This is a genomic window from Streptomyces sp. NPDC048142, assembly GCF_043202835.1.
Taxonomy (GTDB): Bacteria; Actinomycetota; Actinomycetes; order Streptomycetales; family Streptomycetaceae; genus Streptomyces.
This window is the reverse complement of the sequence record NZ_JBIDBC010000042.1, coordinates 1-53,018: the sequence shown is the minus strand read 5'-3', so window position 1 is coordinate 53,018 and position 53,018 is coordinate 1. Positions and strand designations below refer to the sequence as shown.

General features: G+C 72.1%; 49 protein-coding genes, 1 tRNA gene and 3 pseudogenes. 23 read left to right on the top strand and 30 right to left on the bottom strand.

What is annotated here, in order from left to right:
* Positions 1-97 precede the first annotated feature (97 nt).
* The 3 genes from ACGF2Y_RS33290 to ACGF2Y_RS33280 all read right to left on the bottom strand — a co-directional run bounded on the left by ACGF2Y_RS33290 (position 98) and on the right by ACGF2Y_RS33280 (position 2,778).
* Positions 98-919 (bottom strand): chaplin, encoded by an 822-nt coding sequence (locus ACGF2Y_RS33290; protein WP_392955149.1) that lies wholly within the window; start codon positions 917-919, stop codon positions 98-100.
* Between the two features lie 139 nt (positions 920-1,058).
* Positions 1,059-1,292, bottom strand: a complete 234-nt coding sequence (gene chpH, locus ACGF2Y_RS33285) for a chaplin ChpH (RefSeq protein ID WP_003970136.1) — start codon at positions 1,290-1,292, stop codon at positions 1,059-1,061.
* Positions 1,293-1,443: 151 nt separating this feature from the next.
* Positions 1,444-2,778, bottom strand: coding sequence for a M20/M25/M40 family metallo-hydrolase (locus tag ACGF2Y_RS33280; protein ID WP_392955146.1), 1,335 nt, complete (start codon positions 2,776-2,778; stop codon positions 1,444-1,446).
* A gap of 184 nt (positions 2,779-2,962) precedes the next feature.
* Here ACGF2Y_RS33280 and ACGF2Y_RS33275 point away from each other — a divergent pair.
* Both ACGF2Y_RS33275 and ACGF2Y_RS33270 read left to right on the top strand, forming a co-directional pair.
* A tRNA-Leu gene (locus tag ACGF2Y_RS33275) sits at positions 2,963-3,050 on the top strand.
* A 62-nt stretch (positions 3,051-3,112) separates the two neighbouring features.
* Positions 3,113-4,051 carry an RluA family pseudouridine synthase gene (locus ACGF2Y_RS33270; RefSeq protein ID WP_392955144.1) on the top strand — a complete coding sequence of 313 codons (939 nt, stop codon included), beginning with the start codon at positions 3,113-3,115 and terminating at the stop codon, positions 4,049-4,051.
* Positions 4,052-4,063: 12 nt separating this feature from the next.
* Here ACGF2Y_RS33270 and ACGF2Y_RS33265 read toward each other — a convergent pair whose 3' ends face one another.
* The 3 genes from ACGF2Y_RS33265 to ACGF2Y_RS33255 all read right to left on the bottom strand — a co-directional run bounded on the left by ACGF2Y_RS33265 (position 4,064) and on the right by ACGF2Y_RS33255 (position 6,787).
* Positions 4,064-4,693, bottom strand: a complete 630-nt coding sequence (locus ACGF2Y_RS33265) for an MBL fold metallo-hydrolase (protein WP_392955142.1) — start codon at positions 4,691-4,693, stop codon at positions 4,064-4,066.
* A complete protein-coding gene (locus ACGF2Y_RS33260; RefSeq protein WP_392955140.1) occupies positions 4,693-5,778 on the bottom strand; it encodes an S-(hydroxymethyl)mycothiol dehydrogenase in 1,086 nt (361 codons plus the stop codon). The genes ACGF2Y_RS33265 and ACGF2Y_RS33260 overlap by 1 nt, the downstream gene beginning before the upstream one ends.
* A gap of 307 nt (positions 5,779-6,085) precedes the next feature.
* Positions 6,086-6,787, bottom strand: coding sequence for a FadR/GntR family transcriptional regulator (locus ACGF2Y_RS33255; protein ID WP_392955138.1), 702 nt, complete (start codon positions 6,785-6,787; stop codon positions 6,086-6,088).
* Between the two features lie 150 nt (positions 6,788-6,937).
* On the opposite strand from ACGF2Y_RS33255, the gene ACGF2Y_RS33250 reads away from it, so the two are divergent.
* Complete coding sequence (locus tag ACGF2Y_RS33250; protein WP_392955136.1) at positions 6,938-7,447, top strand: gluconokinase; 510 nt, start codon at positions 6,938-6,940, stop codon at positions 7,445-7,447.
* Between the two features lie 11 nt (positions 7,448-7,458).
* Positions 7,459-8,856 carry a GntP family permease gene (locus ACGF2Y_RS33245; RefSeq protein ID WP_392955134.1) on the top strand — a complete coding sequence of 466 codons (1,398 nt, stop codon included), beginning with the start codon at positions 7,459-7,461 and terminating at the stop codon, positions 8,854-8,856.
* A gap of 123 nt (positions 8,857-8,979) precedes the next feature.
* Here ACGF2Y_RS33245 and ACGF2Y_RS33240 read toward each other — a convergent pair.
* From ACGF2Y_RS33240 to ACGF2Y_RS33225, 4 genes and pseudogenes are all read right to left on the bottom strand, one after another.
* Positions 8,980-9,600: pseudogene (locus ACGF2Y_RS33240) on the bottom strand (cytochrome b/b6 domain-containing protein); the annotation flags it as partial.
* Positions 9,581-10,306 (bottom strand): molybdopterin-dependent oxidoreductase, encoded by a 726-nt coding sequence (locus ACGF2Y_RS33235; RefSeq protein WP_392955132.1) that lies wholly within the window; start codon positions 10,304-10,306, stop codon positions 9,581-9,583. The gene ACGF2Y_RS33235 and the pseudogene ACGF2Y_RS33240, both read right to left, overlap by 20 nt.
* Positions 10,307-10,397: 91 nt before the next feature.
* A complete protein-coding gene (locus tag ACGF2Y_RS33230; protein WP_392955130.1) occupies positions 10,398-11,969 on the bottom strand; it encodes an APC family permease in 1,572 nt (523 codons plus the stop codon).
* Between the two features lie 46 nt (positions 11,970-12,015).
* Positions 12,016-12,987 (bottom strand): hypothetical protein, encoded by a 972-nt coding sequence (locus ACGF2Y_RS33225; RefSeq protein WP_392955128.1) that lies wholly within the window; start codon positions 12,985-12,987, stop codon positions 12,016-12,018.
* A gap of 202 nt (positions 12,988-13,189) precedes the next feature.
* Between ACGF2Y_RS33225 and ACGF2Y_RS33220 the strand changes: the two genes are divergently transcribed.
* Positions 13,190-13,615, top strand: coding sequence for an ASCH domain-containing protein (locus ACGF2Y_RS33220; protein WP_392955126.1), 426 nt, complete (start codon positions 13,190-13,192; stop codon positions 13,613-13,615).
* Between the two features lie 62 nt (positions 13,616-13,677).
* Here ACGF2Y_RS33220 and ACGF2Y_RS33215 read toward each other — a convergent pair whose 3' ends face one another.
* Positions 13,678-15,336 carry an FAD-binding dehydrogenase gene (locus ACGF2Y_RS33215; protein ID WP_392955124.1) on the bottom strand — a complete coding sequence of 553 codons (1,659 nt, stop codon included), beginning with the start codon at positions 15,334-15,336 and terminating at the stop codon, positions 13,678-13,680.
* A gap of 118 nt (positions 15,337-15,454) precedes the next feature.
* Here ACGF2Y_RS33215 and ACGF2Y_RS33210 point away from each other — a divergent pair, with 118 nt between their 5' ends.
* The 3 genes from ACGF2Y_RS33210 to ACGF2Y_RS33200 are packed head-to-tail and all read left to right on the top strand — an operon-like array spanning position 15,455 to position 16,699.
* A complete protein-coding gene (locus tag ACGF2Y_RS33210) occupies positions 15,455-15,964 on the top strand; it encodes an NUDIX domain-containing protein (protein ID WP_392955122.1) in 510 nt (169 codons plus the stop codon).
* A 28-nt stretch (positions 15,965-15,992) separates the two neighbouring features.
* Positions 15,993-16,388: a YidH family protein gene (locus tag ACGF2Y_RS33205; RefSeq protein ID WP_392955120.1), complete on the top strand. Its 396-nt coding sequence runs from the start codon at positions 15,993-15,995 to the stop codon at positions 16,386-16,388.
* The gene (locus ACGF2Y_RS33200; protein WP_392955119.1) at positions 16,385-16,699 is read left to right on the top strand and encodes a DUF202 domain-containing protein; all 315 of its coding nucleotides are present in this window, start codon (positions 16,385-16,387) and stop codon (positions 16,697-16,699) included. The genes ACGF2Y_RS33205 and ACGF2Y_RS33200 overlap by 4 nt, the downstream gene beginning before the upstream one ends.
* 168 nt (positions 16,700-16,867) lie before the next feature.
* Here ACGF2Y_RS33200 and ACGF2Y_RS33195 read toward each other — a convergent pair whose 3' ends face one another.
* The gene (locus ACGF2Y_RS33195; protein WP_392955117.1) at positions 16,868-17,803 is read right to left on the bottom strand and encodes an NADP-dependent oxidoreductase; all 936 of its coding nucleotides are present in this window, start codon (positions 17,801-17,803) and stop codon (positions 16,868-16,870) included.
* A 293-nt stretch (positions 17,804-18,096) separates the two neighbouring features.
* Here ACGF2Y_RS33195 and ACGF2Y_RS33190 point away from each other — a divergent pair, with 293 nt between their 5' ends.
* Together ACGF2Y_RS33190 and ACGF2Y_RS33185 are read left to right on the top strand one after the other, a co-directional pair.
* The gene (locus ACGF2Y_RS33190) at positions 18,097-19,119 is read left to right on the top strand and encodes a phosphotransferase family protein (protein ID WP_392955115.1); all 1,023 of its coding nucleotides are present in this window, start codon (positions 18,097-18,099) and stop codon (positions 19,117-19,119) included.
* A 5-nt stretch (positions 19,120-19,124) separates the two neighbouring features.
* The gene (locus ACGF2Y_RS33185) at positions 19,125-20,339 is read left to right on the top strand and encodes an acyl-CoA dehydrogenase family protein (protein WP_392955113.1); all 1,215 of its coding nucleotides are present in this window, start codon (positions 19,125-19,127) and stop codon (positions 20,337-20,339) included.
* Between the two features lie 135 nt (positions 20,340-20,474).
* Here ACGF2Y_RS33185 and ACGF2Y_RS33180 read toward each other — a convergent pair whose 3' ends face one another.
* The 4 genes and pseudogenes from ACGF2Y_RS33180 to ACGF2Y_RS33165 form a co-directional block, all read right to left on the bottom strand.
* Positions 20,475-21,812, bottom strand: a complete 1,338-nt coding sequence (locus ACGF2Y_RS33180; protein ID WP_392955111.1) for a M28 family metallopeptidase — start codon at positions 21,810-21,812, stop codon at positions 20,475-20,477.
* A gap of 321 nt (positions 21,813-22,133) precedes the next feature.
* The gene (locus tag ACGF2Y_RS33175) at positions 22,134-22,727 is read right to left on the bottom strand and encodes a TetR/AcrR family transcriptional regulator (RefSeq protein WP_392955109.1); all 594 of its coding nucleotides are present in this window, start codon (positions 22,725-22,727) and stop codon (positions 22,134-22,136) included.
* A 52-nt stretch (positions 22,728-22,779) separates the two neighbouring features.
* Positions 22,780-22,985 (bottom strand): annotated as a pseudogene (locus ACGF2Y_RS33170) (long-chain fatty acid--CoA ligase); the annotation flags it as partial.
* 41 nt (positions 22,986-23,026) lie between these two features.
* Positions 23,027-23,797 (bottom strand): SDR family oxidoreductase, encoded by a 771-nt coding sequence (locus ACGF2Y_RS33165; protein ID WP_392955107.1) that lies wholly within the window; start codon positions 23,795-23,797, stop codon positions 23,027-23,029.
* 252 nt (positions 23,798-24,049) lie between these two features.
* On the opposite strand from ACGF2Y_RS33165, the gene ACGF2Y_RS33160 reads away from it, so the two are divergent.
* Entirely contained in the window at positions 24,050-25,330 is a 1,281-nt protein-coding gene (locus ACGF2Y_RS33160) for an exo-beta-N-acetylmuramidase NamZ domain-containing protein (protein ID WP_392955105.1), read from the top strand.
* A gap of 146 nt (positions 25,331-25,476) precedes the next feature.
* On the opposite strand, the gene ACGF2Y_RS33155 is transcribed toward ACGF2Y_RS33160, so the two are convergent.
* Complete coding sequence (locus ACGF2Y_RS33155) at positions 25,477-25,959, bottom strand: GNAT family N-acetyltransferase (RefSeq protein ID WP_392955103.1); 483 nt, start codon at positions 25,957-25,959, stop codon at positions 25,477-25,479.
* 234 nt (positions 25,960-26,193) lie between these two features.
* Between ACGF2Y_RS33155 and ACGF2Y_RS33150 the strand changes: the two genes are divergently transcribed.
* Complete coding sequence (locus ACGF2Y_RS33150) at positions 26,194-26,808, top strand: hypothetical protein (protein WP_392955101.1); 615 nt, start codon at positions 26,194-26,196, stop codon at positions 26,806-26,808.
* Positions 26,809-27,464: 656 nt separating this feature from the next.
* Here ACGF2Y_RS33150 and soxR read toward each other — a convergent pair.
* Complete coding sequence (gene soxR / locus ACGF2Y_RS33145) at positions 27,465-27,932, bottom strand: redox-sensitive transcriptional activator SoxR (RefSeq protein WP_392955099.1); 468 nt, start codon at positions 27,930-27,932, stop codon at positions 27,465-27,467.
* A 113-nt stretch (positions 27,933-28,045) separates the two neighbouring features.
* On the opposite strand from soxR, the gene ACGF2Y_RS33140 reads away from it, so the two are divergent.
* Entirely contained in the window at positions 28,046-28,507 is a 462-nt protein-coding gene (locus tag ACGF2Y_RS33140) for a MaoC family dehydratase (protein ID WP_392955097.1), read from the top strand.
* Positions 28,508-28,664: 157 nt separating this feature from the next.
* Here the strand turns inward: ACGF2Y_RS33140 and ACGF2Y_RS33135 are convergent, their stop codons facing one another.
* From ACGF2Y_RS33135 to ACGF2Y_RS33125, 3 genes are all read right to left on the bottom strand, one after another.
* Complete coding sequence (locus ACGF2Y_RS33135; protein ID WP_392955095.1) at positions 28,665-29,297, bottom strand: TetR/AcrR family transcriptional regulator; 633 nt, start codon at positions 29,295-29,297, stop codon at positions 28,665-28,667.
* Between the two features lie 153 nt (positions 29,298-29,450).
* A complete protein-coding gene (locus tag ACGF2Y_RS33130; protein WP_364790835.1) occupies positions 29,451-29,741 on the bottom strand; it encodes a YiaA/YiaB family inner membrane protein in 291 nt (96 codons plus the stop codon).
* 89 nt (positions 29,742-29,830) lie between these two features.
* Positions 29,831-30,982 carry an acyl-CoA dehydrogenase family protein gene (locus ACGF2Y_RS33125; RefSeq protein ID WP_392955154.1) on the bottom strand — a complete coding sequence of 384 codons (1,152 nt, stop codon included), beginning with the start codon at positions 30,980-30,982 and terminating at the stop codon, positions 29,831-29,833.
* Between the two features lie 92 nt (positions 30,983-31,074).
* Between ACGF2Y_RS33125 and ACGF2Y_RS33120 the strand changes: the two genes are divergently transcribed.
* Complete coding sequence (locus tag ACGF2Y_RS33120) at positions 31,075-31,764, top strand: TetR/AcrR family transcriptional regulator (RefSeq protein WP_392955093.1); 690 nt, start codon at positions 31,075-31,077, stop codon at positions 31,762-31,764.
* A gap of 285 nt (positions 31,765-32,049) precedes the next feature.
* Positions 32,050-33,027, top strand: coding sequence for a DMT family transporter (locus ACGF2Y_RS33115; protein ID WP_392955091.1), 978 nt, complete (start codon positions 32,050-32,052; stop codon positions 33,025-33,027).
* Positions 33,028-33,133: 106 nt separating this feature from the next.
* On the opposite strand, the gene ACGF2Y_RS33110 is transcribed toward ACGF2Y_RS33115, so the two are convergent.
* From ACGF2Y_RS33110 to ACGF2Y_RS33090, 5 genes are all read right to left on the bottom strand, one after another.
* The gene (locus ACGF2Y_RS33110; RefSeq protein WP_392955089.1) at positions 33,134-34,213 is read right to left on the bottom strand and encodes a Zn-dependent alcohol dehydrogenase; all 1,080 of its coding nucleotides are present in this window, start codon (positions 34,211-34,213) and stop codon (positions 33,134-33,136) included.
* A 104-nt stretch (positions 34,214-34,317) separates the two neighbouring features.
* A complete protein-coding gene (locus tag ACGF2Y_RS33105) occupies positions 34,318-35,712 on the bottom strand; it encodes an aldehyde dehydrogenase family protein (RefSeq protein ID WP_392955087.1) in 1,395 nt (464 codons plus the stop codon).
* Between the two features lie 254 nt (positions 35,713-35,966).
* The gene (locus tag ACGF2Y_RS33100) at positions 35,967-37,469 is read right to left on the bottom strand and encodes a CitMHS family transporter (protein ID WP_392955085.1); all 1,503 of its coding nucleotides are present in this window, start codon (positions 37,467-37,469) and stop codon (positions 35,967-35,969) included.
* 135 nt (positions 37,470-37,604) lie between these two features.
* Positions 37,605-39,788, bottom strand: coding sequence for a molybdopterin-dependent oxidoreductase (locus ACGF2Y_RS33095; protein ID WP_392955083.1), 2,184 nt, complete (start codon positions 39,786-39,788; stop codon positions 37,605-37,607).
* 180 nt (positions 39,789-39,968) lie between these two features.
* A complete protein-coding gene (locus ACGF2Y_RS33090; protein WP_392955081.1) occupies positions 39,969-40,589 on the bottom strand; it encodes a TetR/AcrR family transcriptional regulator in 621 nt (206 codons plus the stop codon).
* 245 nt (positions 40,590-40,834) lie between these two features.
* Between ACGF2Y_RS33090 and hmgA the strand changes: the two genes are divergently transcribed.
* The 4 genes from hmgA (at position 40,835) to ACGF2Y_RS33070 (ending at position 45,906) form a co-directional block, all read left to right on the top strand.
* Positions 40,835-42,154, top strand: a complete 1,320-nt coding sequence (gene hmgA, locus ACGF2Y_RS33085; protein ID WP_392955079.1) for a homogentisate 1,2-dioxygenase — start codon at positions 40,835-40,837, stop codon at positions 42,152-42,154.
* Between the two features lie 166 nt (positions 42,155-42,320).
* Positions 42,321-43,079: a GntR family transcriptional regulator gene (locus ACGF2Y_RS33080; RefSeq protein WP_392955152.1), complete on the top strand. Its 759-nt coding sequence runs from the start codon at positions 42,321-42,323 to the stop codon at positions 43,077-43,079.
* 343 nt (positions 43,080-43,422) lie between these two features.
* The gene (locus ACGF2Y_RS33075) at positions 43,423-44,628 is read left to right on the top strand and encodes a type ISP restriction/modification enzyme (protein WP_392955151.1); all 1,206 of its coding nucleotides are present in this window, start codon (positions 43,423-43,425) and stop codon (positions 44,626-44,628) included.
* 81 nt (positions 44,629-44,709) lie between these two features.
* Positions 44,710-45,906, top strand: a complete 1,197-nt coding sequence (locus tag ACGF2Y_RS33070) for a CaiB/BaiF CoA transferase family protein (protein WP_392955077.1) — start codon at positions 44,710-44,712, stop codon at positions 45,904-45,906.
* Positions 45,907-45,951: 45 nt separating this feature from the next.
* Here ACGF2Y_RS33070 and ACGF2Y_RS33065 read toward each other — a convergent pair whose 3' ends face one another.
* Both ACGF2Y_RS33065 and ACGF2Y_RS33060 read right to left on the bottom strand, forming a co-directional pair.
* The gene (locus ACGF2Y_RS33065) at positions 45,952-46,215 is read right to left on the bottom strand and encodes a hypothetical protein (RefSeq protein WP_392955076.1); all 264 of its coding nucleotides are present in this window, start codon (positions 46,213-46,215) and stop codon (positions 45,952-45,954) included.
* A 327-nt stretch (positions 46,216-46,542) separates the two neighbouring features.
* Positions 46,543-47,346, bottom strand: a complete 804-nt coding sequence (locus ACGF2Y_RS33060; RefSeq protein WP_392955074.1) for an SGNH/GDSL hydrolase family protein — start codon at positions 47,344-47,346, stop codon at positions 46,543-46,545.
* Between the two features lie 271 nt (positions 47,347-47,617).
* Between ACGF2Y_RS33060 and ACGF2Y_RS33055 the strand changes: the two genes are divergently transcribed.
* On the top strand, positions 47,618-48,712 hold the full coding sequence (locus ACGF2Y_RS33055) for a DUF5925 domain-containing protein (protein ID WP_392955072.1): 1,095 nt from the start codon (positions 47,618-47,620) through the stop codon (positions 48,710-48,712).
* Between the two features lie 22 nt (positions 48,713-48,734).
* Here ACGF2Y_RS33055 and ACGF2Y_RS33050 read toward each other — a convergent pair whose 3' ends face one another.
* On the bottom strand, positions 48,735-49,109 hold the full coding sequence (locus ACGF2Y_RS33050) for a GntR family transcriptional regulator (protein WP_392955070.1): 375 nt from the start codon (positions 49,107-49,109) through the stop codon (positions 48,735-48,737).
* A 70-nt stretch (positions 49,110-49,179) separates the two neighbouring features.
* On the opposite strand from ACGF2Y_RS33050, the gene ACGF2Y_RS33045 reads away from it, so the two are divergent.
* Both ACGF2Y_RS33045 and ACGF2Y_RS33040 read left to right on the top strand, forming a co-directional pair.
* Positions 49,180-50,100: a GNAT family N-acetyltransferase gene (locus tag ACGF2Y_RS33045; RefSeq protein WP_392955068.1), complete on the top strand. Its 921-nt coding sequence runs from the start codon at positions 49,180-49,182 to the stop codon at positions 50,098-50,100.
* Positions 50,081-50,620, top strand: coding sequence for a DUF402 domain-containing protein (locus ACGF2Y_RS33040; protein ID WP_392955066.1), 540 nt, complete (start codon positions 50,081-50,083; stop codon positions 50,618-50,620). The genes ACGF2Y_RS33045 and ACGF2Y_RS33040 overlap by 20 nt, the downstream gene beginning before the upstream one ends.
* A gap of 98 nt (positions 50,621-50,718) precedes the next feature.
* On the opposite strand, the pseudogene ACGF2Y_RS33035 reads toward ACGF2Y_RS33040, so the two are convergent.
* Positions 50,719-51,516, bottom strand: a pseudogene (locus ACGF2Y_RS33035) (VOC family protein); the annotation flags it as partial.
* A gap of 54 nt (positions 51,517-51,570) precedes the next feature.
* Here ACGF2Y_RS33035 and ACGF2Y_RS33030 point away from each other — a divergent pair.
* The gene (locus ACGF2Y_RS33030) at positions 51,571-52,962 is read left to right on the top strand and encodes a site-specific integrase (RefSeq protein ID WP_392955064.1); all 1,392 of its coding nucleotides are present in this window, start codon (positions 51,571-51,573) and stop codon (positions 52,960-52,962) included.
* The last annotated feature ends 56 nt before the right edge of the window (positions 52,963-53,018 follow it).

Genomic DNA, 53,018 nt, shown 5'->3' with positions numbered 1-53,018 from the left:
CGTCCCCGGACAGAGCCGACACATCCCGTTGAGGACCCTGAGTCAGTCAGGCGGTGGGTCAGACCCCGCCGGGGAACGCTCACGTACATCCTCACTGTCAGGCGGCGCTGCGCGAGCGGCGGTAGAGAACCGATCCCACACCGGCGAGCAGCAGACCGGCGCCGGCCGGAATGAGCAGTTCGAGACCGCCCCCACCGGTCTGGGCGAGCTGCTCCTGGGGGAAATGCTGGGTCTCGGGAGCGTTCGCCTCGGGCGGCTGCTCGACCGGCGGGGTGACCGGCGTCTCCGGCGCGACCGGAGGGACCTCGGGCGGCGGGGGCGGAACCTCCGCGTCGTTGGAGCAGCTGTTGCCGAAGGCGGGGTTCAGCAGTCCGCCGATGGTGACGCTGTTCCCGCAGAGGTTCACGGGGATGTCGATCGGCGCCTGGATCGCGTTGCCGGAGAGGATGCCGGGCGAGCCCTGGGCGGTCCCTTCGGCCGTGGCGCCGCCGCCCGTGTCCCGGTGACGGCCGGTGCCGGGCTCGGAGGTCCGGTCCGAGGCCGTGGTGTCGCCGGCCCGGTCCGAGGCCGTGGTGTCGCCGGCCCTGGCGCCGTTGCCGGAGCCGTCGGGGACCGAGCGGGTCTCCGAGGCGGCCGAGTGGTCCCCGGAGCGGTCGGCCGAGCGGCCGGATTCCGCTGATCCGTTTCCGCAGTCGTTTCCGCTGGCGGGGTTGAGCAGTCCGCCGACGCTGGCGGAGTTGCCGCAGACGTTGACCGGGATGTCGATCGGGACCTGCACCGAGTTGCCGGACAGCACGCCCGGCGAGCCGGAGGCGGTACCGGCCGCCCCGGAGTCGGCATGGGCGTATCCGCCACTGAGCGCGAGCACTCCGCCCGCCGCCGCCATGGTGATCAGGCCTTTACGAGTGACCTGTCGCATAGGTTCGTTTCCTGCCTTCTGGCTTCCGAAAAACCCCCGGACATGAACGTGCGGGAGCCGAATGCCGAACGGTCCCGGAGTGCATGGAGTGCACTCCGGGACCGGTCGAGCTCAAACCCTTACGGGCTGACGTTCAACGTCAGGCGTTGACGCAGGTGTTGCCGAAGGCGGGGTTCAGCAGACCGATCACGGAGACCGTGTTGCCGCACACGTTGATCGGCACGTGGACCGGGACCTGGACGACGTTGCCGGAGAGCACGCCGGGGCTGCCGATGGCAGCACCCTGGGCGCCCGCGTCGGCGGAAGCCATGCCCGCACCCGCGAGAACGAGGCCACCCGTAGCAGCCGCAACTGCGACGACCTTCTTGATCATTATTCCTCCTAGTTGGAAATGCGGTCCCAGCCGCGGACCGCAAACCTTGTAACGAGGAGGCTGGGGCGGGGCTACGTGTGAACGGCCCGTTTCACTCGTTCGGACATGTCCGTACAGGTGGACGAATCGATGGCTCATCGGTCACGGACGGTCAGGAATGATCGATGAACCGGTCGAGCACTCGCACGCCGAACTGCAGACCGTCGACCGGTACCCGCTCGTCGACACCGTGGAACATCCCGGCGAAGTCCAGCTCCGGCGGCAGCTTCAGCGGGGCGAATCCGAAGCCCCGGATGCCCAGGTCGTCGAAGGACTTGGCGTCGGTGCCGGCCGAGAGCATGTACGGCACGGCACGGGCGATCGGGTCCTCGGCGACCAGCGCGGTCTGCATGGCGTCGACCAGGGCGCCGTCGAAGGTGGTCTCCAGGGCCTTGTCCGCGTGCACGTCCTCGCGGCGCACGTTGGGGCCGAGGATCCGGTCCAGATCGGCGAGGAACTCCTCCTCGTACCCCGGCAGGTAGCGGCCGTCGACGTGGGCGGTCGCCTGGCCCGGGATGACGTTGACCTTGTAGCCGGCGACGAGCTGCGTGGGGTTGGCGGTGTTCTGGAGGGAGGCTCCGATGAGCTTGGCGATGCCGCCGAGCTTGGCGAGCGTCTCGTCCATGTTCTCCGGGTCCAGCTCGGTGCCCAGCGCGTCCGAGAGCTCGTCCAGGAAGTGCCGCAGCGTCTTGGTGACCCGCACCGGGAACTTGTGCCGGCCCAGCCGCCCGACCGCCTCGGACAGCTCGGTGATGGCGTTGTCCTTGTGGATCATCGAGCCGTGCCCGGCGGTGCCGTCCACGGTGAGCTTCATCCAGTGCATGCCCTTCTGGGCCGTCTCCACCAGATACAGCCGCAGGTTCTCGTTGACGGTGAAGGAGAAGCCGCCGACCTCGCTGATCGCCTCGGTGACGCCCTCGAAGAGCCCGGGGTGGTGGTCGACGAGGTAGCGCGCCCCGTACGTCCCGCCGGCCTCCTCGTCCGCGAGGAAGGCGAGCACGATGTCGCGCGGGGGCTTGCGGCCGGTGCGCATCCGCTCACGGACGACCGCGAGGGTCATCGCGTCCATGTCCTTCATGTCGACCGCGCCCCGGCCCCAGACGCAGCCGTCCGCGATCTCCCCGGAGAACGGGTCGTGCGTCCAGTCCGCCGCATTGGCCGGGACGACGTCGGTGTGCCCGTGGATGAGGAGCGCCGGGCGGGAGGGGTCCTCACCCTCGATCCGGGCGACGGTGGAGGCCCGCCCCTTGTGCGACTCGAAGATCTGCGGCTCCAGGCCGACCTCCGCGAGCTTCTCCGCGACGTACTCGGCCGCGAGCCGCTCACCGGGGCCCGAGTGGTCGCCGTAGTTGCTGGTGTCGATCCGGATCAGGTCACGACAGAGGTCGACGACCTCCCTCTCGGCGTTGCCGCCGGTGACGGCCCTGCCCGTGCTGCTCTCGCTCACGCTGGTTCCTTCCACTGTCGCTGTGGTGCTCCCTGCTCATCCTCCCGCGCCCACGGCGTACACCCAAGGCCGCGCGTCCCCCTCACGCACCGTTCACAGCCATCGGGGCGTGATCGAGCACCCCTGAAAGTTTGCTATGGTTTTCCACGTCGGAACGGGCACGGGCCCGCGAGACAGACACCTTGTCCGGGTGGCGGAATGGCAGACGCGCTAGCTTGAGGTGCTAGTGCCCTTTATCGGGCGTGGGGGTTCAAGTCCCCCCTCGGACACCAGCAGGAGCCCCACTTCGGTGGGGCTCTTTTGCGTGACCGGACCACGACGGAGAGGTGCCACCATGAGGGGCCGCAGGAAGCCGCCCGCCTCTCCGCTTCCCCAGCGGGACGGGATCGACGCGGTGCGGGTGCGGTTGCCGGAGGATCCGGGTGGGGCCTGGGGGTGCGTCGGGGAGCATCTGGTCGCGCGCTTCGGCGGGGCGGTCGGGGCGGGCCGGGTGGTGGAGATGCTCGATGCCGGGCGGTTCGTGGGGGCCGACGGGGTCGCCGTGCGGGGCGGGGAGCCGTACGCCGCCGGGCGGTATCTCTGGTTCCACCGGGACTTCGCGCCGGAGGAGCCGGTGCCCTTCCCGGTCGGGGTCGTGTACCGGGACGAGCGCCTGGTGGTCGCCGACAAGCCGCATTTCCTGGCGACCGTGCCCCGGGGGCGGCACATCACCGAGACCGCGGTGGCCCGGCTGCGGCGGGAGCTGGACCTGCCCGCGTTGCAGCCCGCGCACCGGCTGGACCGGCTGACCGCGGGGCTCGTGCTGCTGGTGGTGCGGCCCGAGGACCGGGGCGCGTACCAGACGCTGTTCCGGGACCGGCTGGTGCGCAAGGAGTACGAGGCGGTGGCCCCGTACGATCCCGGCGTTCCGCTCCCCCGGACCGTGCGGAGCCGGATCGTGAAGGAGCGCGGGGTGCTCGCCGCCCGTCAGGAGGCGGGCGAGGCGAACAGTGAGAGCCGGGTGGAGCTGGTGGAGCACCGGGGGCCGCTCGGGCGCTACCGGCTGCTGCCCGCCACCGGGCGGACGCATCAGCTGCGGGTCCATATGAACGCCCTGGGGCTGCCGATCGTCCACGATCCGCTGTATCCGGTGGTGGCGGCGGAGGCTTCCCCCGATGACTTCTCACGGCCCCTCCAGCTGCTGGCGCGGGTGCTGGAGTTCGCCGATCCGGTCAGCGGGGAGCCGCGGCGCTTCGAGAGCGGGCTGCGGCTCTCCGCCTGGCCGGATCGGTGACGTACGCGTCCGTCAGTGGCCGCGCTTGATCCAGTCGTCGAGGCCCGGGGCCTCCGCGCCGATCGAGGTGGGGTCTCCGTGGCCGGTGCGGACGGCCGTGTCGCCCGGCAGGGTGAGCAGCCGGTCCCTGATCGAGTCGATGATCGTCGGGAAGTGCGAGAAGGACCGGCCGGTGGCGCCGGGGCCGCCGTGGAAGAGCGTGTCCCCGGTGAAGACGGTGCCGAGGCCGGGGGCGTACAGGCAGACCGCGCCGGGGGCGTGGCCCGGGGTGTGCAGGACCGTGAGGGTGGTGCCGGCGATCTCCAGTTCCTGGCCGTCGGTCAGGGTGCCGTCGGGGGCGCGGTCCGGGTGGGTGCGCTGCCAGAGCGGGAGGTCGTCCGGGTGGAGGAGGACCGGGGCGCCGGTGGCGTCCGCGAGGGCGGGGGCGGCGTCGATGTGGTCGTTGTGCGCGTGGGTGCAGACGATGGCGCGCAGCGTCCGGCCGCCGAGCGCGGCCTCGATGGCGGCGGCGTCGTGGGCGGCGTCGATGACGATCGCCTCGGTGTCGTCGCCGACGATCCAGACGTTGTTGTCGACGTCCCACTCGCCGCCGTCGAGGGCGAAGGTGCCGGAGGTGACCAGGTGGTCGATGCGGGCGGCCATCAGAGGACCACCACCGAGCGCAGGACGTCGCCGTCGTGCATCCGGGCGAAGGCCTGCTCGATGTCTCCCAGGCCGATGGTCTCGGTGACGAAGGCCGCGAGGTCGAGGCGGCCCTGCTGGTGGAGGTCGACGAGCATCGGGAAGTCGCGGGAGGGCAGGCAGTCGCCGTACCAGGAGGACTTGAGCGAGCCGCCGCGGCCGAAGACGTCCAGGAGCGGCAGTTCGAGCTTCATGTCCGGGGTGGGGACGCCGACGAGGACGACCGTTCCGGCGAGGTCGCGGGCGTAGAAGGCCTGCTGGTAGGTCTCCGGGCGGCCGACGGCCTCGATGACGACGTCGGCGCCGTTGCCGTCGGTGAGGGCGCGGATGGCCTCGACGGGGTCGGTGGAGCGGGAGTTGACGGTGTGGGTGGCGCCCATCCTCTTCGCCGTCTCCAGCTTGCGGTCGTCGATGTCGACCGCGATGATCTTCGCCGCGCCGGCCAGCCGGGATCCGGCGACGGCCGCGTCGCCGACGCCGCCGCAGCCGATCACGGCGACCGAGTCGCCGCGGCCGACCTGGCCGGTGTTGATGGCGGCGCCGATGCCCGCCATGACACCGCAGCCGAGCAGTCCGGCGACGGCCGGGGAGACCTCGGGGTCGACCTTGGTGCACTGGCCGGAGGCGACGAGGGTCTTCTCGGCGAAGGCGCCGATGCCCAGGGCGGGCGACAGCTCCGTGCCGTCGAGCAGCGTCATCTTCTGCTTCGCGTTGTGGGTGTCGAAGCAGTACCAGGGGCGGCCGCGCAGGCAGGCCCGGCACTGACCGCACACGGCACGCCAGTTGAGGATGACGAAGTCGCCGGGGGCGACGTCCGTGACGCCCGCGCCGACCGACTCCACGACGCCCGCGGCCTCGTGGCCCAGGAGGAAGGGGAACTCGTCGTTGATGCCGCCCTGCTGGTAGTGCAGGTCGGTGTGGCAGACGCCGCACGCCTGGATCTTCACGACGGCCTCGCCGGGTCCGGGGTCCGGGATCTGAATCGTCTCGACCCTGACCGGCTCGTTCTTCCCCGGTGCGATGACCCCTTGCACCTGCTGCGCCATAACCGTGCTCTCCCTGCTCCTGAGCTTTCGCGAAGATCGAACGCGGACAACCGTACGCCCGGGGCGGGTTCCGCGCCGCATCGCGCGGAAGGCTCTAGGGCCTGTCGTCCAACTGCCGTCGTCGCCCGAAGGGCGGCCGGGCGGCGCATGGTGCGTGCGATCGCAAGGCGCCGGAATGGTCTCGGATGGGGCCTCCCCTGCTCGAACGAAGCTGAGAGCTTGGGGAAGGAGCTACTAGGGCATTTCGGCAACACCGCGAGCGTGCGTGCCAGGCGTCGCCCGGCAGACGACAGTTGGACGACAGGCCCTAGGGGGCGAGGACGTCCAGCTCGTGCAGGGCGCCGACCGCGATCTCCTTGGTGATCCGTTCGGCGGCCGCCGGGTCGCCCTCGCGGACCGCCTCGGCGAGCCGGACGTGCAGGGTGACGGCGGCCGGGTCGGGGTCCTCGAACATCACCTGGTGGTGGGTGCGGCCCGCGAGCACCTCGGCGACGACGTCACCGAGCCGGGCGAACATCTCGTTGCCCGAGGCGTTGAGGACGATCCGGTGGAAGGCGATGTCGTGTTCGAGGTAGCCCTCCAGCTGGCGGCCGCGCGAGGTGGCGACCATGCCGAGGGCGCGTTCGGTGAGCTCGGCGCACTGTTCGGCGGTGGCGTGGCGGGCGGCGAGGCCGGCGGCGACGGGTTCGACCGCGGAGCGCAGCACGGTGAGGGAGCGCAGCTGGCGCGGGCGGTCGGCGCCGGCGAGGCGCCAGCGGATGACCTGGGGGTCGTAGACGTTCCAGGTCTCGGTGGGGCGGACGGTCACGCCGACGCGGCGGCGGGATTCCACCAGGTGCATCGATTCCAGGACCCGGACCACTTCGCGGACGACCGTACGGGAGACGTCGAAGCGCTGGGCGAGCTCGTCGGTGCGCAGGACGCTGCCGGGCGGGCACTGGCCGGAGGAGATCTCCAGACCCAGGGTGTCCAGCACATGTGTATGCAGTCCCTGGCCCTGTGTGGTCATGGGTCAAGCCTACGGGCAGGCCTCCGGGAAGAAAAAGTACGACGTTTACATCACAGACTCTTGAATACGTCGTACCTAATGGGTTTCAGTAGCGCGACGGACCGATGTCGAAGAAGACAGCGAGACACCCCTATGAACACGGCACCCCCCATGAGCACCCCCCACGTCGTCGTGGTGATGGGCGTAGCAGGAACCGGCAAGACCACGATCGGTCCCCTGCTCGCCGCCGAACTCGGCGTTCCGTACGCCGAGGGCGACGACTTCCACCCCGCGGCGAACATCGCCAAGATGTCGGCCGGCACCCCGCTGGACGACGAGGACCGGTGGCCCTGGCTGGACGCCATCGGCGCATGGGCGCACGGGCGGGCGGGGCTCGGCGGGGTCGTCTCCAGCTCCGCGCTCAAGCGGGTCTACCGGGACCGGCTGCGGGAGGGGGCGCCGGACGCCGTCTTCCTGCAGCTGACCGGTGACCGGGCGCTGATCGAGGAGCGGATGGCGGACCGCAAGGGCCACTTCATGCCCACCGCGCTGCTCGACTCGCAGTTCGCGGCGCTGCAGCCGCTCCAGGCCGACGAGGCCGGGGTGAGCGTCGACGTGTCCGGCACCCCTGAGGAAATCACCCGGCGAGCCGTCGCCGCGCTGCGCCGGCTCGATACCTAAGGACCATCACCGTGACCAGTCTCAGCGTCGAGACGCTGGCAGCGGACGCCGCCGAACCGATCACCTCGGCAGGCAACGCCCAGTTGGGCATCGCCGTCCTGGCGGGCATCGCCGTCATCGTTCTTCTCATCACCAAGGTCAGGATGCACGCGTTCCTGGCACTGACCATCGGTTCGCTGGCGCTCGGCTCCTTCGCCGGAGCCGCCCCGGCCGACACGATTCTCAGCTTCACCGCGGGTCTGGGCTCCACCGTCGCGGGCGTGGGCGTCCTGATCGCGCTCGGCGCCATCCTCGGCAAACTGCTCGCCGACTCGGGCGGGGCCGACCAGGTCGTCGACACCATCCTGGCGAGGGCCGGCGGCCGGGCCATGCCCTGGGCGATGGTCCTGATCGCCTCGATCATCGGTCTGCCGCTGTTCTTCGAGGTCGGGATCGTGCTGATGATCCCGGTCGTCCTGCTCGTCGCCAAGCGCGGCAACTACTCCCTGATGCGGATCGGCATCCCCGCGCTGGCCGGTCTCTCCGTGATGCACGGGCTGATCCCGCCGCACCCCGGCCCGCTGGTCGCGATCGACGCCCTGGACGCCAACCTCGGCGTGACGCTGGCGCTCGGCGTGCTGGTCGCCATCCCGACGGTGATCATCGCCGGTCCGGTGTTCTCCCGCTACGCCGCGCGCTGGGTGGACGTCAAGCCGCCGGAGAACATGATTCCGCAGCGGCCGTCCGAGGACCTGGACCGCCGTCCGAGCTTCGGCGCGACCCTGGCGACCATCCTGCTGCCGGTCGTCCTGATGCTGCTGAACGCGCTCGTCGAGATCGTGGTCGACGACCCCGAGAACGGTCTCCAGAAGGTCACCGCGGTCGTCGGCTCGCCGCTGATCGCCCTGCTCGCGGCCGTCCTCGTCGGGATGTTCACGCTCGGCCGGGCCGCCGGGTTCACCAGGGACCGGCTCGCCGGCACCGTGGAGAAGTCCCTCGCCCCGATCGCCGGGATCCTGCTCATCGTCGGCGCGGGCGGCGGTTTCAAGCAGACGCTGATCGACGCCGGGGTGGGCCGGATGATCCTGGAGTTCTCCGAGGACTGGTCGATACCCGCCCTGCTGCTCGGCTGGCTGATCGCCGTCGCGATCCGCCTCGCCACCGGATCGGCCACGGTCGCCACCATCTCCGCCGCCGGCCTGGTCGCCCCGCTGGCCGCCTCCATGTCGACCTCGCACGCGGCCCTGCTGGTGCTGGCCGTCGGCGCCGGTTCGCTCTTCTTCAGCCATGTGAACGACGCCGGGTTCTGGCTGGTGAAGGAGTACTTCGGCATGGACGTCGGCCAGACGGTGAAGACCTGGTCGGTGATGGAGACGATCATCTCCGTGGTGGCCATGGCCTTCATCCTGCTGCTGTCGCTGTTGCTGTAGCGCACGGCCGCCGGGCCGCTCGTTCGGATCGGGCGAGCCCGGCATGATCCGAACGGGAGGCCCTACGTTCCGGACTCCCCGGGGGGGCCGGTCGCCCGCCCGGGAGGGTGCGGGGGACCGGCCCTCTTCCGGCTGCCACAGCCGGTGCTCGGTCCGCGCCCAGTGAGGGTCGACCGACCCGGTCCGCATACCGCGCCGCGCCTCGGGATCGGCGTACGCCATCGCGAGGTGACCGGCCAGCACGACGCCGATGGCGAGGGCCAGCCAGTCGTGGACGAAGGTGGCTCCCGTGCGTACCACCAGGGGCGCCAGCGAGGTGAACCACATCAGCAGCCCGGTGCCGAGCATCACCAGGAGCGCCCCGGCGATCCACGACGCGTAGAGCTTCTGGCCCGCGTTGAACTTGCCCGCGGGCCGGGCCGACGCCCGGTGGTCGCGGCGGCGCACCGCCCGCAGCCAGCGCCGGTCGTGCGGCCCGAACCGGTTGAGCCGGGTCAGGTCGACGCGCAGCTCGCGGGAGGCCAGGCCGAGCAGCAGCGGTACGGGGACGAGCAGGCCCGACCATTCGTGGACGGTCACCACGAGCCGGCGGCGGCCGACGAGTTCGGCCAGCTGGGGCACGTACAGGCAGGCCGCGGTCGCCACGCAGAGGAGCACGAGCCAGGACGTCGTCCGGTGCACCCAGCGCTGCGCCGGGCCGAACCGGTGCACCCGGGGGGCCGGTTCAGACGGTGGGGGTGTCATCGCGGCCGTTGGACCGTCCCACCCAGGCGTCGACGTCATAGCCGAGCTCCTCCCAGTAGCCGGGCCGGACCGCGTCGGTGACGGTGATCCCGGAGAGCCATTTCGCCGACTTGTAGAAGTACATCGGGGCCACGTACAGACGGACGGGCCCGCCGTGCGTGTGGGTCAGGCCCCGGTCCTGCATGCGCAGGGCGACCAGCACGTCGGGGCGGCGGGCCTGGTCCAGGGTGAGGCTCTCGCTGTAGACGCCGTCGAAGCAGGTGAAGCGGACGGCCTTCGCGCCGGGGCGCACCCCGGCCGCGTCGAGGATCTCGGAGAGCCTGACGCCCTCGAAGGGGGTGTCGGGGACGCGCCAGCCGGTGACGCACTGGACGTCCCGGACCATCCTGGTCTGCGGCAGGGCCCGCAGATCGGACAGGGTGTACGTGGAGGGGCGGGCGACGAGTCCGTCGACGGTGAGGCGGTAGTCGGCGGGTCCCTTCTTCGGCACGGAGGAGGCGACGGAGTAGTAGCGGAACCCGCCGCCGTTGGGCAGCAGCCCCGTCAGCCCGGTCGGGTCCTTGTCGGCGAGCGCGCCGAGGCCGCTCTCCATGCCTCGCTGGAGCAGCGGCGCAGCCGCCACGGCGGCGGCGCCCAGTCCCAGCACGGACAGGACGAGGCGGCGGCCCACGGGGGCGCCTTCGGTATCGCTCGGGCGGTTGTCCACCCGGCCATTCGAGCACCCGCACTCCCCTGTCACCAGGGAACGCGGGTGCCCGTCATCGTTCGGTAAGACCTCGCGGGCCCCGGGGAGCCGGTCAGTGGCGGGCCGACTCGCTCTCGGCGGCCTTCTCCAGCTGGAACGCCTCGTTGCCGAGGCCGATGCGGGCGTGCACCTCGGGCTTGACCGAGCGCAGCACCGCCCCGTACACGAGGCCGCCGACGAGCGCGAGGATGATCACGCCCGGCAGCAGCCAGTCGAGGGCCGAGCCGGGTCCCGATCCGACGAGGACGTCGAAGTCGCGGACGGTGAGGACGGCGATCGACAGGAGCGCGATTCCGGCGAGGCCGGATGCCACCAGGCGCGGTGCCTGCGCACGGCCCGCGCCGCGCTTGACGAAGAAGGCGATGACGGCGAAGGAGGCGGCGGCCATCAGCAGGATGATGCCGAGCGCCCCGACGTTGCCCATCCAGGTGAACAGCCGCAGGACGGGAGCGGTGGGGTCGCCGACCCGGTTGTCGTCGGTGAGGGCGAAGGCCAGCACGATCACGACGGAGACGGCGGTCTGGAGCAGCGAGCCGGTGCCGGGGGCGCCGCTCGCCCGGTTGGTGCGGCCGAAGCGGGCGGGCAGCAGGCCCTCGCGCCCCATCGCGAACGCGTAGCGGGCCACGACGTTGTGGAAGCTGAGGAGCGCGGCGAACATCCCGGTGACGAAGAGGATGTGCAGGACGTCGGTGAAGGTGGAGCCGAGCCGCTCCTCGGTGAGGCCGAACAGCATGCCGGGGCCCTCCTTGAGGGAGGTGTCGGCGATGGAGCCGGGTCCGGCGGCGACGGTCACGGCCCAGGAGCTGACCGCCAGGAACAGGGCGGCGTAGCCCACCGCGAGGAACATCACCCGGGACACCACGATCTGCGGGCGGCTGGTCTCCTCCGCGTACACCGGGGCCTGCTCGAAGCCGACGAACGCGGCGATGCAGAAGCAGAGCGCGGTGCCGAGCCCGGCGCCGGTGAGGGTCTCGGGGTTGAAGGCGTGCAGCGACAGGCCCTCGGGGCCCGGCTTGCTCACCGCGGCGATGTCGAAGATCACGACGAGGGCGCACTCGATGACCAGCAGGACGCCGAGCACCTTGGCGTTGAGGTCGATCTTCAGCCAGCCGAGGACACCGACGACGCCCGCCGCGAACAGGGCCGGTACCCACCACGCCAGCTCGATGTCGAGGTAAGCGGCGAAGATGCCGGAGACCTCGAAGCCGAGGATGCCGTAGATGCCGACCTGCATCGCGCTGTACGCCACCAGCGCCACCAGCGAGGCGCCGGCGCCGGCGGTCGGGCCGAGCCCGCGGGCGATGTACGCGTAGATCGCGCCGGCGTTGTGGACGTGCCGGCTCATCTCCGCGTAACCGACGCCGAACAGCATCAGGACGACGCCCAGGATGATGTAGAGCAGCGGCTGGCCGACGATGCCCATCACGCCGAAGACGGTGGGCATCACTCCGGCGACCACCATCAGGGGGGCGCTGGCCGCGACCACCGAGAGCAGGAGGCCGGAGGTGCCGAGCCGGTTCGCGCGCAGGGCGCGTTCCTCGCCCTTGTAGGTGTTGATCCCGCCGGTATCGGCCGTCCCCCTCGTGGTGCCGGTCTCGCTGGAAAGTGAACTGCCCCTCGACATGGCGGAATGGGTCCCTTCTTCGTGGTGGGGTGGTGCCCTTCGTGCTTCACGGGGTGCCGAGCGCGTAGGCGCGCGCGGCGGTGAACGCGGCGTGGGGCTCCCGGCCGGAGTACGACCAGGGCGCGGCGGTGGCGTACGGGCCGATGCGGTGGAAGAGGGCGGCGGCCTCGGCGGGCCGTCCCTCGCAGACCTTGGCGTGCGCCAGGAAGTTGAGGTCGATGCGGTGGCGCGGGTGGTCCTCGCGCTCCCATTCCAGCCACCAGTCGAAGGCGGCCTTCATCACCTGGCGGGACCGGCGGCCGGACCAGTGCACGGAGACCGCCGGGTCGTCGGGCTCGAGGCCGGCGGCGACCAGGACGCGGTAGCGCTCGGTGTGGGCGACGACCGGGAGCACGGCCAGCGGGGAGTCGGCGGGGGCCAGTTCGGCGGCCCAGGCGGCGAAGTCGTACACCTCGTGGAGGGGGTCGTGGCCGCTGGCGGGGTTGCTCTCGGCCAGCAGAGCGGTCATCACGTGGTGGGCGTGGTGATGGTCCGGGTGGCGGGAGCGCACCTCCTCGAAGAGCCTGCCGGTCTCGTCCGCGCCGTCGTCGCGGCCCCGGTCCAGGAGGAGCAGCGCGAGCCAGGGGGTGGGGTCCTCGGGGGTGAGGCGGGCGGCGGCCAGGCAGGCTTCCCGGGCGCGGGCGGCGTCGTTCGCCCTGGCCTTGGGCCGCAGCGCGCGGGCGACCCGGGCGCAGCCGAGCAGGGTGGCGGCATCCGCGCTCTCGGGTTCGACGAGCAGCCAGTCACCGGCCCAGTCCACGGCGGACGAGATCTCGGCCAGCGCCAGGAACCGATGTCCGCGGCGGTCCCAGTCCCGCCCGGTGCCCACCAGCAGGGTGCGGGCCTCGGACCATCTGCCCTGGGCGAACTGCCACCGTACGGCGATGAGTTCGTCGTCGTCGAGGGCCGGATCGAAGACATGGTCCGGGCGGCTGCCCCGACGTCGGGAGCGGCCCAGGGGCGGCGGAGGCGGGGGCATGCCGCAGGCTTCTTTCGATGCGGTGTGCGAGCAGATGATCGCGCACAGCAAAGCGGTAGGCAACGCCCCACGTCAAGGGGCGTTGTCCGGTAACTGCTCCGGTCCACCGGCCAGTTGGCTTGATCTGGTCGGACCGTGGGGGCATCGGCGCAGCGTGCGGGCGGGAAGGGCGGGCCGGGGCGACGCCTGGCACACTGAGGGCATGGAACCTCGCGAACCCCTCGGCCCTTTCCTGCTCGCCTTTCCCGGGCCGTTGCGCGATCAGCTGGTGGCGGCGGTCCTGGCCGGCGAGAAGGTTTCCACGACCGGGTTGCTGTGCGAATACGAGCTGGAGCAGGAGGAGTTGCCGCCGGTGGGCGAACGCTCCGCGCTGATCGACTCGGACGGCCGCGAGGTCGCGGTCATCGAGATGACCGAGGTACGGGTGCTGCCGCTGGGGGCCGTCGATCTGCAGCACGCGCTGGACGAGGGCGAGGGGTACACCTCGGTGGCGCAGTGGCGGGCGGGGCACGAGGCGTTCTGGCACAGCGCGGAGATGCGGGAGGCGATGGGGGATCCGTCGTTCACGGTGAACGACGGGACGATGATCGTGGCTGAGCGGTTCCGGGTGGTCGAACGGCTGGACTGACCCCGGGGATCCGCCCCGGGCCCCACTCCTCGGACCATCGCCGGAGGGGCTTGAACGTGTGGTTACGCCGTCGCTTCCGCCGCCGCCCGGCCCGCCGCCCGGCCCGAGAAGATGCAGCCGCCGAGAAACGTGCCCTCCAGGGAGCGGTAGCCGTGGACGCCGCCGCCGCCGAAGCCCGCTGCCTCGCCCGCCGCGTACAGGCCGGGGAGCGGGGCGCCCCCGGCGGTCAGGACGCGGGAGGACAGGTCCGTCTCCAGGCCGCCCAGGGACTTGCGGGTGAGGATGTTGAGGCGGACGGCGATGAGCGGGCCCGCCGCCGGGTCCAGGACACGGTGCGGTTTCGCGGTGCGGATCAGGCGGTCGCCCAGATAGGCGCGGGCCCCGTGGATCGCGGTGACCTGGAGGTCCTTGGTGAAGGGGTTGGCGATCTCACGGTCGCGGGCGGTGATCTCGCGGCGCAGGCTCTCCTCGTCGATGAGGTCCTGCCCCGTGACCGCGTTCATGCCCCGGACCAGCGCGCCGAGGTCCTTCTCGACGACGAAGTCCACACCGTGGTCCATGAACGCCTTCACCGGCGCGGGCACGTCCGCGCGGGCCCGGCCGATCACGTCCCGGACCGACTTGCCGGTCAGGTCGGGGTTCTGCTCGGAGCCGGAGAGTGCGAACTCCTTGCCGATGATCCGCTGGTTGAGCACGAACCAGGTGTAGCCGTGCCCGGAGCCCATGATGTGTTCGAGGGTGCCGAGCGTGTCGAAGCCCGGGAAGAGCGGGACCGGCAGCCGCTTGCCGCGCGCGTCCAGCCAGAGGGACGAGGGGCCGGGCAGGATCCGGATGCCGTGCTCGGCCCAGATCGGGTTCCAGTTCTCGATGCCCTCGGTGTAGTGCCACATCCGGTCGCGGTTGATGTGGTGCGCGCCCGCCTTCTCGGCGATGCCGAGCATCAGCCCGTCGACGTGCGCGGGCACCCCGGACAGCATCTTCTCGGGCGGAGTGCCGAGGCGCTCGGGCCACTGCGCGCGGACCAGGTCGTGGTTGCCGCCGATGCCGCCGGAGGTGACGATCACCGCCTGGGCCTTCAGCTCGAAGGATGCGGTGGCCGCCCGGCTGCTCGCCGTGCCGCGAGCAGCCGCGCTGGGCTCCAGGATCTCGCCGGTGACCGTGTCGAGCGCCCCGGCGGTGCGGGCGAGGCCGGTGACACGGTGACGGAACCTCAGCTGGACGAGCCCCTTGGCGACGCCCTCGCGGACCCGCCGCTCGAAGGGGGCGACGACGCCGGGGCCGGTGCCCCAGGTGATGTGGAAGCGGGGTACGGAGTTGCCGTGGCCGAGCGCGTCGTAGCCGCCGCGTTCCGCCCAGCCGACGACCGGGAAGATGCGCAGCCCCTGCCGGTGCAGCCAGGAACGCTTCTCACCGGCGGCGAAGTCGACGTACGCCTCGGCCCACTTCCGCGGCCAGCGGTCCTCCGTCTCGCGGTCGAAGCCGGCCGTGCCGAACCAGTCCTGGAGGGCCAGCTCCCGGCTGTCCTTGATCCGCAGCCGGCGCTGTTCGGGCGAGTCGACGAAGAAGAGGCCGCCGAAGGACCAGTGCGCCTGGCCGCCGATGGACTGCTCGGGCTCCTGGTCGAGGACGATCACGGAACGGCCGGCGTCGACCAGTTCGGCGGTGGCCACGAGCCCGGCGAGTCCTGCCCCGATCACGATCACATCAGCGTCGTACGCCATGGGTTCCATCCTGTTCGGGGTGACTCAGGGGCGGAGAAACGTTCACGTTACCCGTGCGTCAGATCTTGGATACCCACCGGATCCACGTCAACCGTCCGGGTGCTGTTGGATGAAACGTATGACGCCCTCCGAAGAGATTCTGGACATCGTCGACGAGAACGACGAGGTCATCGGGCAGGCTCCGCGCGGTGAGGCGACCGCGCGGGGGCTGCGCCACCGCTGTGTCTTCATCGAGGCGCGCGATGCCGAAGGGCGGGTCTTCGTCCACCGGCGTACGCCCACGAAGCTGGTCTTCCCCTCGCGCTACGACATGTTCGTCGGCGGAGTGGTGGGCGCGGGCGAGTCCTACGACGAGGCGGCGCTGCGCGAGGCGGAGGAGGAGCTGGGGGTCTCGGGGCTGCCGCGGCCCGAACCGCTGTTCCGGTTCCTCTATGCCGACGCCGAGCACACCTGGTGGTCCGCCGTCTACCAGGTGCGGTGCGAGCTACCGGTGGCCCCGCAGGCCGAGGAGGTCGCCTGGCACACGTTCCTGGACGACGCGGAGCTGGAGGAGCGTCTCGGGGTGTGGCCCTGGGTGCCCGACGGGGTGGAGGCGTACCGGCGGCTGCAGAGGTTCCGGTCCGTCTGATCCGAACGTGAGGACTTAGGGTGCACATGTGAACAAGATCGCGCAGAGCGTACGGCTGTGGTTCGCGCCGCAGCGGATCCGGGAGGAGGGGGACACCCCCGACTACCGGTTCTCGCTGGCCAACGAGCGGACCTTCCTGGCCTGGATCCGGACGGCTCTGGCCCTGATCGGCGGGGGTTTCGCCGTCGATCAGTTCCTGCCGGAGCTGGCGTGGGGCATCCGGGCCGGACTCGCGCTCGGGCTGCTGACCGCCGGGGTGCTCTGCGCGCTGCGGGCGGTCAACCACTGGGTGCGGTGCGAGCGGGCGATGCGGCGGGGCGAGGACCTGCCGGTGTCCCGGTTCCCGACGCTGCTGAGTCTCGTGGTCGCCGTCGTCGCCGTGGCGATGGTGGTGGTGGTCCTCCTCGGCTGGGAGGGCGTGTGACGGCGGCGGCGGACCGGGATCCCGGACTGCAGCCCGAGCGGACGCGGCTGGCCTGGCGGCGCACGACGCTGTCCGCGACGGTCGTCGCGCTGCTCGCGGTGCGGCAGGCGCTGCACCGCGGGGCGACCCCGGCCGCGCTGATCGCGGTGTCGCTGAGCGCGCTGGCCTGGCTGGGGTTCCTGGTGGTGGCCCACCGCCGGATTCTGTGGCTGGGGGTGGCGCGGCCGGCGTCGCTCGCGCCGCGCGGTGCGCTGACGGCGACGCTGTGCACGATGGCGCTGGCGGTGTTCGCGGCGGCGATGCTGTTCTGAACCCGAGGCCGCTCTCCGGGCCCGCCCGAGCCGGTCGGCCCTCTCGGCGTCCCGGACCGCTCAGGCGTCCCGGACTGCTCAACCGTCCCGGACCGCTCAGGTGTCCCGGACCGCTCAACCGTCCCGGACCGCTCAGGCATCTCGGACCGCTCAACCGTCCCGGACTGCTCAGGTGTCCCAGTCCACCGTCACCACGATCTTGCCGCGGGTTCGTCCTTCCTGGTTGAGCCGGTACGCGTCGGCGGCCTGTTCCAGCGGGAACACCCGGTCCACATGGACGGTGACGATGCCCCGCTCGGCCAGTTCCGCGACCTGGGCCAGGTCGTTCGCGTCGGGGCGCACGAAGGCGTAGCGGCCGCCGTAGGAGAAGACCTCGCTGTCCGCGATGGAGGCGAGCCGGCCGCCCGGGGCGAGGGTGTCGGCGGAGGCGCGCAGCGCGTCGCCGCCCACCGTGTCGAAGGAGGCGTCGAAGCCGTCCGGGACCAGTTCGCGCAGCCGGTCGACGAGTCCTTCGCCGTACTCCACCGGCTCCGCGCCGAGGCTGCGCAGGTGCTCGTGGTTGCGGGGGCTCGCGGTGCCGATCACCCGGCAGCCGGTGTGCCGGGCGATCTGGACGGCGAGCGATCCGACGCCGCCGGCCGCCGCGTGGACCAGGACGGTCTCGCCGTCGCGGACCTTCAGGGTGCGGTGCAGCACCTGGTACGCGGTCAGCCCGGCCAGCGGCAGGCCCGCCGCCTCCTCGAAGCTCAGGCTCAGGGGCTTGCGGGCGAGGGTGCGCACGGGGGCGGCGACGTACTCGGCGAACGTACCGCGTGAGAGGAAGTCCTCGCGTACGTAGCCGATGACCTCGTCGCCCACCGCGAACTCGTCGACCGCGACGCCCGGTTGCACGACGACCCCGGAGACGTCCCAGCCGGGGATCACCGGGAAGACGGCTTCGAGGCCCCCTTGGAGGTAGCCCTCACGGGCCTTCCAGTCGACCGGGTTGACGGCGGCGGCCCGTACCTTCACCAGGACCGAGTCGGGGCCGACCTTGGGGTCGGGCCGCTCGCCGTACTCCATGACGTCGGCGGAACCGTACGCGCTGTAGCTGATCGCCTTCATCCCTCGACCTTCGGCGCAGGTCAGGATCGCCGCAACTCAGGGAGTACGGTCGTGTGCCCGGCCATCTCACCGGCGCGGGACTTGTCTGCGTCACCGGCGCGGGACCGCCGGCGTCACCCGGTGCGGGTCGGCCGGCCGCCGGTGAAGGTGTGGCACTCGCTGATGACGCCCTCGGTCTGCCGGGGGTAGTGGCCGTCGCAGGCCGGCCATCGGATCCGGGCAGGCACTGGACGACATACCGACTGGTCGGCATCATGGTTCCCGATCGTTCCGTCGCCCCGGAGGTAGGCACCATGAGCCCAGTCCCCCCACCAGGTCTCGACCCGGAGCTGCTGCGTGCCCATCTCGACCGAGAGCGGCCGGGGCTGGTGAGCGGACCCCTCGAAGCACGGCTGATCGAGGGCGGCCGTTCGAACCTCACGTACGTCGTCAGCGACGGGACGGGCCGGTGGGTGGTGCGCAGGCCTCCACTCGGCCATGTGCTGGCCACCGCGCACGACATGACGCGCGAGCACCGGGTGATCAGCGGCCTGCACCCCACCGCCGTCCCCGTGCCGGAGCCGCTGCTGCTCTGCGAGGACGACTCGGTGACCGGCGCGCCCTTCTACGTGATGGAGTACGTCGAGGGCACTCCCTACCGCACCGCCGAGCAGCTCGCCCCGCTGGGCCCCGAGCGCACCCGGGCGGCGGTCCTCGGGCTCGTCGACACCCTGGTCGACCTGCACGCCGTTGACCCTCACGCGGTGGGGCTCGGGGACTTCGGGCGGCCGGACGGCTTCCTGGACCGGCAGCTGCGGCGCTGGGGCAAGCAGCTGGACGCCTCCCGCGACCGTGAGCTGCCCGGCATCGACGAGCTGCACGCCTCCCTCGGCCGCGCGCTGCCCTCCTCCCCCGCGCCCACCGTCGTCCACGGCGACTACCGCCTGGACAACGTGCTGCTCGGCTCTGACGACCGGATCAAGGCCGTCCTCGACTGGGAGATGTCCACGCTCGGCGATCCGCTGACCGACCTCGGGCTGCTCGTGATGTACAGCTCCGACCTCGGTCTGCCGGAGTCGCCGGTCTCCACCACCAGCGGCGCGGCCGGGCATCCGTCGCCCGCCGAGCTGATCGAGCGCTACGCGGCCCGTTCGGGCCGGGACGCCTCCGCCATCTCCTGGTACACCGCGTTCGCGTGGTTCAAGCTCGCCGTGATCCTGGAGGGCATCCACTACCGCTACACGCTCGGCCGGACCGTCGGCGCGGGCTTCGACCGGATCGGCGACCTGGTCCCCGTCTTCATCGAGCACGGCCTCACCACCCTCCAGGAAGGCTGAATCCCATGGACTTCGCATTCGACGCCCGTACCGAGGAGCTGCGGAGCAGGCTGCTCGCGTTCATGGACGAGCACGTGTATCCGGCCGAGCAGGTCGCCGAGGAGCAGCGGGCGCTGCTCGCCTCGCCGTGGGACACCCCGGCGGTCGTGGGCGAGCTGAAGGCCGAGGCGCGGCGGCGGGGGCTGTGGAACCTCTTCCTGCCCGACGCGGAGTACGGGGCCGGGCTGACGAACCTCCAGTACGCCCCGCTCGCGGAGATCACCGGGCGCTCCCCGCATCTCGCGCCGACCGCGCTGAACTGCGCGGCCCCGGACACCGGGAACATGGAGGTGCTCTTCCAGTTCGCCACCGACGAGCAGAAGAAGCAGTGGCTGGAGCCGTTGCTCGCCGGGGAGATCCGTTCCGCGTTCGCGATGACGGAGCCGGACGTGGCGTCCTCGGACGCGACGAACATCGAGACGCGGATCGCGCGGGACGGTGATCACTACGTCATCAACGGCCGCAAGTGGTACATCTCCGGGGCGATGAACCCGGACTGCGCGGTCTTCATCGTGATGGGCAAGACCGACCCGGACGGCGAGGACATCCGCCGCCAGCAGTCGATGATCCTGGTGCCGCGCGACACCCCCGGCCTCGAAGTGCGGCGCGCCATGCGGGTGTACGGGTACGAGGACCACGCACACGGCGGTCACGCCGAAGTCGTCTTCCACGATGTACGGGTGCCCGCGGCGAACCTGATCGGTGAGGAGGGCGGCGGCTTCGCCATCGCCCAGGCGCGGCTGGGTCCCGGGCGGATCCACCACTGCATGCGGCTGATCGGGATGGCGGAGCGGGCCATCGAGCTGATGTGCCGGCGGGCGGTGGCGCGTACGGCGTTCGGCAAGCCGCTCGCCCAGCAGGGGGTCGTGCAGAACTGGATCGCGGACGCCCGGGTCACGGTGGAGCAGTTGCGGCTGCTGGTGCTGAAGACGGCCTGGCTGATGGACACCGTGGGCAACAAGGGCGCGCACACCGAGATCCAGGCGATCAAGATCGCCACTCCGCGCGCGGTGGTGGACATCCTGGACTCCGCGGTGCAGCTGTACGGCGCGGGCGGGGTGAGCCAGGACTTCCCGCTGGCGGAGCTGTGGGCCTCGGCGCGGACGCTGCGGCTGGCGGACGGGCCCGACGAGGTGCACCAGCGGTCGCTGGCCCGGCGGGAGATCAAGCGGTACGTGTGACGAACGGGGTGCGGCCCCCGCAGGACGAGGGCCGCACCCGTACGCGTACGTGTACTCCTGCCCGGCCCCGGAGCCGTACTGGTACCCGGAGCTGTGCTGGTACCCGGAGCCGTACCCGTACTCGTACAGCAGGGCTCAGAAGGTGAGCTTCCAGCTGTCGATGTAGCCGGTGTCGTACCGGGCGACGTCCTGGACCCGGAGCTTCCAGGAGCCGTTGGCCACCTCGCTGGAGGCGTCGACCGTGTACGTCGTGATGACGTTGTCGGCGGAGTCGCCGCCGCTGGAGTTCTTCAGCCGGTACGCGGTGCCGTCCGGCGCCAGCAGATCGACGACCAGGTCGCCGCGCCAGGTGTGCTTGATGTCGACGCCCACCTGAAGTGCGGCCGGGGCGTTGCCCGTCCGTCCGGTGACCGCGATCGGCGAGGTCACCGCGGCTCCCGCGTCCGGGATGGCGACATCGGTGGTGTTGCTGAACTCGTCCCCGTCGGTGGGCGGTTCGCCGGCGTCGGCGGACAGGGTCCAGATCGCGTGAGCGGCGGCGTCGCTGTTGCGGTCCAGGGCGGTGTCGTTGATGTTGCCCGTGGTGTCGCAGGACGAGTGGTAGCAGCGGTCGAAGGCCTGGCCCGCGGTCCCGCCCCACTTCTGCGCCTGGGCGGCGGACTTGGTGTAGCCCGCGCCGGTGAACAGCCCGCCGACGGGGACGCCGGCGTTCTTGAACGGGGCGTGGTCGGAGCGGCCGTCGCCCTCGGTCTCGATCTCGGTCGGGACCGAGATACCGGCGAAGTAGTCCTTGAAGGCCTTCTCGATGACCGGATCGTCGTCGTAGACGAAGTAGCCGGCGTTGGGCGAGCCGATCATGTCGAAGTTGAGATAGCCGGAGAGCTTGGAACGCTCGGTCGACGGCAGGTTGTTGACGTAGTACCTCGAGCCGATCAGGCCGAGCTCCTCCGCGCCCCACCAGGCGAACCGCAGGTGCTTGTCGGGCTGGTACTGGGCGCGGGAGACGGCGAGCGCGGTCTCCAGCACGGCGGCCGAGCCGGAGCCGTTGTCGTTGATCCCGGCGCCGGAGGAGACCGAGTCGAGGTGGGCCCCGGCCATCAGGACCTCGTTCGGGTCGCCGCCGGGCCAGTCGGCTATCAGGTTGTAGCCGGTGGCTCCGTTGGCGGTGAACTGCTGGAGCGTGGTGGTGAATCCGGCCGCGTCCAGCTCGGCCTTCACGTAGTCGACGGACGCCTTGTAGCCGGGGCGGCCGTGGGCGCGGTTGCCACCGTTGTCCGCGGCGATCGCCGAGAACCGCGTGAGGTGGGCCTTGACGCCTGCCAGCGGGATGTCGGGCGCCGCTGCGGCGGCCGCCTCCGGCGTCGCCGTCCCGGCCGCTGCGGCGGCCGGTGCTCCGGCGCCGAGGGCGACGACGAGGGCGACCGCCGCGACGGCCGCCGGGGATCTGCGCAGGGTGAAACGGTTCGGTCTCATTCACGGGCTCCGGATTCCGTTGGGGACTGACGGAACGTGCGGGGGGTCCCCGGCCGCGTGGTGATCGGGCCGGGTCCTGGAGCGTGGGCCCGGACAAGGGGCCCAGAGGTGCGTATGCGTGACCGATGCTCAAGGAAGTGACCGTGCTCCGTCAAGAGCGGAAACCGGACAAGGCTGTTCCATTAACGGACAGGGGTGCGCCCGTGAACCCTGGCGCCTCATCGGGAGGCAGGGCATACGTCATGCATCCAGCCTCGCCCCGGCCGGCGAGGAGGGCCAGCGGGCGGCCCCGGCCCCGGTTCCCGCGCTCCTGCCGCCGCGTTACGGGCGCAGGGCCCGCAGCAGCAGGTCCGCGAGGTGGTCGGCGACCTCCTGGCGGCTGAGCGGGCCGTCCGGGCGGTACCACGTGGAGAGGTGGTGGACCGAGCCGAAGTGGTAGTCGACGACCAGGTCGGCGGGGGTGGCCGAGGAGAACACGCCGCTGCGCTGGCCCTCCTCGATCAGTGCCCGGAAGCGCTCGTGGTAGCGGCGGCGCTCGACGCGCACCTGCTTGTTCTTCTCGGGGCTCAGGTGGTGCATGGAGCGGAAGAAGATCGCCGCGTCGTCCAGGTTGTCGATGGTCGTGACGACCACGTCGGCCGCCGCGTCGCGCAGCCGCTGCTCGATGGGCGCCTCGGCGTCCGCGACGGCGTCCAGGCGCTCCTGCTGGAGCCGCAGCACCCGGGCGTACACCTCCTGGAGCAGGTCCTCCTTGGAGCCGAAGTAGTGGTAGAGCGCCCCCTTGGTGACGCCCGCCGCCTCGACGATCTCCTGGACCGAGGTGCGGTCGTACCCGCGCTCGGCGAAGAGCCGGGTGGCGGCGGCCAGCAGCCTCTGAGGGACGGGAGTGCCGTTCTGATCCGTCGCCTTGGCCATGAGCCGCCACCTTCCTTTCGTACCGTGCGTGCGCTGTTTCGACGCTGTTCCAGCGGGGGGAACGCAGTTCCCGCCTGAGGATCTTCCCACTCGCCGTCCTCGGCGGCTCGGCCAGGATCTCCACCTCGCGCGGATACGCGTACGCGGCGAGCCGTTCCTCGCCGTACGCGCCCGGCTCGCGGGGCTCCGCCGAGAGCCCCGGGCGCCGGCTCATGTACGCCCGGACCGTCTCCCCCGGTACGCGCCGGGCGCGCCCACGTGGGCCAGGGCCGGGGGCCGGAGCCCCGGGGCCTGGTCGCTCATGCGCCGCTCGTCTCCCATTTCTGCTGGAGGCGGTTCATCCGGCCCATCCACCGGTCGGGGTCGGCGGCGCGGGCCTGGTAGTAGCCGGCCACCTCGGGGTGCGGCAGGACCAGGAAGCGGTCGGCGTCCATCGCCTCGAACAGCGCGTCGGCGACGGCGTCCGGCTCGATGGCGCCGGGGGCGAGGACCAGCTCGCCGGCCGAGCCAGCGGCGGTGAGCATGTCGGTGCGCACGCCCTGCGGGCAGATCGCGTGGACCTTGACCCCGCGGTGGCGGTAGGTGAGCGAGAGCCACTCGGCGAAGGCGACCGCCCCGTGCTTGCTGACGCTGTACGGGGCCGCGCCGATCATCGTCAGCAGCCCGGCCGCGGAGGCGGTGGTGACGAAACGGCCGCTGCCGCGCTCCAGCCACTCCGGCAGGAGGGCCCTGGCCGCGCGGACGTGGGCCATCACGTTGACGTCCCAGGCGGCGGCCCAGACCTCCTCGTCGGCGAACACGTCACCGGGTGAGGCCAGGCCCGCGTTGGCACAGTAGACGTCCACCGTGCCGCCCAGCGCCTCCCGCGCCGCGTCCACGACGCCCGAGGCGTCCCCGGCGACGGCGAAGCCGCCGATCTCCTCCGCGAGCGGCTCGATCCGGGCGGGATCGAGGTCGTTGACGACCACCCGCGCTCCCCCGGCGGCGAACCTGCGGGCCAGAGCGGCTCCGATGCCGCCTCCGGCCCCTGTGACCACTACGCCGGCGCCCTGCACCGTACCCATCGTCATCCCGCCCTTCCCATCCGGCTGCACCGGCAGACTAACCGGTCGGTATGTGATCGGGGAAGGGTCGCGAACGGGCCGGACGGGGGTGGGAGAAGTCCGGACGGGGAGGCCGCGAGGGTGCGGCCGGGGGCCCGGGAGGAGTGCGGGGCACGGCTGGGGGAATCGGCGCGGCCCGGGTCGTTCCGTGCGGCCCGGGGCCGCGCTAGCGTGCGCGTGCGCGGCCATGACAGTCGGCACGATCATGGAGGTAGCGGAATGGACCTGTCCCGACGTGGTGTGCTGGCAGCGGGAGGCGCCCTGGGAGCGCTCGCGGCGACGGCGGCCGGCACCGGTCCCGCTGCCGCGTCGACCGCCCCCGGACGCGGCCACGGGCCCGGCCGCCGCCGGGTGCGTACCGGCTTCGACCGGCTGGCGGCCGACGGCTACCGGCTGCTGCGCGGCCAGCAGGCCGGGATCGTCACCAACCCGACCGGGGTCACCGCCGGTGTCCGGCACATCGTCGACGTGATGCATCCGGACGCGCGGGTGAACCTGACCGCCGTCTTCGGGCCCGAGCACGGATTCCGGGGCACCGCGCAGGCGGGCGGCTCCGAGGGTCGCTACGACGACCCGGCGACCGGGCTGCCGGTCTACGACACGTACCTCAAGAGCGGGCAGCCGCTCGCGGACATCTTCACCGCCTCGGGCGTGGACACCGTCGTCTTCGACATCCAGGACGCGGGCGCGCGCTTCTACACGTACATCTGGACGCTGTACGACTGCATGGAGGCGGCCGCGCTCGCGGGCAAACGGCTCGTCGTGCTGGACCGGCCGAACCCGATGACCGGGCGGGCGGCGCTGGGGCCGGTGCTCGACCCGGAGTTCGCCACGTTCGTCGGCCGCCGGGAGATCGCCCAGGCGCACGGGATGACGGTGGCGGAGCTGGCGCTGTTCTTCAACGCGGAGTTCCTGCACGAGAATCCCGTACGGCTGGACGTGGTGAGGATGTCCGGGTGGCGGCGCTCGGACTTCTTCGACGAGACCGGGCTGCCGTGGGTGCCGCCGAGCCCGAACATGCCGACGCCCGAGACGGCTCTCGTCTACTCCGGCACCTGCCTCTTCGAGGGTACGAACCTCTCCGAGGGCCGGGGCACCACGCGCCCCTTCGAGCTGCTGGGCGCGGAGGGCGTCGACCACCGCTGGGCGGCCGCCGCGAACGCGCTGGAGCTGCCGGGGGTGGCCTTCCGCGAGGCGTACTTCGCGCCGGTGTTCTCCAAGTTCGCGGGGAAGACGGTGGGCGGGGTGCAGGTGCACGTCCAGGACCGGGAGGTCTTCGACCCGGTCCGCACCGGGATCGCCCTGCTGGTCACGGCGAAGCGGACCTGGAGCGGCTTCGCCTGGCGCCCCGACCACTGGATCGACAAGCTCACCGGGAACACCCGGGTCCGCACGATGATCGACGCGGGCGCGGACACCGACACGGTGGTACGGGCGTGGCAGCAGGACCTCTCGGCGTTCCGGGCGAAGCGGCGGAGGTATCTGCGGTACGGCGGATAGTGCGGCCGTGCGGTACGGGGGACAGCGCGGCCGGCCCGGACCCGGGCCGGCCGGGTGGCCGCCCGGTCGGCCCGGCACCCGGCCACCTGGGCAGCCGCTCCGCCGTTCAGCTGATCAGGCGGGCAGCCGGGCAGCCGGGCAGCTGATCACCCGGTCAGGTCCAGGTCGCCGAGGTGCTCGTCGTCCTCGGTGAGGCCCCGCTCGCGGTAGCCGAGCCGGAGGTAGAACTCCTCCGGTCCGCCCTCGCCGGAGCGCCAGGTCACGGTCGAGAGCGTCCCGCCACGCCGGCGGATCTCCTCGTTCACCGCCCCCACGGCGAACCGCCCGTAACCCCGGCCCTGCTCGCCGGCGGCGACGGACAGCCGCCAGAGCCCGGAGCGGGGCGGTGCGTCCGGCACCCCGGCGTCGAAGTCGAACGGCACGTCGAAGAAGGCCATCACGAAGCCGACGACGCGCTCGCCGTCACAGATCAGCCGGGGCCACGCGATGCCGGGATGCACATAGGCCTCGGCCAGGGACTGTGCGACCGGGGAGACGAACACGCGCTGTTCGGGTGCGACTTCCAGCCGACAGGCGGTGAGCACGTTGTCGGGGGTGACCTTTTCCAGGCGCGGGTGAGCTGCTGTCATGGGGTGACCCAACCGCACCGGACCGTGATAGCGCCATCAGATTTCGCCACCCGTGCGAGTGCCGCACGCCCTCGCACCACCCACCCGTGCGCCGTTCCGCTTCCGCCCGCGACACCCCGTCCCACATGGGGCGTCTCGGCCAATGGACGGATTTCATCTTTCGATGGAGCCGAAACGGGCAGGCGTACGTCCATTCCCTGACGTCCAAGGACGAGTGACGGAGGTGGCGGTGCCATGGCCGGTTTCCGGAGTCTTGCGAGACAGGTCCGCGATCCGCTGGGTGATCTGGCCCTGCGGCGGTATGCGCTGCGCAGGTGCCTGGAGAGGTTCGCCCCGTACGGGCACCGGGCGACCTGGGACCATCTCTGCGCCCGGCACGGGTTCGATCCCGAGGACCGGGCGCCCGATCCGGTGCGCCTGATGCTCGCGCTGGACGAGCTGGAGGAGGCGCGGGCCGTCTGGCTCGCGTACGAGGCGGGGTTCGCCGAGCGTCGGCGGCGCGAGAAACACGCGGGGTTGCGGCGGCCCGGTGCGTTCGACGACTGGCACCGACGCACCTGGGGCGGTCACGGGGTGGCCCGCTGCTCCGACCCGGGCATCCATCCGACCGCGCCGCTCGCCGAGGTCCTGCGCCGCCTGATCGCGGCTCTCGGCTCCGGCCCCGGCTCCGCCTGCCCGGTCTGCGCGGACACCCGCATCGAGTGGCGGCAGGAGCGGGGCGAGGTGCCGTGGGCGGGCCCGGTGTGCACGGGCTGCGGGATCACGGTGCCGCAGCCGGCCCTGACCGACCGCACCCTGGACAGGGCCCGGCTGCCACGGCACCGCGAGCCGGCCGTGGCGGCGGCGTGAGGCCCCGTGCTCCCGGCCGTCCGACCCGCCGCCCCTGGCCTCCCGGCCTCCTGGCCTCCCGGAAGGGGCCGGGAGGCCGGAAGGCCAGGGGGCCGGGACGTCCTACGGGCGCAGGACGGGCTTGACACAGTGGCGGGGCGGCGGAGGTGACCGACCTGCTCGACGGCGGCAGCGGCCACGTGATCGAGGCGGTCGGGACGCCGCAGTCGGTACGGCAGGCGATCGGCTGCGCACGTCCGGGCGGCCGCATCGGCTACGGGGGCCTGCCCCGGGACGTCACGATCGGCGACCACGTCCGGGCCCGTGCGCGCGGTGGCCCCGTACGCGCGGGCGAGCCGCCGGCAGCGTCGTGTCGGCCAGGGGTACGCGGACGGACTCGGCCTGTCCGCCGTCGAGTACCGATGACCCAGCGGGCCCGAACTCACCGGACAGCATGCCGTTCTCACAGGCGACCGGCATTCCGCGGCGGCGGTGCGGACACGTGCCGTCCGAGGTGCTGAACGGAGCGGCACCGTGGCCGCGGGTGCCCGGATCAACGATCGGGCAGAGCGCTTCCGCCCGTTTCGGTTCACCGGCCCGCGAGGCCTGGGCCACGTTCGCGCGTCGCCGGACCGGCCGGTCCGTGGAAGCTCTTCCGGCCGGTCCCGCGACGACGGTCAGGAGGACTGCCTGCGCTCGGGCATCAGACGGGAACCGGTGATCCGCTCGCCGGTGATGTCGTCGGGGTTCGACAGCACACAGGTCTCCAGCGACAGACAGCCGCATCCGATGCAGTCGGTGAGATGGTCGCGCAGGCGGTGCAACTGCCCGATGCGCTCGTCCAGTTCCTTGCGCCAGAGCTCGGAGAGGCGGGCCCAGTCCTCGCGGTTCGGCGTGCGCTCCTCGGGCAGTTCGGCGAGCGCGTCCCGGATCGTGGCCAGCGGGATGCCGACGCGCTGGGCCGCCCGCACGAAGGCGACCCGGCGCAGCGCGTCCCGCGCGTAGCGGCGCTGGTTGCCGCTGGTGCGGGTGCTGCTGATCAGGCCCTTGGACTCGTAGAAGTGCAGGGCCGAGACGGCGGCGCCACTGCGCGCCGAGAGCTGGCCGACCGAGAGTTCGTGGAGTGTCTGCGGGATCTGTGGCACCCCTCAAACCTACCGCCACGTCGTTGACAGGAACGCGCCGCACAACGATGCTGAGCAAGCGCTTAGACATCGCGCCGGGTGGTGCGCCGAGCCGGAAGGCAGGGACCGGGAACATGGCAGAGCCGAAGATCTTCACGTCCGCGCAGGAGCTGCGGGACGGAGTGGACAAGCCGCTGGGACACAGTGACTGGCTGGAGATCGAACAGGAGAGGATCGACCGGTTCGCCGAGGCGACCGGCGACCACCAGTGGATCCACGTGGACCCGGACCGCGCGAAGGACGGACCGTTCGGCACGACCATCGCGCACGGCTATCTGACGCTCTCGCTGCTGCCCGCGCTGGTACCGCAGGTGATGCGGGTCGAGGGTATGAAGATGGGCATCAACTACGGGACCAACAAGGTCCGTTTCCCCTCGACCGTCCCGGCCGGCTCGCGGCTGCGGGCCACGGCGGTGCTCCGCGATGTCGAGGAGGTGGGCGGCGGCGTGCAGGTCACGGCGGCCGTCACGGTGGAGCGCGAGGGCGGCGAGAAGCCGGCCTGTGTCGCCGAGTCGGTGTCCCGCTACTACTTCTGAAGCGGCGGGACCACCTCTGAAGCCTTCTGAAGCGGCGGGACCACCTCTGAAGCCTTCCGAAGCGGCGGGACCACTTCTGAGGCCTTCTGAAGCGGCGGGATTCCCTCTGAAGCGGCGGTACCGCCTCTCCGGCGGGACTGCTTGTGGAGCGGCGGGACTACTTCTGAGCCTGCCGGGCCCCGACCATCCGCAGGACGAGGCCGGCGTACAGCTCGCCGACCTCGTCGGGCGTACGGCTGCCGCCGGCGTTGAACCAGCGGGCCACGTCGATGCAGAGGGACAGCACCGCGAGCGTGGTGCCGGGGATGTCGGGGACGTCGAACTCACCGTCCCGCACCCCTTCGCTGATGATCCGGCGCACCACCGCGTCGCTCCTGCGCCGCAGGGCGACGATCTCGGTGCGGTGCTCCTCGCCGAGTGCGTCGAGCTCGTACTGCACGACCCGGGCGGTGGTGTGCCGCTCCGCGTGCCAGCGGACGAAGGAGCGGACGGCCCCGGCGAGCCGTTCGGCGGCCGTGCCCTCCCGGTCCGCCTCGGCGTCGAGGACGTACAGCGCCCGCTCGTGGCCGATCTTGCTGATCCGGTGGAGCAGTTCTTCCTTGGTCTTGTAGTGGATGTAGAGCGCGGCCGGGCTCATCCCGGCGCGGCCGGCGATGTCACGCGTGGTGGTCGCGTGGTATCCACGCTCGGCGAAGGCGTCCACGGCGGCGACGAGGAGCCGCCTGGCCGCCTCGGGAGTGACCTCGCCCCACGGCGCGTCCTCGCCGCTCGTCTCCTCCGCCGTACACATCGCCCAGGGCCCCTCTCCGTCAGCAGGACGAACACCATACCCCGATCCTGAGCAAGCGCTTAGGGGCCGCCCTGCGGATCTCGCCCTGTGGGCGCCGGCCCGCCGGCCCAGCCCTGTCAGCCCCGCCCTGTCGGCCCTGTCAGCCCTGTCAGGTCAGAGCTTCTGGAAGGGGTCGTGCTCGGCGAGGATCTTCTCCAGCCGCGCCTGGTCCACCCGGCTGACGATCTGCCCGGCCTCCTGGCGGTCCCGGATCACCTTGGCGAGCGTGAAGCAGGACGTGACCAGGTAGAGCACGCCGATGGCGAGGAAACCGCGCACCCAGGCATCGGCGTCGAGGAAGAAGATCCCGAGGGCCACCGCGCCGATCGCCACCAGGAAGGAGGCGACGGCCTGGCCGTAGAAGGCGGCGGTGCTCTGCTGCTTGACCGATGTCGTGTCACTCATGGGTTCAGCATCCGCCGACGTGGCGCACGCCACATCCGTGCCCGTACTCAGGCCGGGTACTCAGACACCCGTGCGAACCCCGGTGCCGGTCAGAACGCGGAGACGCCCGTCAGCGCGCGGCCGATGATCAGCTTCTGGATCTGGCTGGTGCCCTCGTAGAGCGTCATCACGCGGGCGTCCCGCAACAGCTTGCCGACCGGGTACTCGTCGATGTAGCCGTAGCCGCCGAAGACCTGGAGGGCGTTGTTGGCGCAGCGGACGGCGGCCTCGGAGGCGTACAGCTTGGCCTTGGAGGCGGCGGTGACGAATTCCTGGCCCCGGTCGATCAGGTCGGCGACCCGCCAGGTGAGCAGCCGGGCGGCGTCCACGTCCACGGCGATGTCGCTGAGCAGTTCCTGGACGAGTTGATGGCGGGCGATGGGCTTGCCGAACTGTTCGCGCTCGCCGGCGTAGCGCACGGCCGCGTCCAAGGCGGCCTGCGCGATCCCGACACAGCCGGCCGCCACCGACATGCGCCCCTTGGCGAGGGCGGACATGGCGATGGAGAAGCCCTTGCCCTCGGGCCCGAGGAGGCTGGACGCCGGTATCCGGACGTCCTGGAGGACCAGTTCGGCGGTGGCCTGGCCGCGCAGGCCGAGCTTGCCGTGGATGGTGCGGCGGGTGAGGCCGGGGGTGTCGGCGGGGACGAGGAAGGCGGAGACGCCCCGGTGGCCTGGGGCGTCGTTCGTCCGCGCGAAGAGCAGGACGACATCGGCCCAGGTGCCGTTGGTGATGAACATCTTGGTGCCGTTGACGACGTAGTCACCGCCGTCGCGGACGGCCCGGGTGGCGAGGTTTCCGGCGTCCGAACCGGTGCCGGGCTCGGTGAGACCGAAGCAGCCGATCGCCTCGCCCGCCGTCAGCCGGGGCAGCCACCGCCGCTTCTGCTCCTCGCTCCCCCAGGACGCGATGGTCTTGGCGACCAGACCGAGCGATACGGAGACGATGCCGCGCACGGAGGAGTCGCCGCGCCCCAGCTCCTCCGTGACCAGACAGTAGGACAGGTGGTCGCCGCCGGAGCCGCCGTACTCCTCGGGGACGGTCAGACCGAGGAAGCCGAGGTCCCCCAGCTTCTTCACGATCGACTTGTCGATGTTCTCGGCGCGGTCCCACGCGACGACATGGGGGGCGACCTCGCGGGCGACGAAGTCCTCGGCCAGCTTCCGGACGGCTTCCTGCTCCTCGCTGAGCGTCAGGTCCATCGTGCGCCACCCACTGCCTCTCACGAGCGCCACTCGGGCGCACCTTAATTAGCACTGCTAGTTTCTGGTTCGCAGGCCCTACTATGAGCCGCATGGCCCGACCGCGCAAGCCCCTCCTCAGCAGAGACCGCATCGTCGGGGCGGCGAGCGCGCTCGTGGACTCCGAGGGGCTCGACGCCGTCTCCACGCGCCGCCTGGCGGCCGTGCTGGGGGTCAGCGGGCCCTCGCTCTACAACCACTTCCGCAACAAGGAGGAGATCCTCGACGCCGTCGCCGACGCGGTCTCCGCACAGGTCGATCTGTCGATGTTCGAGGAGTCGGACCCGCGCGACTGGCGCGAGGCCCTGCACGACTGGGCGCTGTCCTACCGGTCCGCGCTCGCCGCGCACCCGCACATCGTCCCGGTGCTGGCCCGGGGGCCCGGCCGCAGGCCGGCGGGGCTGCGGGTCGCCGACGCGGTGTTCGGGGCGATGACCGGCGCGGGCTGGCCGCCCGCCCAGGCCACCCGGATCGGGGCGCTGATGCGCTACTTCATCACCGGATCGGCGCTGGGGTCGTTCGCCGGGGGCTTCGTCGACGACGCGAGAGCCTATGACCCCGCCGACTACCCGCACCTCGGCCAGGCCCACCTGCTGGCCGACCACCGCAGCCAGGTCGACGAAGGGGCTTTCGAGACCGGGCTGCGGGCGCTGCTGGACGGGCTGGCGCTCCAGTACGCGCGGTACGCGCGGCCGGCGGGCGACGACACGGCCACGGCTCGGCCGGCGCCGAACCGTCCCTGACGCGACCTGGGCCCGTGGGCCGCGGGCCGTTCCGCGCGGCTGCGGCCCGTTCCTCGCGAGCGCGGGCGTCAGCAGCGGGCGGGCCCGGAGGCGTAGTTGTCACGACCATCCCGCCGGACGGCTCGGCATCCGGATCACCGGGCGGGGCAATGACCGGACGACCTGGGTGGGCCTGCCCGCACGCCTGCCTGCCTATCTGCCTGCCCGTCCGTCCGTCCGTCCGCCGATTGACGGTCCTCGACAATTCGGTGGGGCCCGAAGTGTTACGGCTCTACGGTCGTGGCCATGACGACGACCCCGATACCGCTTCCGGTCTCCCCGCCGGCCCACCGCTGGCGTGCCCCCGCCGCCGCCTGCACCACCGTCGTGCTGTGGGCCTCCTCCTTCGTCTCCATCCGCAGTGCGGGCGAGGCCTACTCCCCCGGCGCGCTGGCCCTGGGCCGACTGCTGGCGGGCACGCTGGTGCTCGGGGTGATCCTGCTCGTCCGCCGGGAGGGGCTCCCGGGGCGGGGTGCCTGGCCGGGGATCGTCAGCTCGGGGGTGCTCTGGTTCGGGCTGTACATGGTGGTCCTGAACTGGGGCGAGCAGGAGGTCGACGCGGGTACGGCCGCGATGCTCGTGAACATCGGGCCGATCCTGATCGCGCTGGTCGGCGCCCGGCTGCTCGGTGAGAAGCTGCCGCGCCGGCTGCTGCTGGGGATGGGCGTCTCGTTCGCGGGCGCGGTCGTGGTCGGACTCGCGATGTCCGGGCACGGCGGCTCCTCCGTGCTGGGCGTGGCGCTCTGCCTGCTGGCCGCGGTGGCGTACGCGACGGGCGTGGTGAGCCAGAAGCCGGCCCTCGCGCACGGTTCCTCGCTCCAGATCAACACCTTCGGCTGCCTGATCGGGGCCGTGGCCTGCCTGCCGTTCACCGGGGTACTGGTCTCCGAGGCCGCCGACGCACCACTGTCCGCCACCCTGAACATGGTCTACCTGGGCGTCTTCCCGACCGCGCTGGCCTTCACCACCTGGGGCTACGCGCTGGCCCGGACCACCGCGGGCCGGATGGGCGCGACCACGTACGCGGTACCGGCGCTGGTCGTGGCCATGGCGTGGGTGATCCTGGACGAGGTGCCGACCCTGCTCGGCGTCGTCGGCGGGGCCCTGTGCCTCGCCGGGGTGGCGGTCTCCCGGAGCCGTCAGCGAACCGGCCCCGCACACGGCAATCCGTCCCGGCCGGTGGAGTCCCGTCATGACGAGGAGCGCCGGATGGAACGGACATAGCGGGGCGGGGCGGGCAGAGGGGCGGGGCGGGCAGAAGGACGGAAGGGGGACGGCCGGACCACGGGCTTCCGGACGCGCCCCCCTCCCGGGTCTCGCACCCCAGGCGCTAGAACACCACCAGGGCGCGGCCGCCCTTCCCCGCGATCATGTTGTCGAAGGCCGCGGGGATGCCGTCCAGGGCGATGCGCTCGGTGACCATCATCGACAGGTCGAAGCGGCCCGCGCGGATGTGGTCGGCGAGGGCGGGCAGATCACGGGCCGGGTCGCTGTTGCCGTAGACGCAGCCCGTCAGGGAGCGGCCCCAGTGGAAGATCTCCAGGGCGTTGAAGGTGACTTCCTGGTCCTTTCCGCCGATCCCGACGACCGTGGTGCGCCCGCCGCGCCGGGTGGACTCCCAGGCGGCCCGGATGGTCACGGGGCGGCCGACGCACTCCACGGCGACGTCCGCGCCCTGGCCGCCGGTGAGCTTGCGGATCTCGCGCGGGGTGGTGGCGGAGGCGACGACGTAGTCGGTCGCCCCGGCCTGCCGGGCCAGTTCCTCCTTGGCCGGGGAGACGTCGACCGCGATGATCCTGGACGCGCCCGCGATCCGGGCGGCCTGGAGCACGGCGAGGCCGACGCCGCCGATCCCGAAGACGACGACGCTCTCGCCCTCGCGGACCTCGGCGCTGTGGTGGATCGCCCCGTAGCCGGTCAGGACCGCGCAGCCGAGGAGAGCGGCGTCGGTGAGCGGGATGCCTTCGGGCGCGGGCAGCACGCAGTCGGCGGCGACGACGGTCTCCTCCGCGAAGGCCGCGACGTTGAGGCCGGGGTGGAGGCCGGTGCCGTCCGCCGTACGGGCGTGGAGGTTGGCGGTCCCCTTCAGGGCGTCGGCGCAGAGCCAGACCTCGCCGATCCCGCAGTGGAAGCAGGCCCCGCAGGAGGGGGCCCAGTTGAGGACCACGCCGTCGCCGGGGGCCACATGCGTGACGCCCTCGCCGGTCGCCAGGACCGTACCGGCGCCCTCGTGGCCGAGGACGGCCGGCACCGGGACCCGCATGGTGCCGTTGGACAGGGACAGGTCGGAATGACAGACCCCGGCGGCGGCGAGCGCGACGCGCACCTGGCCGGGGCCGGGCTCCGGCAGGACGATGTCGGTGATCTCCAACGGAGCTCCGACGGCGGGCAGTACGGCGGCGCGGACCACGAAACAGACTCCTCGGGTCTTCGGACAGCTGGCTGGGCGGACGGACCGGCGGGCAGACGAGCAGACGAGCAGACGAGCAGACGAGCAGACGATGGCTAACGGCTTCAGAACTGGAGGGACTTGGTCTGGAGGTACTCCGCCAGACCGTGCGGCCCCAGCTCGCGCCCCACCCCCGACTGCTTGTAACCGCCGAACGGGGCCAGCGGGTTGAAGCGGCCGCCGTTGATGTCGACCTGCCCGGTGTCCATCCTGCGGGCGAAGGCCACCGCCTCCTCGTCGTCCGCGGCCCACACGGCCCCGGCGAGCCCGTACACGGTGTCGTTGGCGATACGGAGGGCGTCGTCCACGTCCTCGTACCGCAGCATCGAGACCACCGGGCCGAAGATCTCCTCGCGGGCGATCGTCATGTCCGGGGTGACGTCGGCGAAGACGGTCGGGCTGACGTAGTAGCCGGTCTCCAGCGGCGCGTCCGGTCCGCCCGCGACCAGCCGGGCGCCCTCCTCGACGCCCTTGGCGATGTAACCGCGCACCCGGGCCTGCTGCTTGGCGTTGACGAGCGGACCGACCCGCTCCCCGGGTACGTACTTGGTGACGGCGTTCGCCGCGAGCTCCACGGCCTCGTCGTACCACTCGGCGTCCACCAGCATCCGGGTCCACGCGCTGCACGTCTGGCCGGAGTTGGTCATCACGTTGGCGATGCCGACGTTGACCGCCTTGGCCAGGTCCGCGCCGGGCAGGATCACATTGGCGGACTTGCCGCCCAGCTCCAGGGCGACGCGCTTGACGGCGGCTCCGGCGGTGGCGCCGATCTGCCTGCCGACGGCGGTGGAGCCGGTGAAGGAGACCAGGTCGACGCCCTCGTGGGCGGCGAGCGCCTGGCCCGCGACCGGTCCGAGGCCGGTGACGAGGTTGAAGACGCCGGGCGGCAGACCGGCCGCCTCGGTGGCCTCCGCGAAGAGCTGGGCGGTGAGCGGGGTGTCCTCGGCGGGCTTGAGGACGACGGTGCAGCCCGCGGCGAGCGCGGGGGCGACCTTGGCGACGATCTGGTGGAGCGGGTAGTTCCAGGGGGTGATCGCGCCGACCACACCGACCGGCTCCAGCAGCACGGTGGAGTTGCCGATCCGCTCCTCGAAGGTGTGGCGGGCGGCCAGTTCGGCGTACGAGGCGGCCACCAGGACCGGCACGGCGGCGTGGACCATCTGCGAGAGCGGCAGCGGCGAGCCGAGCTCGGCGGTGATCGTCTCGGCCACCTCGTCCTTTCGGGCCGCCAGCACGTCACTCAAGGCGGAGAGCCGTGCCGCGCGCTCGGCGGGCGGCGTCGCGGCCCAGGCGGGGAAGGCGGCGCGCGCGGCCCGTACCGCCGCGTCCACGTCCTCGGCCGTCCCCGCCGGTACGTGGGCGATGACCTGCTCGTCGGCCGGGTTCACGACCGCGATCGTGTCCTGGCCGACGGGGGGCCGCCACGCACCGTCGATGTACATCTGGTCATGGGCCTTCATGGCTGTTTCCTCCCGGGCGTGCTGTGCGGAGCCGTGCTGTGCGGAGCGCCGAAGCCGTGCGGCGCGGGGCAGCACGCCGCACCCGCCCAAACTAGCGCCGTTAGTTTTCTGGCGCCAGGGAGCCTCCCGAGACGCCGGTCACGCCAGTGATAACCGGTCACAGCGGCCACAACAGGAGCGCACGCCGCGCGGCACCGGGGGCGCGCGGCCGTGGTCGGTGCGGCCGCGGGGCCCGGTCCGCGGTGCGGGTGTCGTCACATGATGCCGAAGAGGATGCCCGCCCCGAGCACCACGAGCGAGGTGAGCACGGCCCACTTGACGGTGAAGCGGGTGTGCTCGCCGAACTCGACCTTCGCCATGCCGACGAGGACGTACACGGCGGGCACGAGGGGCGAGGACATGTGCAGGGCCTGGCCGGCCAGGGAGGCACGCGCGATCTCCAGCGGCGAGACCCCGTGGGCCGCGCCCGCCTCGGCGAGGACGGGGAGGACGCCGAAGTAGAAGCCGTCGTTGGACATGAAGTAGGTGAGCGGCAGGCTGAGCAGGCCGGTGACGAGGGCCATGTGCGGGCCCATCGCCTCGGGAACCGCGCCGACGACCCAGTCGGCCATGCTCTCGACCATGCCGGTGCCGGTGAGGACTCCGGTGAAGACGGCGGCGGCGAAGACCATGCCGGAGACGTTGAGGACGTTGTCGGCGTGCGCGGCGATCCGGGCCCGCTGGTCGGGCATGTGGGGGAAGTTGACGGTGAGCGCGAGGGCCGCGCCGAGCAGGAACAGCACCGGGATCGGCATCAGTTCCGTGATCATCGCTGCCAGCAGGGCGACGGTGAGTCCGGCGTTGAACCAGTAGAGCTTCGGGCGGAGCGTGGACCGGTTCGGGTCGAGGCCCTGGAACGCGTCGTCGTCCCCGGCCCCATCGCCGGCGCCGGAGTCCCCGCCCCCGTCCCCGTCCCCGTCCCTGCCCCCGTCCCTGCCCCTGTCCACGGAGTCGGCTCCGGCGCCGGTCCCCGTACCGCCGGCCGACGCGGTGACGTCCTTGCGGAGGCGGTCCGCGCCGCCGGTGCCGCCCGCGCCGGCGCCGGTGGACACGGACTCCGGCGCCGGAGCCGGCTCCCGGGCGAGCGCCTCGTCGAGGGTGAGCATCCCCAGGCGCTTGCGCTCCCGGAGGCCGAGCACGTACGCCAGCACGAACACGGCGAGCAGTCCCATGGCCAGCGCCGGGATCATCGGCACGAAGATCTCGGAGGCGTCCAGCTTGAGCGCGGTGGCGGCACGGGTGGTGGGGCCGCCCCAGGGAAGGGTGTTCATGACACCGTTGGCGGTGGCCGCGACACCGGTCATGACGACCAGGCTCATCTTCAGGCGTTTGTAGAGGGGGTACATCGCCGAGACGGTGATCATGAAGGTGGTGGAGCCGTCGCCGTCCAGCGAGACGATCGCGGCGAGCACCGCCGTACCGACGACGATGCGCATCGGGTCGGCCTGGCAGAACTTCAGGATGCCCCGGACGATCGGGTCGAACAGGCCGACGTCGATCATCACGCCGAAGTAGACGATGGCGAACATCAGCATGGCGGCGGTGGGCGCGAGGTTGCCGACGCCTTCGATGACGTAGTCGCCGAGCTGCGCTCCCTGTCCGACGGCGACACAGAACAGTGCGGGGATCAGTACCAGCGCCGCGATCGGCGACATCTTCTTCGTCATGATCAGGACCAGGAAGGTCGCGATCATGGCGAAGCCGAGGATTGTCAGCATGGGAGATACCTAACGTTCATCCTTGAACTCCCACCGGTCTCGGCGGTCCGGATGACGTTAGGGGCCCCCTCGGAGCGTTAACAAGATGTTGACGCGTGAGCAATACGAGCAAAACCCCAGGTCAACACGGTGATGTTAGCGAGCGGGGGTCACGGAGACCTCAATGGCGTTCAGTACGGCGGTGCCGGACAGCGGATCCAGGAGCGTGCCGTCGAGCAGTTGGTTCACGTTCGCCCCCGGGTGGGCGGCGGCGACCGCCATACGGGTGCCGGGGCGGCTGTGACCCCACCCGTGCGGGAGGCTCACCACTCCGCTGCGCACGGTGTCGGTGATCTCGGCGGGGGCCTCGATCCCGCCGCCCGACGACTCGATCCGGGCGGTGGCCCCGTCCACGAGTCCGAGGCGGGCCGCGTCGTCGGGGTGGATCTGGAGGGTGCAGACGTTGGACCCGCCGGTGAGCGAGCCGACGTTGTGCATCCAGCTGTTGTTGGAGCGCAGATGGCGGCGGCCGACGAGGACGAGCGGGGCGGGCCGGTCGCCCAACGCCCGGCGCAGGCGGGGCAGATCGGCGGCGATCGGCTCCGGGAGCAGTTCGATGCGGCCGGAGCGGGTGCGCAGGACGTCGGGGACGCGGGGTTTCAGCGGGCCGAGGTCGATGCCGTGCGGGTGGGCGAGGAGCTTCTCCAGCGTCAGCCCGTACGGGCCGAGGCGCAGCATGAGGTCGAGGCGGCGTTCGGGGCCGCTTTCGCCGGTGAGTTCGGCGGCCTGTTCCTCCGGGGCCCCGGCCCGGGTGAGGGCGGTGCCGATGGCCAGGTCGTCGACGGCGGAGGGCGGTGCGCCGTGCATGCCGCTCACCGCGAGGACGAGGCGGGCGTGGATCTCGCTCTCGTCCATCCGCCCGTCCTCCAGGGGCACGGCGGCGCGGGTGTAGCGGACCTGGTTGTGCACGGCGAAACTGTTGAACGCGAAGTCGAAGTGGGCACTCTGCGAGGGCGGCGGCGGGGGCAGGACGACATCGGCGTGCCGGGAGGTCTCGTTGAGATACGGGTCGACGCTGACCATGAAGTCGAGCCCGTCGGCGAGAGCCGCGTCCAGGCGGTCGCCGACGGGCGCGGAGAGCACGGGGTTGGCGGCGATGACCACCAGGGCGCGGATACGGTCCTCGCCCGGGGTGTCGATCTCCTCGGCGAGGGCGGCGATGGGCAGTTCGCCCTTGGCCTCGGGGCGCCCGGAGACCCGGCTCGACCAGCGGCCGAGCGCGAAGCCCTTGCCGGGGGCGGCGGGCCGTGGGGCGCGCGCGGTGGCGGAGAGCGGGAACAGCGCGCCGCCGGGCCGGTCGAGGTTGCCGGTGAGGATGTTGAGGACGTCCACCAGCCAGCTCGCGAGGGTGCCGTGCTCGACGGTGCAGCTGCCGATGCGCCCGTAGACGGCGGCGGTGGGGGCGGCGGCGAGTTCGTGGGCGATGGCGGTGATGGTGGCCGCGTCCACGTCGCAGGCGGCGGCGACGGCGTCCGGGGTGAAGTCCGCCAGGGCGGCGGCCAGTTCGTCGATGCCTTCCAGGTGTTCGGCGAGCGGACCGGGGTCGGCGAGCTGCTCCGTCAGGAGGATCCGCGCGAGCGCGGCCAGCAGCAGGGCGTCCGCGCCGGGCCGGATCGCGACATGCCGGTCGGCGAGCCGGGCGGTGCGGGTGCGGCGCGGGTCGATGACGGTGAGGGTGCCGCCGCGCCTGCGCAGAGCCTTGAGCCGGCCGGGGAAGTCGGGGGCGGTGCAGAGGCTGCCGTTGGACTCCAGCGGGTTGGCGCCGATCAGGAGGAGGTGGTCGGTGCGGTCGAGGTCCGGTACGGGGATGGCGTGCGCGTCGCCGAAGAGCAGACCGCTGGAGACGTGCTTGGGCATCTGGTCCAGGGTGCTCGCGGTGAACACGTTGCGGGTGCGCAGGGCGGCGAGCAGCAGCGGCGGATAGAGGGCGCCCGCCATCGTGTGCACGTTGGGATTGCCGAGGACCACGCCGACGGCCTGGGGCCCGTGGGCCTTCGTCAGGGCCGGCATCCGTGCGGCGATCAGGTCGAACGCCTCGCTCCAGGCAGCCTCGCGCAGCTCCCCGTCCTCGCCCCGCACGAGGGGGACGCGCAACCGGTCGGGGTCGGCGTCGAGCCCCCCGAAGGAGGCCCCCTTGGGGCAGATGAAGCCCCGGCTGAAGATGTCGTCGCGGTCACCGCGCGCACCGGTGACGGTGGTCCCCTCGATGGTGAGGGTGAGGCCGCAGGTGGCCTCGCAGAGGGGGCAGATACGCGGTGCGGTGCGGGAGTCGTGGGACATGGGCCCTCCCCGGGGCGGCTGCGGCGACGGCACACGGACATGGGCCGGGCGGGCGTGGGAACCCCGGCCCGGCCGAGCATACCGACCGGTACGCATGGTGGGGAGGTGTTGCGCGGAGGAGAAGCGGAGAAGAAGGCGAGCGGACCCCCGGGGCTATGAGCGCCGAGCAAGGACCATCGCTCAGTCGAGCGTCTGGGCAAGGTAGGACCTGACCAGGGTCCGGGTCTCGGCGACGATGGCCGCGTCCCCCGACGGTTCCGCGCGGAAGGCGAGCTGGAGCAGCGCGTCGGCGGCCTCGACGCTCACCAGGATCGCCCGGGACAGCCCCTCGTCGGGCCGTCGGCCGAGGTGGCCGGCGAGCAGTACGGCGAGCCGGTCCGCCAGCCGCCGGTTGGCGTCGTCCGCCGTGCCCTCGGCGGGAAACGGCGGCCCGAAGTCGACGAGCGCGAAGCCGGGGACGCTCCGCTTCATCTCCAGGTACTCGTCGAGCACCGCGTCGATGGCGGCGCGCCAGTCAGCGGCGGGGAGGTCCGCGAGCCGGGCGGTGATGCGGTCGGCGTAGGCGTCCAGGTTGCGCAGCGCGAGGGCGTCGACGAGCGCACGCTTGTTGGAGAAGAACCGGTAGACGGAGCCGATGGGCACGTCGGCGCGCTCGGCGACGGCCCGGGTGGTGAGCTGCTCGTAGCCGGTCTCGTCGAGGAGCCCGGCGCAGGAGTCGAGTATCCGGGCCAGGCGGTCGGCACTGCGCTGCTGCACGGGGGCTCGGCGGAGGTTCGGGTTGGCATGGGGCACGGGCCCCATGATGCCGCGTCCCTCCGCCCGGCGGACGGCAGCGGTACGCGGCGAACGGCGGCGGTTCCCGGCGGACGGCAGCGGGCCGCACCCCCGGGCGCCCGCCCGTACCCACACCCGCCACAAAGAGCACGGCACACGCCACGAATGGCGCGAAGTATGCCGTTGACGTACCCCCCTCCTATTCCTACGGTGGTACATAGGATTCGTCGTCCGGCGGATCCTGGAGCTTTCGTGGGCACCGGGAGTGCGGGATGAGCGCGATCGACCAGGCGAGGAAGACGGCCGAGGGGCTGGCGTATTCCTCCGGCTTCGGCAACGAGCACAGCTCGGAGGCGGTGCCCGGGGCGCTGCCGCACGGCCGTAACTCCCCCCAGCGCGCCCCGCTCGGGCTGTACGCGGAGCAGCTGAGCGGCTCCGCCTTCACCGAGCCGCGCGCGGACAACCGCCGTTCCTGGCTCTACCGGATCCGCCCCTCGGCCGCCCACCCGGCGTTCGCCAGGACCGACAACGGGGGCCTGCGCTCGGCGCCCTTCACCGAGACCGTGCCGGACCCGAACCGGCTGCGCTGGAACCCGCTGCCCGACCCCGCGCCCGGCACGGACTTCCTGAGCGGTCTGTGGACGCTCGGCGGCAACGGCGACGCCGCGCAGCGCGCCGGTATGGCGATCCACCTGTACAACGCCGACTCCTCGATGACGGACCGCGTGTTCAGCGACTCCGACGGCGAGCTGCTGATCGTCCCCGAGCGCGGCGGACTGCTGCTGCGCACCGAGATGGGCCTGCTGCGCGCCGAACCGGGCCACATCGCGCTGATCCCGCGCGGCATCCGCTTCCGGGTGGAGCTGCTGGAGGAGACCGCGCGCGGTTACGTCTGCGAGAACTACGGCCGCCCGTTCGCGCTGCCCGACCTCGGCCCGATCGGCGCCAACGGCCTGGCGAACGCCCGGGACTTCCTCGCGCCCGTCGCCGCGTACGAGGACCACGAGGGCCCGGTGGAGGTGGTCAACAAGTTCTGCGGGAACCTCTGGTCGGCGACGTACGACCACTCGCCGCTCGATGTGGTGGCCTGGCACGGCAACCACACCCCGTACGTCTACGACCTGCGCCGGTTCAATGTGATCGGGACGATCAGCTACGACCACCCCGACCCGTCGATCTTCACCGTGCTGACCTCGCCGTCCGACACCCCGGGGGTGGCCGGAGTGGACTTCGTCGTCTTCGCCCCGCGCTGGCTGGTCGGCGAGGACACCTTCCGCCCGCCGTATTTCCACCGCAATGTGATGAGCGAGTACATGGGTCTGATCGACGGGGCGTACGACGCGAAGGCGGACGGTTTCGTCCCCGGCGGCGGCTCCCTGCACAACATGATGTCGGCGCACGGACCGGACCGGGAGACCTTCGACCGGGCGAGCGCGGCGGAGCTGAAGCCGCAGAAGATCGACGACGGCCTGGCCTTCATGTTCGAGACCCGCTGGCCGGTCACGGCGACCGCGCAGGCGGCGGCCGCCGACCATCTGCAGCGCGGCTACGACGACGTGTGGCAGGGTCTGAGCCGCAACTTCCGGCCGTAGACGGCGGAAGACCGTAGGGGACGTCCGGCCGTGGACGGCGGAAGTCCGTAGGGGACGGGACGGGGACGACGTGACAGCGAGCCACGGACAAGCCGGGGCGAACGCCCGGGGGAACACCGGCGGGGACGCCGCGGCCGGGGACGGTGCGGACGCCAGGACGGACCCGGTGCCGCCCCCGCCCGCCTTCGCCCCCGACTCCCTCGTCCTGAACCGGAAGCTGCCCCTCTGGTACCAGGTCTCCCAGTCCCTGCGGGCCTCCATACTGGGCCGCCCGCAGGACGCCTCCGCCCGGCTGCCCACGGAGGAGCAGCTCGCCGCGCACTACGGGGTCAGCGTGCTCACGATGCGCCAGGCGCTCAAGGAGCTGGAGACGGAGGGGCTGATCAGCCGGCACCGGCGGCGCGGCACCTTCATCGAACCGCGCGCCCGGCGGATCTCCCCGGTCCGGCTGCTGGGCTCGGTCGACGCGATCGTGGCCCAGCAGTCCGGGGAGGCGACGACCGTTCTCGGCCACGGCCCGACGCCGGTGCCCGGTGACCTCGCCGAGTTCTTCCCGGGCTGCGCCGAGGTGACCTGCTACCGGCGGCTGCGCCGCGACGGCGAGAGCGACGAGCCCACCAACTGGGTGGAGAACGCGGTACGCCCCGACATCGCCGCCCGGATCGACGTGACCGACCTCGAACGCTGGCCGATGACCAAGGTCCTGCGCGATGTCGTCGGGGTGAAGATCTCCCGGATCACCGACACGGTGGAGGCCCGGCTCGCCGATCCCGTCACCGCCGAGCTGCTCCAGGTCCCGCTGCTCAGTCCGATCCTGCACTACACGGGCGTGACGTACGACGCGGAGGGGCGCGTGGTGGACGTGGCCCGGATCCGCTACCGGGGAGACCGGTTCTCCTTCTCCGTGACGGTGGAGGCCCACTGACCCCGCCCCACACGGACGCCGCCCGCCGTTACGATGCGAAAAGGTCACGGCGGACAGGCGAGAGGGAACAGGGGACGGCTCGGTGACAGCGCGCGGGACGACGGCGGCAGCCGGGAACGCCGGGGACGCGCAGCCCTCCCCTCCGAAGACACCAGGGACACCAGGGACACCAGGGACACCGGAGGCACCGGAGACGCCAGGGACACCGGAGGCGCCAGGCATCCCGAGGACACCGAGGACCTCGGGAACCTCGGGAACCCCGGGAACCCCGAGGACGAGGGCACCGCGGAAGCCGGTGGCGAAGGCGCCGCCGCCGGACGTCTTCCTGTCACTGGACGAGCTGATGCCGTGGTCCGTACGGCCGCTGAGAACCGGCCGCGCCTGGGTGAGCGGCCCCGACCCCGTGGCGCTCCGGGCCCGCTGGGAACGGCTGGCCGCCGCCGACGCCACCGAGCAGGAGCGGCTGTTCGCGCCCACCCGTTCCCGTACGCCGCACACCTCGGTCGCGGCCCTGCCCGGCCGGTCCGCCGGAACGGGCCGCTTCGCCCGGACGCCGGGCCCCTGCCCCGACCCCGTACGGATCCTGCACGGCCCCTACGACGAGCAGTGGCTGCTTCCCGACCACCGGCTGCTCGACGCGGCCCGTCCGGAGCTGTGGCGGGTCGCCGACGGGCAACAGCTCTTCGCGGTCGAACACAGCTCAGCCCCCGAGGATTCCGGGCCCGCCCTGTCGGTGACCGCGCTGCTGCCCGACGGGCACTCCCCCGCCGGGCGGCCCGGCCGGATCAGGCCGCTCTACCGCAGGCCCGGCGGCACGGAACCCAACCTGGCGCCGGGGCTCCTGGACCTGCTGCGCGGGCGGCTCGGCGGCGGCGCTGCCCCGGACGCGTTCACCCCGGAAGCGGTGCAGGCGTGGATCCTGGCCGCCGCCCGTCCCTCCGCCGCCGGCCCGCGTGTCCCGTTGCCGGCCGACGCGGAGGTGTGGTCGTCGGGGGTGGCGCTCGGCCGGGAGCTGATGCGGCTCCAGTTGCGCGGGGCCCGGGGCGGGGAGCGCCCCCGGCTGCCGGGCGGGCGCAGGCCCTATGTGCGGGCGGCGCTCCCGGCCCGCCCCACGGAACTGGTGTACGACGCCGGGAATGACGCGCTGGTCGTCGGCGATGGCCGGATCTCGCCGGTGCCCGCGGCGGCCTGGGAGTTCACGGTGGGAGGGGTGCGGGTGCTGGAGCTCTGGTTCGGGCGCCGGGCCGCGGCCGCGGCGGGCCGGGGGCCGGACGGTGCGGCCCCGGAGGGTCTCGACGCGGTCGGTGCGCGCGGCTGGCCCCGGGAGTGGACCTCGGAGCTGCTCGAACTCATCACCGTACTGGCTCTGCTGGACGGCACGTCGGGTCCCCGCGAGGAGTTGGGGGCCCGGCTGGAGGCGGGGCCGCTGATCTCGCCCGACGAACTGCGGGCGGCGGGGGTGCTGCCGGTCCCGTCCTCGGCACGGTGTCCCGCATCGGTGCTCGGACACCAGGAAGAGGGCCCCGAGGGGCAGTTCGCGCTGCTGTAGCTCGATCTCAACCTGTGCGGCGGGGGCCCGAAGAGGGGCCGGGGCTGGCGAAAGGGCCGGTCAGGAGGTAAGCACGGGGGCATGAACACATTGCCACTCCCCCTCGACGGCATCACCGTGGTGGCCGTCGAACAGGCGGTCGCCGCTCCCTTCGCCACCCGGCAGCTCGCCGATCTCGGAGCCCGGGTCATCAAGGTGGAGCGCCCGGACGGCGGCGACTTCGCGCGCGGCTACGACACGGCGGCGCGCGGTCTCGCCTCGCACTTCGTCTGGTGCAACCGCGGCAAGGAGTCCCTGGCCGTCGACCTGAAGGACCCGCGCGGACTGGCCGTGGTGCGTGAACTGATCGCCGGGGCCGATGTGTTCGTACAGAACCTGGCCCAGGGGGCGGCGGCCCGGCTCGGGCTCGACGCCACCTCACTCTGCGCGGCGCACCCGCGCCTGGTGGCGGTCGACATCTCCGGTTACGGGGCGGAGGGGCCGTACGCGCACAAGCGGGCCTACGACATGCTCGTGCAGTGCGAGGCCGGCCTGGTCTCGGTGACGGGGACGGCGGAGCAGCCGGTGAAGGCGGGCATTCCCGCGGCGGACATCGCGGCGGCGATGTACGCGTTCTCCGGGGTGCTCGCGGCGCTGCTGCGGCGGGCGGCCACCGGGCGGGGCGGTCCGGTGGAGGTCTCCATGCTGGACGCGCTGGCCGAGTGGATGGGCCACCCGCTGCACCAGGGGACGCACGGCTCCGCTCCCCCGGCGCGTACCGGCCTCGCGCACTCGGTGATCGCCCCGTACGACGCCTTTCCCACGTCCGACGGCGAGCGGGTGCTGCTCTCCGTGCAGAACGACCGGGAGTGGCGCCGGCTGGCGGAACAGGTGCTCGGTCGGCCCGAGTTGGCCGACGATCCGGACTTCGCGACGAACGCGGCACGCACCGCGAACCGGGAGCGGACCGACGCGGCGGTGGGCCGGGCGCTGGCGGGCCTGACAGGGCGGGAGGCGCTGGCCGGGCTGGAGGCGGCGGGCATCGCCTGTGCCCGGCTGAACACGGTGTCCGATGTGGCGGCGCATCCGCAGCTCGCGGCCCGGGACCGGTGGCGGGAAGTGGGTTCACCGGTGGGGCCGTTGCGGTCGCTGCTGCCGCCGATCACGCTGCCGGGGAGCGAGGAGGCGCGGATGGGCGCCGTACCGGCGCTGGGTGAACACACCGATGCGCTGCTGCGAGCCCTGGGGATGACGGACGAGCAGACATCGGCGCTGCGCCGGGACGGAGTGATCGCCTGAGCCGCCCCGAGCGGCGGGCCGGTCCGGGCGATGCCGTGCCGTGGGTCAGCGGCGGCTGCCGAAGAGCGAGCGCCGCAGTCGCCGCAGCGGCGCGAAGAGCGACACGCGTGCGCTCCTGCTCCGGCGGGTGTGCGTGGCATCACGCGAGGTCAGCTCACGCATCAGCAGCGTCGCTTCCGCCGACTCGCGCTGCGGGACGACGGGGCCGCCGAGCACCGCGAGATGGCGGTCGAGGCGCGTACTGGTCGCACCGCTCCCGCATGTGATGGCAGGCACCCGCGGCCTGCTTCGCACCGTTATCTGTTCCATGTCACTCCCCACCCGTACGAGGGCACCCGGTCCGGGCAGGTTAACCCTATCCTCCCGCGGCGACACCCGTGTATCCCGGCCACAGGATTGCGCACACACATACGGAGGTTGACGGCCCGTTACCGAATCTGCGCGATTCCAGGGCGACTTGGGACAGTTCGACTGGTTTTGCCCCTGAGATCACCCGGCGCTCGGCCGTGGAGCGGGAGGCCTCGAAGGACGAGGTCTCCCGCGTGGGGGACGGCGGGCGGCGGAACGCTTTCCCGAGCTGGAGAGCTGGGTCGGAGAGCTGAGCCGGAGAGCCGGGCCCGGAGAGCCGGGCCGGAGTCAGAGAGCGGAGTTGAGGACCGGGAGATAGCCGCCCGACTGTCCGGCGGCCTTGGGGTGGTAGGACTCACCGATGTTGAGCCAGTTCACACTGTGCAGCCAGGAGTTGCCCGAGCAGATCTCATGCCCGGCGAAGGTCGTCCTGACGTCACCGAAGGTGAAGCCGTGGTCCGCCGCCCGCTTGGCGGTGGCCGTGTTGAGGTGGTCGGACGCCCCGTTGATGGCGGAGCGCTCCTTCTCGCTCAGTCCGGCGATGCAGCTGCCGCCGAGCTGGTAGAAGCGGGGATAGCCGAGGACGACCACCTGCGCGGAGGGGGCCTTGGAGCGGATGGCCGTGTACACGGAGTCGAGCCGGCCGGGCAGGGTGGAGTCGACGTAGGCGCGGGCGGTGGCGATCCGGCTGAGACAGGTGGCCTCGGACTGCAGCACACAGGTCGTCATGACGTCGGCGAAGCCCGCGTCGTTGCCGCCGACGGAGATCGTGACGAGGTCGGTCGAGGCGTTCAGCCGGCCGAGCTGACCGCCCGTGACGTCTCCGGTCCTGGCCCCGGAACAGGCGGCGAAGTCGAATGTGGTGGGGGAGTTGGCGGCCGCCCAGAGGGCGGGGTAGGCGCGGCTGCTGCGCTTGCAGCTGGAGCCGTCGTAGCTGCCGGCTCCGACGCCGGAGGAGTACGAGTCGCCGAGGGCGACGTAGTCGACGGCCGCGGCGGACGAGTCGGCGTTCGCGATCCCCGCACCGGCGAGGGCGAGGGCCGCGCCGAGCAGGAGAGATGACGAGAACGCCACGAGTCTGGACATTTTCATGGGACCTCCTTGAGCAGGGGGTATCTGCCTACTCCGTAGTAGCAGCCCCTTCACCTCACCGGAAGTGTTCATGCCAAAAATAAGGGTGGTGTGCTTCCGTCCGCCCCCGGGATTTCAACGGGCGCTCCTTGACGCCTCCCTGTCGTCCCGTCGGCTCCCGTCGGCTCCCGTCGCCTCCCTGACGCCCCGTCGGCTCCCTGGCGTAGCCCGCCCCGCACGAGCCTGCGAAACCCGGGTGCACGGGGTGCCCCCGTACCGGATCATGGGCGCCATGCCCGACTCCCCCGAATCCGCTCTGCCGATCCGGCTCACCGTCGACGACAGCGACTCACCGTCCGATGTCGTGGACGCGCTCTTCCTCGGCCGCTTCGCGACGGGCGAGCAGCCGTACTCGCACAGTTCCTCCCTCGACCGGGTCAGGGCCGGGGCGACTCTGCTGCCGCCGGACGCCACGGTGTTGCGGGCCGCCCGTGACGACGACCGCAGTGCGACGCTCGCGGAAGGCGAGGGCTGGACCCTGCTGGCCTCCCGGTGGAACCGGGGCGCGGACGTCACCGTCACCGCGACCAGCGCGGCGCTGGCGGAGAAGGTCCTCGGCCAGGCCACGGACGGGGCGCAGGACGAGCCGGAAGCCCAGCCCGACAACGTGACCATGGGCTTCTGGTACGTCTCCCCGCGCCGCGGCCCGTACCGCACCACCCGCCGGATCGCCGCCGGCAACTGGGACGAGGTCCGCCCCAACTACACCGCGCCGGTGGCCGACGCCATGGGCCGGCTGATGAAGGTGACCCCGGACGACATCGCGGGCCGGCTGCTCCTGCTGCACGGCCCGCCGGGCACCGGCAAGACGTCCGCGCTGCGCACCCTGGCCCGTTCCTGGCGCGACTGGTGCCAGGTCGACTGCGTACTGGACCCCGAGCGGCTCTTCAACGACGTCGGCTATCTGATGGACATCGCGATCGGTGAGGACGACGGCACGGCGAAGGGGCGGTGGCGGCTGCTGCTCCTGGAGGACTGCGACGAGCTGATCCGCGGCGAGGCCAAGCACACGGCGGGCCAGGCCCTGTCCCGGCTGCTGAACCTGACGGACGGTCTGCTGGGCCAGGGCCGCAACGTGCTGGTGGGGGTCACCACCAACGAGGACCTGGAGCGGCTGCACCCGGCGGTCGTCCGGCCCGGCCGCTGCCTGGCCAGGATCGAGGTCGGCCCGTTGACCCGTCAGGAGTCGGCGGCCTGGCTGGGCACGGAGGAAGGGGTCGGCCGGGAGGGCAACTCCCTCGCCGAGCTGTACGCGCTGCGCCGGGGCATCGGCCCCGCCTCGGTGCCGAAGCAGGACGCGGGGGCCGACGCGGGGCTGTACCTCTGACCCCAGGTGCTACGGGTGAGGGTCAGTCCCCGTACGCGGCGCGTACCGCGTCCTTGGCCAGCGACAGGGCCTGTTGCCGGGTCAGGCCGAGCCGCTCGGCGGTCTCCGCGTACAACTGCGCGGCGGTCGCGGCCCGCTGCTCGGCCGCTCCCCCGGCGGCCGCGACGAAGGTTCCGTTGCGCCCCCGGGTCTCGATCACCCCGTCCGCCTCCAGAGCCCGGTAGGCCTTGGCGACGGTGTTGGCGGCGAGGCCCAGCTCCTCGGCGAAGCCGCGTACGGTCGGGAGCCGGTGGCCGACGGGCAGCTCGCCGGAACGGGCCAGTTCGGAGAGCTGGGTGCGCAGTTGCTCGTACGGCGCGATGCCGGAGTCCGGGTCGAGGACGATCTTGTCAGTCACGTGCCGATTCTCCCCCACCCGCGGAAAAAGGGGAGGCGTTCGGGGTGTGGCTGCGCATACGGTCCACCGCATGACTGTGATCGTGCGCGACTTCCGGCCCTCCGACGCGAAGGCGTGGACCCATGCCCGCAGGGCCTCGGTGCCCTGGATGGTGGCCACCCCCGAGCAGGTCGTCCACGACCTGGCCCACGCCCATCCGGACCGGCACTACCGGCTGCTGGTGGCCGAGGAGGACGGCGAGATCATCGCCACCGCGCAGGTCGGCATCGCCCACGAGAGTGCGGAGCCGGGGCAGGGGTACTTCACGCCGCAGACGCTGCCCGGCCGCACCAGCCGCGGCGCGGGCTCGCTGCTGCTGCGCACAGCGGAGGAGCATCTGGCCGAGGCCGGGGCCACGGTCGTGTACGCATGGGTCCTGGACAACCCGGAGAGCCTGGAGTTCGCCCGTAAGCGGGGCTACCGGCCCAGCCGCTCCGCGCACTTCCAGCACCTCGATCTCGCGGGCGGGGCCCTGCCGCCGCGTCAGGAGCTCCCGGCGGGCGTCGAGCTGCGGCCCGGGTCCGACTTCGCGGACGATCCCCGGCCGCTGTTCGAGGCGGACGCCGAGGTGACGGCGGACGAGCCGGGCGACATCACCTCCGAGCTGGACGACTACGAGGACTGGCTGACGACCGTCTGGCGGCACCCGGCCTTCGACCAGGGGCTCACCTCGGTGGCGCTGGTGGACGGGAAGGTGGCGGCGTTCAGCGCGGCCACCACCGACGGCCTGCGGACGTATCTGAGCTCCATGACCGGCACCCTGCGGGACTTCCGGGGGCGGGGCCTGGCGAAGCTGGCGAAGAACGACTCGCTGCACCGGGCGCGGGCGGCCGGATACACGGACGCCTACACCTCCAACGACACCGGCAACGGCCCGATGCTGGCCGTCAACCAGTGGTTCGGCTACACGGTCTGCGCGACGGAGGTCCGCCATGTCCGCACCCTCCCCTGAGAGCCCGACAGGCTCTGAGCCCCGCGCGGGCCGTACGAAGGGCGTCGTCGTCGCCCTGTCCAAGGCGGGCCGTACCAAGATCAGGTATCCGGCGGAGCTGGTCCGGGACGACGGCGTCCGCGTCACCGTCCGGGCGCCGTGGGCCGCGCCCGGGGTGCGGGACTTCGGCTTCGTCCGGTTCGAGCCGGGCGACGTGTTCACCGAGCACTACTGGCGGGACCGGTGGTTCGCGGTGAAGGAGGTCCGCACCGGCGACGGCGCTCTCAAGGGCTGGTACTGCGACATCACCCGGCCCGCCGTGCTGGCCGACGGGGTGCTGGCGGTCGAGGACCTGGATCTGGACCTGTGGGTGTCGGCCGACGGCTCGTCAATCCTGCGGCTGGACGAGGACGAGTTCGCCGGGAGCGGCCTGGCCGGGCGCGATCCGGCGGCGGCCGGGGCGGCGGCCGCGGCCCTGGACGAGCTGGAACGCCTGGCCCGGACGGAGGGACTGACCGGTCTTCTCGCCCGACCGGCCTGACCCACCCGACCGGCCTGACCCACCTGCCCCCTCCTGACCCGCCTGACCCCGCCTGACCGGTCTGCCCGGCCTGCCCTGCCGGCACCTCCTCGTACGGCTCAGGGGCGGGGCCGGGAGTCGGCGACGAGCTCCACCTCGTACCCCGCCGGGTCCTCCAGATAGGCGGCGTGGTGCCCCTCGCCGCCCGCGTACGGATGGCGGTCGGGGAACAGCAGCCGCCAGCCGAACGCCGGGGCCTCGGCCGTCAGGGCGTCGAGCGCGGCCCGGTCCGCCATGTGGAACGCCAGATGGTTGAGCCCGGGGCGGCGGCGGTCGTGGCCGCCGGCGACCAGGTCGGGGGACTGCTCCAGCACGACATAGGTGTCGCCGCGCCGCCAGCTGCGGCCGTGGGCCCAGTGCTGGTACGGGACATGGCCGAGCCGGCCCAGCAGCCAGCCCCAACTGCGCTCCGCCTCCGCCAGGTCCGCCACCCACAGCTCGATGTGGTGCACCCGGCCGGTGCTGTCCCCGGCGGCGGGCAGCGGGACCCCTCGGCCGACGCCGCCGGGGACGTACGCGATCGGCTCCCCGTCCCGGTGCCAGTGGATCATGAAGTGCTCGCCCGCGCGGTAGCCGTCCAGGCCCGCACGGCAGTACGCGACCATGTCGTCGGGCAACGCGGCCAGCGGGAACCAGGCGAGCTCGGAACACTTCTCCGGCTCCGCGTTGCGCGGCGGGCGCCCGGGGTCGTACTCCGCGACGAAGAACCAGCCCATGCGCGCCCCGCCGCCGGGGCCCCGGTGCTGCATCACGAGGGCCACCCGCAGCTCGTCGGGGTCCAGATCGAGGCCGATCTCCTCGGCGGCCTCGCGGATCATCGCCTCGCGGATGTCCTCGCCGTCCTCCGCGTGACCGGAGGTTCTCCAGGCACTCGCATGTTGTAGATACAAGCTGCACGGCATGGAGGCATTATGAGGGCGATCGACCGTTGGACCGTAGACTTCTACAACATGGTGGAAGCTGTTCCGCTTGACATTCCTGAGGAGCTCTCGTGGATCGGTGACCTTCACGAGCGGGCCGCTCGCAACGGCGCCCGCCACGGCACGCCGATTCTGAACTCCCCTACTGGTCATGCAGATCCACGGATCAACCTCTTCTTCCGCACCGGTTCGATGGCGGGCGCGTCAGTGAAGACCATGCGCCGGTACGCCTACTCCCTCGCGGTATGGCTGACGTTCCTCCACGTCTTCGGTCGCCGTTGGGACGAGGCGACGCCCGGTGACATCGAGTCGTACAAGGATTGGCGGATCACCGACGTCCGCAACGACGAAAGAGTCAAGGGCACGAGCTTCGACACTGACCGTGCCGCGCTCAACTGCTTCTACACCTGGGCGGGCCCCCGCTACCTGACGATCAACCCGGTGCCCTCCGTGCCACGCCAGGCCCCCGCGGAGAGGCCGTCCGGTCTGGTCGACAGGAACGGGAAGCCCCTGGCCAGGAACGGGCGTGATCCCTTGAGGCCGGCGGCCAGCCGCCGGCGCCAGGTGAAGTGGCTGCTGCGCAGCGGGTTCGAGCAGTGGCGCAACATCGGTCTGCGCGGCTACGGGTTCGACGGTCTGCGGCGCCGGGGATGGCGCGGGTACAACGAGGACCGGGACGTCGCCTTCGTCGATGGCCTGTACGGCACCGGACTCCGGCTTCAGGAGTGGGCCAGCATCCTCGACGTAGAGCTGCCGTTCGGCGCACGAGGCCGGTACCTGCGCACCTGGCTGGCCGCCGCGTGCATCAAGGGCAGTCCGGACGAGGGCCGATACTACCGGATTCCGCGCCGCGTGTTGATGGACTCGGCTGCCTCATACATGGATGAAGGGGAGGGATCGCGGGCGGAGGTCATCCGCCGGGCCCAGCGTGCGGGGCGCTACGACGGCTCGCCCGGGCTGCGGATCGTGACGGGGTACAGCGGGCGCACGCGGGAGTTGCACATCGAGTCGGCATCCGGTTCCTCGGTACCGATCTCGCTGGACGTGCTCGGTCCCGACGAGCGCCTACGCCTGTTCCGCATGACTCCCAACGGGCTGGAGCCGCTCTCCGTGTGGCTCTCGCACGACGGGCTACCGAAGAAGGTCGGAGGCTGGGAGGACACCTTCCGGGACGCCAACGAGCGCATCGCTGACCTGTGGGCCGACCTCTCGACAGAAGAGCTGACGCTTGAGGAACGCGAGCGCCGCCGGTCACAATGCCCTGTGTGGGCCCGCGCCCATATGCTTCGCCACTCGTTCGCCCTGCGCTGGTACCTGGTGTTGTCCCTGCTGTGGCAGCCCCACCTAGGGCGTGTATCGGAAGTGGATCTTGAGGTGGGATGATCTTGTGTTGTGGCACGTGGAGATCTGACGGATACGCAGTGGGCTCGCCTGAAGCC

Coding starts and splice junctions, on each gene's coding strand:
- ACGF2Y_RS33290 (WP_392955149.1), bottom strand. CDS start 919: ATGCGACAGGTCACTCGTAAAGGCCTGATCACCATGGCGGCGGCGGGC.
- chpH (WP_003970136.1), bottom strand. CDS start 1,292: ATGATCAAGAAGGTCGTCGCAGTTGCGGCTGCTACGGGTGGCCTCGTT.
- ACGF2Y_RS33270 (WP_392955144.1), top strand. CDS start 3,113: ATGAGGGGCCGCAGGAAGCCGCCCGCCTCTCCGCTTCCCCAGCGGGAC.
- ACGF2Y_RS33265 (WP_392955142.1), bottom strand. CDS start 4,693: ATGGCCGCCCGCATCGACCACCTGGTCACCTCCGGCACCTTCGCCCTC.
- ACGF2Y_RS33260 (WP_392955140.1), bottom strand. CDS start 5,778: ATGGCGCAGCAGGTGCAAGGGGTCATCGCACCGGGGAAGAACGAGCCG.
- ACGF2Y_RS33255 (WP_392955138.1), bottom strand. CDS start 6,787: ATGACCACACAGGGCCAGGGACTGCATACACATGTGCTGGACACCCTG.
- ACGF2Y_RS33250 (WP_392955136.1), top strand. CDS start 6,938: ATGAGCACCCCCCACGTCGTCGTGGTGATGGGCGTAGCAGGAACCGGC.
- ACGF2Y_RS33230 (WP_392955130.1), bottom strand. CDS start 11,969: ATGTCGAGGGGCAGTTCACTTTCCAGCGAGACCGGCACCACGAGGGGG.
- ACGF2Y_RS33225 (WP_392955128.1), bottom strand. CDS start 12,987: ATGCCCCCGCCTCCGCCGCCCCTGGGCCGCTCCCGACGTCGGGGCAGC.
- ACGF2Y_RS33220 (WP_392955126.1), top strand. CDS start 13,190: ATGGAACCTCGCGAACCCCTCGGCCCTTTCCTGCTCGCCTTTCCCGGG.
- ACGF2Y_RS33215 (WP_392955124.1), bottom strand. CDS start 15,336: ATGGCGTACGACGCTGATGTGATCGTGATCGGGGCAGGACTCGCCGGG.
- ACGF2Y_RS33210 (WP_392955122.1), top strand. CDS start 15,455: ATGACGCCCTCCGAAGAGATTCTGGACATCGTCGACGAGAACGACGAG.
- ACGF2Y_RS33195 (WP_392955117.1), bottom strand. CDS start 17,803: ATGAAGGCGATCAGCTACAGCGCGTACGGTTCCGCCGACGTCATGGAG.
- ACGF2Y_RS33190 (WP_392955115.1), top strand. CDS start 18,097: ATGAGCCCAGTCCCCCCACCAGGTCTCGACCCGGAGCTGCTGCGTGCC.
- ACGF2Y_RS33185 (WP_392955113.1), top strand. CDS start 19,125: ATGGACTTCGCATTCGACGCCCGTACCGAGGAGCTGCGGAGCAGGCTG.
- ACGF2Y_RS33180 (WP_392955111.1), bottom strand. CDS start 21,812: ATGAGACCGAACCGTTTCACCCTGCGCAGATCCCCGGCGGCCGTCGCG.
- ACGF2Y_RS33175 (WP_392955109.1), bottom strand. CDS start 22,727: ATGGCCAAGGCGACGGATCAGAACGGCACTCCCGTCCCTCAGAGGCTG.
- ACGF2Y_RS33165 (WP_392955107.1), bottom strand. CDS start 23,797: ATGACGATGGGTACGGTGCAGGGCGCCGGCGTAGTGGTCACAGGGGCC.
- ACGF2Y_RS33160 (WP_392955105.1), top strand. CDS start 24,050: ATGGACCTGTCCCGACGTGGTGTGCTGGCAGCGGGAGGCGCCCTGGGA.
- ACGF2Y_RS33155 (WP_392955103.1), bottom strand. CDS start 25,959: ATGACAGCAGCTCACCCGCGCCTGGAAAAGGTCACCCCCGACAACGTG.
- ACGF2Y_RS33150 (WP_392955101.1), top strand. CDS start 26,194: ATGGCCGGTTTCCGGAGTCTTGCGAGACAGGTCCGCGATCCGCTGGGT.
- ACGF2Y_RS33140 (WP_392955097.1), top strand. CDS start 28,046: ATGGCAGAGCCGAAGATCTTCACGTCCGCGCAGGAGCTGCGGGACGGA.
- ACGF2Y_RS33135 (WP_392955095.1), bottom strand. CDS start 29,297: ATGTGTACGGCGGAGGAGACGAGCGGCGAGGACGCGCCGTGGGGCGAG.
- ACGF2Y_RS33130 (WP_364790835.1), bottom strand. CDS start 29,741: ATGAGTGACACGACATCGGTCAAGCAGCAGAGCACCGCCGCCTTCTAC.
- ACGF2Y_RS33125 (WP_392955154.1), bottom strand. CDS start 30,982: ATGGACCTGACGCTCAGCGAGGAGCAGGAAGCCGTCCGGAAGCTGGCC.
- ACGF2Y_RS33120 (WP_392955093.1), top strand. CDS start 31,075: ATGGCCCGACCGCGCAAGCCCCTCCTCAGCAGAGACCGCATCGTCGGG.
- ACGF2Y_RS33115 (WP_392955091.1), top strand. CDS start 32,050: ATGACGACGACCCCGATACCGCTTCCGGTCTCCCCGCCGGCCCACCGC.
- ACGF2Y_RS33105 (WP_392955087.1), bottom strand. CDS start 35,712: ATGAAGGCCCATGACCAGATGTACATCGACGGTGCGTGGCGGCCCCCC.
- ACGF2Y_RS33100 (WP_392955085.1), bottom strand. CDS start 37,469: ATGCTGACAATCCTCGGCTTCGCCATGATCGCGACCTTCCTGGTCCTG.
- ACGF2Y_RS33095 (WP_392955083.1), bottom strand. CDS start 39,788: ATGTCCCACGACTCCCGCACCGCACCGCGTATCTGCCCCCTCTGCGAG.
- ACGF2Y_RS33090 (WP_392955081.1), bottom strand. CDS start 40,589: ATGGGGCCCGTGCCCCATGCCAACCCGAACCTCCGCCGAGCCCCCGTG.
- hmgA (WP_392955079.1), top strand. CDS start 40,835: ATGAGCGCGATCGACCAGGCGAGGAAGACGGCCGAGGGGCTGGCGTAT.
- ACGF2Y_RS33075 (WP_392955151.1), top strand. CDS start 43,423: ATGCCGTGGTCCGTACGGCCGCTGAGAACCGGCCGCGCCTGGGTGAGC.
- ACGF2Y_RS33070 (WP_392955077.1), top strand. CDS start 44,710: ATGAACACATTGCCACTCCCCCTCGACGGCATCACCGTGGTGGCCGTC.
- ACGF2Y_RS33065 (WP_392955076.1), bottom strand. CDS start 46,215: ATGGAACAGATAACGGTGCGAAGCAGGCCGCGGGTGCCTGCCATCACA.
- ACGF2Y_RS33060 (WP_392955074.1), bottom strand. CDS start 47,346: ATGAAAATGTCCAGACTCGTGGCGTTCTCGTCATCTCTCCTGCTCGGC.
- ACGF2Y_RS33055 (WP_392955072.1), top strand. CDS start 47,618: ATGCCCGACTCCCCCGAATCCGCTCTGCCGATCCGGCTCACCGTCGAC.
- ACGF2Y_RS33045 (WP_392955068.1), top strand. CDS start 49,180: ATGACTGTGATCGTGCGCGACTTCCGGCCCTCCGACGCGAAGGCGTGG.
- ACGF2Y_RS33040 (WP_392955066.1), top strand. CDS start 50,081: ATGTCCGCACCCTCCCCTGAGAGCCCGACAGGCTCTGAGCCCCGCGCG.
- ACGF2Y_RS33030 (WP_392955064.1), top strand. CDS start 51,571: ATGAGGGCGATCGACCGTTGGACCGTAGACTTCTACAACATGGTGGAA.